This window comes from Roseibium sp. RKSG952 (assembly GCF_009711355.1).
This window is the reverse complement of sequence record NZ_SMMF01000905.1, coordinates 1-46,817: the sequence shown is the minus strand read 5'-3', so window position 1 is coordinate 46,817 and position 46,817 is coordinate 1. Positions and strand designations below refer to the sequence as shown.

At 58.5% G+C, this 46,817-nt stretch carries 36 protein-coding genes and 1 pseudogene; 14 read left to right on the top strand and 23 right to left on the bottom strand.

Annotated elements, in window-relative coordinates; translation table 11 throughout:
• Nucleotides 1–36: 36 nt before the first annotated feature.
• Nucleotides 37–1,257: a hypothetical protein gene (locus tag E1297_RS17575; protein ID WP_155140565.1), complete on the bottom strand. Its 1,221-nt coding sequence runs from the start codon at nt 1,255–1,257 to the stop codon at nt 37–39.
• 305 nt (nt 1,258–1,562) lie between these two features.
• Between E1297_RS17575 and E1297_RS50805 the strand changes: the two genes are divergently transcribed.
• On the top strand, nt 1,563–1,697 hold the full coding sequence (locus E1297_RS50805; RefSeq protein WP_256372733.1) for a hypothetical protein: 135 nt from the start codon (nt 1,563–1,565) through the stop codon (nt 1,695–1,697).
• A 1,185-nt stretch (nt 1,698–2,882) separates the two neighbouring features.
• Here the strand turns inward: E1297_RS50805 and E1297_RS17570 are convergent.
• Both E1297_RS17570 and E1297_RS17565 read right to left on the bottom strand, forming a co-directional pair.
• Complete coding sequence (locus E1297_RS17570; protein ID WP_155140563.1) at nt 2,883–3,311, bottom strand: universal stress protein; 429 nt, start codon at nt 3,309–3,311, stop codon at nt 2,883–2,885.
• Nucleotides 3,312–3,377: 66 nt separating this feature from the next.
• Nucleotides 3,378–4,166: a helix-turn-helix domain-containing protein gene (locus tag E1297_RS17565; RefSeq protein WP_155140561.1), complete on the bottom strand. Its 789-nt coding sequence runs from the start codon at nt 4,164–4,166 to the stop codon at nt 3,378–3,380.
• 137 nt (nt 4,167–4,303) lie between these two features.
• On the opposite strand from E1297_RS17565, the gene E1297_RS17560 reads away from it, so the two are divergent.
• A complete protein-coding gene (locus tag E1297_RS17560; RefSeq protein WP_155140559.1) occupies nt 4,304–5,530 on the top strand; it encodes an MFS transporter in 1,227 nt (408 codons plus the stop codon).
• Between the two features lie 58 nt (nt 5,531–5,588).
• Here E1297_RS17560 and E1297_RS17555 read toward each other — a convergent pair whose 3' ends face one another.
• The gene (locus tag E1297_RS17555; protein ID WP_155140557.1) at nt 5,589–5,909 is read right to left on the bottom strand and encodes a 2Fe-2S iron-sulfur cluster-binding protein; all 321 of its coding nucleotides are present in this window, start codon (nt 5,907–5,909) and stop codon (nt 5,589–5,591) included.
• A gap of 137 nt (nt 5,910–6,046) precedes the next feature.
• Nucleotides 6,047–6,418, bottom strand: a complete 372-nt coding sequence (locus tag E1297_RS17550; protein WP_196223347.1) for an Hpt domain-containing protein — start codon at nt 6,416–6,418, stop codon at nt 6,047–6,049.
• A gap of 828 nt (nt 6,419–7,246) precedes the next feature.
• On the opposite strand from E1297_RS17550, the gene E1297_RS17545 reads away from it, so the two are divergent.
• From E1297_RS17545 to E1297_RS17535, 3 genes are all read left to right on the top strand, one after another.
• Nucleotides 7,247–14,506, top strand: coding sequence for a hypothetical protein (locus E1297_RS17545; protein ID WP_155140553.1), 7,260 nt, complete (start codon nt 7,247–7,249; stop codon nt 14,504–14,506).
• Between the two features lie 273 nt (nt 14,507–14,779).
• The gene (locus E1297_RS17540) at nt 14,780–15,454 is read left to right on the top strand and encodes a DUF930 domain-containing protein (protein ID WP_196223346.1); all 675 of its coding nucleotides are present in this window, start codon (nt 14,780–14,782) and stop codon (nt 15,452–15,454) included.
• A gap of 149 nt (nt 15,455–15,603) precedes the next feature.
• A complete protein-coding gene (locus E1297_RS17535) occupies nt 15,604–16,569 on the top strand; it encodes a DMT family transporter (RefSeq protein ID WP_155140549.1) in 966 nt (321 codons plus the stop codon).
• 23 nt (nt 16,570–16,592) lie between these two features.
• On the opposite strand, the gene E1297_RS17530 is transcribed toward E1297_RS17535, so the two are convergent.
• Genes E1297_RS17530 through E1297_RS17515 form a run of 4 tightly spaced genes read right to left on the bottom strand, consistent with a single transcriptional unit; the run spans nt 16,593 to nt 21,215 of the window.
• Nucleotides 16,593–17,201: an ABC-type transport auxiliary lipoprotein family protein gene (locus E1297_RS17530; protein ID WP_155140547.1), complete on the bottom strand. Its 609-nt coding sequence runs from the start codon at nt 17,199–17,201 to the stop codon at nt 16,593–16,595.
• A 40-nt stretch (nt 17,202–17,241) separates the two neighbouring features.
• A complete protein-coding gene (locus E1297_RS17525; protein ID WP_155140545.1) occupies nt 17,242–19,236 on the bottom strand; it encodes an MCE family protein in 1,995 nt (664 codons plus the stop codon).
• Between the two features lie 10 nt (nt 19,237–19,246).
• Complete coding sequence (locus tag E1297_RS17520; protein ID WP_209015833.1) at nt 19,247–20,020, bottom strand: ABC transporter ATP-binding protein; 774 nt, start codon at nt 20,018–20,020, stop codon at nt 19,247–19,249.
• A gap of 46 nt (nt 20,021–20,066) precedes the next feature.
• Complete coding sequence (locus tag E1297_RS17515; RefSeq protein ID WP_155140541.1) at nt 20,067–21,215, bottom strand: ABC transporter permease; 1,149 nt, start codon at nt 21,213–21,215, stop codon at nt 20,067–20,069.
• A 107-nt stretch (nt 21,216–21,322) separates the two neighbouring features.
• Here E1297_RS17515 and dgcN point away from each other — a divergent pair, with 107 nt between their 5' ends.
• Both dgcN and dgcA read left to right on the top strand, forming a co-directional pair.
• Complete coding sequence (dgcN, locus tag E1297_RS17510; RefSeq protein ID WP_155140539.1) at nt 21,323–22,336, top strand: N-acetyltransferase DgcN; 1,014 nt, start codon at nt 21,323–21,325, stop codon at nt 22,334–22,336.
• Entirely contained in the window at nt 22,333–23,316 is a 984-nt protein-coding gene (dgcA, locus tag E1297_RS17505; RefSeq protein WP_155140537.1) for an N-acetyl-D-Glu racemase DgcA, read from the top strand. Before dgcN ends, dgcA begins: the two co-directional genes overlap by 4 nt.
• Here dgcA and E1297_RS17500 read toward each other — a convergent pair.
• Nucleotides 23,313–24,503, bottom strand: a complete 1,191-nt coding sequence (locus E1297_RS17500) for an MFS transporter (protein WP_155140535.1) — start codon at nt 24,501–24,503, stop codon at nt 23,313–23,315. The two genes, dgcA and E1297_RS17500, sit on opposite strands and share 4 nt — an antisense overlap.
• Nucleotides 24,504–24,659: 156 nt before the next feature.
• On the opposite strand from E1297_RS17500, the gene E1297_RS17495 reads away from it, so the two are divergent.
• On the top strand, nt 24,660–25,856 hold the full coding sequence (locus E1297_RS17495) for a protein phosphatase CheZ (RefSeq protein WP_155140533.1): 1,197 nt from the start codon (nt 24,660–24,662) through the stop codon (nt 25,854–25,856).
• An 87-nt stretch (nt 25,857–25,943) separates the two neighbouring features.
• Here E1297_RS17495 and E1297_RS17490 read toward each other — a convergent pair whose 3' ends face one another.
• The 4 genes from E1297_RS17490 to E1297_RS17475 all read right to left on the bottom strand — a co-directional run bounded on the left by E1297_RS17490 (nt 25,944) and on the right by E1297_RS17475 (nt 30,517).
• A complete protein-coding gene (locus tag E1297_RS17490) occupies nt 25,944–27,275 on the bottom strand; it encodes a globin-coupled sensor protein (protein WP_155140531.1) in 1,332 nt (443 codons plus the stop codon).
• A 290-nt stretch (nt 27,276–27,565) separates the two neighbouring features.
• Nucleotides 27,566–28,555: a threonine/serine dehydratase gene (locus E1297_RS17485; RefSeq protein WP_155140529.1), complete on the bottom strand. Its 990-nt coding sequence runs from the start codon at nt 28,553–28,555 to the stop codon at nt 27,566–27,568.
• Between the two features lie 67 nt (nt 28,556–28,622).
• A complete protein-coding gene (locus tag E1297_RS17480) occupies nt 28,623–29,717 on the bottom strand; it encodes a glycosyltransferase family 1 protein (RefSeq protein WP_155140527.1) in 1,095 nt (364 codons plus the stop codon).
• On the bottom strand, nt 29,714–30,517 hold the full coding sequence (locus E1297_RS17475; protein WP_155140525.1) for a UDP-2,3-diacylglucosamine diphosphatase: 804 nt from the start codon (nt 30,515–30,517) through the stop codon (nt 29,714–29,716). The genes E1297_RS17480 and E1297_RS17475 overlap by 4 nt, the downstream gene beginning before the upstream one ends.
• A 259-nt stretch (nt 30,518–30,776) precedes the next feature.
• On the opposite strand from E1297_RS17475, the gene E1297_RS17470 reads away from it, so the two are divergent.
• Entirely contained in the window at nt 30,777–31,556 is a 780-nt protein-coding gene (locus E1297_RS17470) for an SDR family oxidoreductase (RefSeq protein WP_155140523.1), read from the top strand.
• A 345-nt stretch (nt 31,557–31,901) separates the two neighbouring features.
• Here E1297_RS17470 and E1297_RS17465 read toward each other — a convergent pair whose 3' ends face one another.
• Nucleotides 31,902–33,179: an OmpP1/FadL family transporter gene (locus tag E1297_RS17465; protein ID WP_155140520.1), complete on the bottom strand. Its 1,278-nt coding sequence runs from the start codon at nt 33,177–33,179 to the stop codon at nt 31,902–31,904.
• 501 nt (nt 33,180–33,680) lie between these two features.
• Between E1297_RS17465 and E1297_RS17460 the strand changes: the two genes are divergently transcribed.
• Nucleotides 33,681–34,523, top strand: a complete 843-nt coding sequence (locus E1297_RS17460) for a fumarylacetoacetate hydrolase family protein (RefSeq protein ID WP_155140518.1) — start codon at nt 33,681–33,683, stop codon at nt 34,521–34,523.
• A gap of 270 nt (nt 34,524–34,793) precedes the next feature.
• Here the strand turns inward: E1297_RS17460 and thiD are convergent, their stop codons facing one another.
• Nucleotides 34,794–35,597 (bottom strand): bifunctional hydroxymethylpyrimidine kinase/phosphomethylpyrimidine kinase, encoded by an 804-nt coding sequence (thiD, locus tag E1297_RS17455; RefSeq protein WP_155140516.1) that lies wholly within the window; start codon nt 35,595–35,597, stop codon nt 34,794–34,796.
• A 148-nt stretch (nt 35,598–35,745) separates the two neighbouring features.
• Between thiD and E1297_RS17450 the strand changes: the two genes are divergently transcribed.
• A complete protein-coding gene (locus E1297_RS17450; RefSeq protein ID WP_155140514.1) occupies nt 35,746–35,982 on the top strand; it encodes an Lrp/AsnC ligand binding domain-containing protein in 237 nt (78 codons plus the stop codon).
• Nucleotides 35,983–35,992: 10 nt separating this feature from the next.
• Here E1297_RS17450 and E1297_RS17445 read toward each other — a convergent pair whose 3' ends face one another.
• Nucleotides 35,993–36,994, bottom strand: a complete 1,002-nt coding sequence (locus E1297_RS17445; protein WP_155140512.1) for a DMT family transporter — start codon at nt 36,992–36,994, stop codon at nt 35,993–35,995.
• Between the two features lie 376 nt (nt 36,995–37,370).
• Here E1297_RS17445 and E1297_RS17440 point away from each other — a divergent pair, with 376 nt between their 5' ends.
• Nucleotides 37,371–38,384 carry a putative transporter gene (locus E1297_RS17440; protein ID WP_155140510.1) on the top strand — a complete coding sequence of 338 codons (1,014 nt, stop codon included), beginning with the start codon at nt 37,371–37,373 and terminating at the stop codon, nt 38,382–38,384.
• A 24-nt stretch (nt 38,385–38,408) separates the two neighbouring features.
• Here the strand turns inward: E1297_RS17440 and E1297_RS17435 are convergent, their stop codons facing one another.
• From E1297_RS17435 to E1297_RS17415, 5 genes are all read right to left on the bottom strand, one after another.
• Entirely contained in the window at nt 38,409–40,712 is a 2,304-nt protein-coding gene (locus E1297_RS17435) for a xanthine dehydrogenase family protein molybdopterin-binding subunit (protein WP_155140508.1), read from the bottom strand.
• Nucleotides 40,713–40,848: 136 nt separating this feature from the next.
• A complete protein-coding gene (locus tag E1297_RS17430) occupies nt 40,849–41,895 on the bottom strand; it encodes a succinylglutamate desuccinylase/aspartoacylase family protein (RefSeq protein WP_155140506.1) in 1,047 nt (348 codons plus the stop codon).
• Nucleotides 41,896–41,904: 9 nt separating this feature from the next.
• Nucleotides 41,905–42,810, bottom strand: coding sequence for a 30S ribosomal protein S6--L-glutamate ligase (gene rimK / locus E1297_RS17425; RefSeq protein ID WP_155140504.1), 906 nt, complete (start codon nt 42,808–42,810; stop codon nt 41,905–41,907).
• Nucleotides 42,811–42,845: 35 nt separating this feature from the next.
• Nucleotides 42,846–43,319 (bottom strand): RimK/LysX family protein, encoded by a 474-nt coding sequence (locus E1297_RS17420; RefSeq protein WP_209015832.1) that lies wholly within the window; start codon nt 43,317–43,319, stop codon nt 42,846–42,848.
• 141 nt (nt 43,320–43,460) lie between these two features.
• Complete coding sequence (locus E1297_RS17415; RefSeq protein WP_155140500.1) at nt 43,461–44,054, bottom strand: VOC family protein; 594 nt, start codon at nt 44,052–44,054, stop codon at nt 43,461–43,463.
• A 264-nt stretch (nt 44,055–44,318) separates the two neighbouring features.
• Between E1297_RS17415 and E1297_RS17410 the strand changes: the two genes are divergently transcribed.
• Entirely contained in the window at nt 44,319–45,329 is a 1,011-nt protein-coding gene (locus tag E1297_RS17410; RefSeq protein ID WP_155140498.1) for a DMT family transporter, read from the top strand.
• A 178-nt stretch (nt 45,330–45,507) separates the two neighbouring features.
• Nucleotides 45,508–46,410, top strand: a complete 903-nt coding sequence (locus E1297_RS17405) for a DMT family transporter (RefSeq protein ID WP_368669605.1) — start codon at nt 45,508–45,510, stop codon at nt 46,408–46,410.
• A gap of 55 nt (nt 46,411–46,465) precedes the next feature.
• Here E1297_RS17405 and E1297_RS17400 read toward each other — a convergent pair.
• Nucleotides 46,466–46,817 (bottom strand): annotated as a pseudogene (locus tag E1297_RS17400) (long-chain fatty acid--CoA ligase); the annotation flags it as partial.

The window sequence follows — 46,817 nt, the reverse complement described above, 5'->3', positions numbered from 1 at the left end:
TCGGGTTTTGGAGTGAGAGCGGTATAACAGGTGCTGTCAGCTATTCAGCAATCCGGCTATTCCACGGCTAATCGCGCTAACATCATCTGCAATTCCCGCTGTATTGGTAGCGTTTTGGGACACAATATTCGTGTCTTCCTTGACCTGATTTCGCACTTCTTCCAACATTGCCTTGGCATTTGAGAGCGTATTAATGATTTCGGTACACTGATTATCCTGCAAAGACTTAACGTTAAACTTCATCCTTTGTTTGGCTTTTAAGAATTTTTGGGCACTTGCCCTGAGCTGACTGTTACCTTTTAAGGCGTCCTGGACTTCCTTGTTGCTTTTGTTGTTAATGTTATTTGAAATAATTTCAATATTGTTGTTTTTTTCCCTAAGCTTTTCAATTTCCAGGTTCAGTTTTTTGTCGAGAGTCTCAAGATTGACGTATGTGCCAATTGCCTTTTCAATCTTCTGGATACCTGTATCCAGTTCCTTTTCGGCAGCGGCACTAAACTTTTTCCTCGAGGCAGCCAGTTTCTCCAGCGCCTTTACAATACCCAAAAACGACGCAACAAAACCTGGAATGTAGGCCACCGGATTTCCCGTCACTCCGGAAAACAATCCAAGTGTCACGGCGTAGGCTGTCCCCCGACCGGCATCAATGCCGGCATCAAATTGCTCGTTTGCGTCTGATTGCATTCCGCTGTGGATGCTCTTGAGGTACTTTTCCTTGAGTTTTCCGTTGATATCGTTGGCTTTGGGCAGAATTTTATTTTCACAAAAGGTGTCAAACGCTTTTTTCATCGCCTTTGGGTATGTCTTTATTGCATTAATACACTTTTCCTTTTCTTTTTCCAACGCACTCTTTTCTCTTGTTTTTTTCTGCTCATCGCTTGAGTTTTGTGACTGTTGAATTTCTTTTTCTTTGTTTTCAATCTTTTTATTAATTCCCTTGAGTTTCTTTTCCAGTTCTGTTTTGTGCGTGGGCAGATACGGGGTTGCAGCCATAATAGTGGTTGTCAAAGGGCGAAGGTAAGCAGAAACAAGCTTTTCAAGCTGCGCCTTGAATGAGGTCAACATTTTCTTGATGTAAACATCCTTGCTTGAATCGGACATGCTTCCAAAAATGTCTTTGTCTGCGAAGTCGAATTTTCTCCGATAGATCAGATCAACCTGAGACATGTTTACCTTCTTTAGATGAAGGGAAAACTCGTATTGAAAACCGTTTGTACTTTTGTTGAGCAGTTTGGTTTCTATTGAATAATCACGCATTTCCCTGCACTCCTTCGAAGCTCGTCAGTTTCAGCGGTACCCCTGTGTCATATGAGTTCTAAGGTTGTGCGAGTCCGTTCATTAATCCTGAGTAGAAAACCTCAACCAGGCCAAGCGGTGTATGAGGACCTGCCGTGGTTCCCCTTCAACAACACCCCTCGGGCTTCCGGAAGCGCCGCAAGCCCAATACCGGGGGCTACTCACGCAAAAAACCGAAACGTGATTTAAATTACAGTGCGATCAGGGTGTTTGAGGCACACTGGCTACGTTGGAATTTTCCAGCAACACCAAGTGGGAACAAGACCATGAAACACATTCGCGCAATTGTATTGGCTCTGGCTGTCATTGTGGCCGTCTTGCCAGCCACAACCTCGGTCGCATCTGCCTCAGTCAATTGGTATAACGTCTTTGACGGGTTTGGCTCGTCGCTAGGGGGCTGATAGACAAGCCAAATCACTTTACTAATAAAAACCCATCAGCCTTACCCGGTTGGCGGGTTTTTCTTTGAGAGAAAAAACGCCCCAATGCACAGGGGAGCCACACGGTCGGACATTGGGACTTTAGACCGGATGGCATGGATGCATTGAGGCGCAGGTTGCTCGGTGGGCCGAACACTCGCTATTATAGTAAATAAATACAATGCTCGTAAAGGGTGTTTTTTCATATTGACGCATACGAATGCGCGAAAAGAAAATGCGCCGGACGGATGGCAGGAGGTCAACAAAATCACGTCCGGCGCTTTGGTTCAGGGATGGGCTGGAGCTGTGGGAAAAGGCCGATGGAGGTAGGCGGCCTTGCTGCCCTGAACAATGATAATATTACTGATATCACTATACCGCAGTGTTTCTTGAAGATTAAACGTCAGAAAGATGTATTCCAGCAACCCATCACTCATACCTATTCATGACTGATCTGTAATTTGCAAGATAACATTTCTACAATTACGTAAAGTTTATGGTCATTCGGGTGGCGATTCGGAGTGAATGGGAGAGAGATCATGAAAGTCATTCGTGTAATTGCGCTCACACTGGCGGTTACCTTGGCGGCGGTACCGGTTACATCCTCGATTGCGTCTGCCTCGGCAAATTCCAACCCGGTCAGTATCTGACAGCCTTCGCCTTGAAAGGTAAATGATCATGAAAATCATCCGGGCAATGGCTCTCGCGCTGGCTGTTTTGTCAATTTCCTTGCCGGTTGCGAGCACCTACGCATCCGCAGCAACGTCTTATGGCGTGGCAAGTTTCTGAGAAGCGTCCTGCATTCCATTTTTTAACTCGTCAGTCTTCACCGGCTGACGGGTTTTTTCATTTCTTGGCCCGCATGCAAACTGCCATTTCAGCGGCCGCCTTGCTGACATCCGCTCTGGAAGATGCTGAACCAGCGTCCACCTTGCGCCGCGAATTGACAGCTGGGTACGAATGCTAGCTGCCCGGCTCGAGGTGACATGGGGCTGTCAGTTCCGGATCGGTTTTGCGGATAGCGCAGCCGACATCGGGTATGGCCGGACCGGTCCTGCCCCATGTGTCTTGGGACCGGATGATGTGGTCACGTGACCTTGGCCCGTAATCACAGACTTTGCCGGGCCGCCTTGAATTCTTCGGGCGTCAATTCGCTTGACCCATGACTTAGTCCCCGCGCAAGACCATGACAGAACACGGCGCGTGGCGGACGATATGCGCCGCATGGGAGCCGACGAAATAGGTCGAAAATCCCGGCTTGTGCGAGGTCATCACAATCAGGTCGACCGCGTGTCGTGCGGCGAATTCGAGCACCTCGGCATCAACCGCGCCGATCCGGGCTTCCACCTGCACAACACTGCCGCCCAAATCGAGCTTGTCCCGAAGGCCGTTCAACATCGTGCGGGTTTCTTCAAGCTCGTGCTCCTGAAACCCTTCCGGCAACTGGCTGGTGACAAAACTCTGGACCTCCGGACAGACTGCCAGCAACAGCACTTTGGCATCGTAGTCCCTCGAAAACTGCCGCGCCTTGTCGAGCGCATCCTTGGAAAAAGCCGGTTCAGCCGGGTCGATCGGAACGAGAATTGTCTTGAACATCTGAACACTCCAGGGTGGAACGTTCCGGATGCTGGACCGGCCCGCACAGGACCGCCATGACGCAAATCAAAGGGCCGGTACGGCTGAAAAATACCGCCCGGGTGTCGTGCCGAAGGCCTTCTTGAAGCTGGCGACAAAGGCGCTGGGTTCCTCGTATCCCAGCTTGTGCGACACGTCCGACACGGTCCGGCCAAGCGCGAGGAGTTCGATTGCCCGGAACAGCTTCACCTGCCTGCACCACGTGCGGTAGCTCAGGCCGGTCTCCTGTTTCATCCTCCGCTCGAAAGACCGCACCGACAGGACACACCGGCTGGCGGCTTCGGAGAGGGAGGGAATATGCGCCGGACAGCGCACAATTCCCTCACACAGATCACGCAGTCTTTTATCCTGCGGCATGGGCAGTCGGAGAGGGGCAGCCGGCAGCATCTTGAGCTGATCGAGGATCACCGCAGCAATCCGGGCAGCCGGACCCGCCTCGGTCTCGGACCGGGGATAGGACATGAACTCCAGAATGAGCTCCCGGAACAGGGCTGTCATCTGGATCACTTGCGGCGACTGCGGAAGCTCCTGTGCATGCGCGTACTGGACATAGATGTAGCGCAGGTCCGTATCAGTCAGATAGCGTGTTTGATGCGCAACGCGCGGCGGCAACCAGACCGCGCGCTCGGGCGGCGCGAAATAGGTTCCCGATTCCGTATCGATGGCGATCGACCCCTTGACCACATGAAACAGTTGGGCCGCGTCATGGGCGTGCCAGTCATTGACCATGCCTTGCGGCTGACGGCGCGCATAACCGATGATCGGGCTGGACAAGGCAGTGGTCGGGAATTCGGAGAGTTCCGGATGGATCGGCATTGCAATGGTATCCCGAGGCTCTGCGCCAAGTTTGGCAAGTCGGAACCATATGATGACAAAACGGCGCTAACATGCAAGCACTCTTGCCGCTTATGACATCCTCACCTGACGAATTTGTAACGGAATAATAGAAGCTTATGACCTATTTCACCCAAGAGATGACGCCCGGCGCGGCGAAAGGCTGGCGGTCTCCGGCGGTGTTGCTGATGATCATGGCAGGAGCCATGCAGCTCTCCTTTGCGGCCTGGTGGAACCTGATGAACAATTTCGCGGTGCAGGAACTCTCCTTCACGGGCCGCGAAATCGGCATTCAGCAGTCGATCCGGGAGATCCCCGGCTTCCTGAGCTTTGCAGCGATTTACCTGCTGCTGGTCATGCGCGAGCAGACGCTTGCCTATCTCTCCCTTGCCTTTCTCGGCGCCGGGGTCGCCGTCACCGGTTATTTCCCGACGGCCTGGGGGTTCTACGCAACGACGCTGATCATGTCGCTCGGGTTTCACTATTACGAGACCATGGCACAATCGCTTTCCCTGCAGTGGCTGCCCAAGGCGACAGCTGCCGCCAGCATGGGCAAGATCATCGCGGTCGGTGCCTTTGCCCAGCTGATCGCCTATGGGCTGATCTTCCTCGGCTGGAAGATGTTCGACCTCTCCTTCACGACCGTGTTTCTTGTTGCGGGCGGCCTGACGCTTGTGGTGCTCGCCTTCCTGATGTCCTCCTTCCCGCACTTCAAGGAAGGTGTTCCCCAGCACAAGAAACTGATCCTGCGCAAACGGTATTGGCTCTACTACGCGCTCACCTTCATGGCAGGCGCGCGGCGCCAGATCTTCACCGTCTTCGCCGGTTTTCTGATGGTCGCGCGTTTCGGCTATGACGTGCACGAGGTTGCCGGGCTTTTCCTGATCAACGGCGTCTTCAGCATGCTGCTCGCCCCCAAGATCGGGCAGTTGATTGTCCGGTTCGGCGAGCGCAAGGCCCTGATCCTGGAATATGCCGGACTGATCGGCGTGTTTGTCAGCTATGCGTTTGTCACCAACGCAACAGTGGCGGCAGGTCTCTATGTTCTCGACCATGCCTTCTTTGCCATTGCGATCGCCATGCGCACCTACTTCCAGAAGATCGCGGATCCGGCCGATATTGCCCCGACTGCCGGTGTTGCCTTCACGATCAACCACATCGCCGCCGTTTTCATTCCGGTGGTTTTCGGCCTGATCTGGCTGTACTCGCCCGCTGCCGTCTTTCTGTCAGGAGCCGCAATGGCCGCTGTCAGCCTTGTGCTGGCAACACTGATCCCGTCCAATCCGGAAGAAGGCAACGAGACGGACTTCTGGTTCAGACGTCCCGCAGCACAGCCCGCCGAATAAACGAAAAGGCCCGCCGGATTGGCGGGCCTTGTGCATTCTCTCCCTCTCGCCTCCGGCGTCAGGCCTGCCGTTCAGGCACATGCACGACCAGACCGTCCATGTCGCCCGTAACCTTGATCTGACAGGACAGGCGCGAGGTCGGCTTCACATCATATGCAAAATCAAGCATGTCCTCTTCCATCGGTTCGGGCTTGCCGACCTTGTCGGCCCATGCGTCATCAACATAGACATGGCAGGTTGCACAAGCGCATGCGCCGCCGCATTCCGCTTCGATTCCCTGCACCATGTTCTTGATGGCGTTTTCCATGACGGTAGAGCCCTCGGAGGCGTCTACATCGGTACGAGCCCCGTCGGCAGTAACATAAGTGATTTTCGGCATGATCCGCGTCTGACCAATGAAGAAAGGATAATGTGGTTCCACACCGACATAAACGTTCAAGGCCAAAGGTCAAGAACTGTCGTTATCTGACGCAAGCCGGGCGATCCCGCAGCCCCCTGCCTGATCACTGGCTGCGGCTATTGCGATCCGCTGTTCAGACGGTCTTCGATGAAAACGCAAGCATCGGCGACACACTCGCGCAGCTCTTCCAGTTCCAGGTGGCGCCCCTGCCCCGCACTTTGCTCCAGATCCGCGCAGACGTCTGCAATCTGTTTTGCCCCCACAGCCTGGGCGGAGCCTTTGAGCGTGTGAAGGATGACTTTCGCCTCGTCAAGGCAGGTTACCCGGCCAAGCTGATCCAGCGCTGCCCGGGATTGGGTTAAGAACAGTTTCAAGACCTGAACTTCCAAGTCCCGGTTCCCCATCGTACTGGTCTGCAATCCCTGCAAGTCGATCGGGTTGCCCTGCTCAACCGCGCGCTTGTCCGGCAACAAAGACCTGTGACCCATAACGCATCTCCGCGGGCGTAATACACGCATGCCACTCATTCGTGCTCATCACCCGATATTTACAACTTCCAAACGCATTCCGCAAATCAGGTGACATGCTGGCAGGGATTGCCTGTATAAAATCAGAAGCGGCCGATTAATTATCATTATGGTTAACAGGCGCTGCAAATTTCCTAGAGGCAATCCGCTCCCATTTCACTAAATCTCCGCCAATTCGTTAGAGTTTTTAAATATTCACCAAACCCCGGCCCGTTAACCTTTTTCAGTACCAGCACCTCAAGCACCCGTTTCATTCAGGTTCCGTGCAGTTTGCGAAAATACCTCCCACGCCTGATTGGATTGAAAAACCAATGCCCTGCAGATTGCCACAGAAAAAGACTGCGGGACGGGCAAAGGCGAACCCGGACGGTCAGGAGACAGGAAATCCGGCAGTTTAATTGTGGCTTGCGCCGGGCTGCGGCCGGTCGCGGCCGCTGGTCTCCGGCCAGCGCAGCAATTGTGCAGATGGCAATGACGGACCTCCGGTCAAGCTTGCAGCTCGCGACCGGCTTCTGAATCCCCATGAAAACAACCCGGGCTAGGCGGTTCTGGCCGCTGCTGTTTCTTGTTCATTAATGAAGAGTGTGCCATTACAAATGATGATGCGGCAAGGTGGGAAAGTCCGCGCAACGGCATGTTGCCGGCAGGTCGGCGGCGACCTCCCGCCAAACGGTTGATGAACACCCGGATCAGGTCAGCGATCCGGTCATCAGCCCGGCCCAATCGATTTCGGTCAGGATGATCTCCATGACCAAAAAGTAATGAGTACGGATGTGAGGCGATCCAATCATGGCAAATCCCCCGAAGGTGAAAGATCCGGCGGAAGCAGCGCTATCTGCAGTTGAAGAGGCACTGAAGCTCGACTTCGGCGGCCCGGATGCTCCGGCAGAGGCTCCGGCTGAAAAAAGCGACCCGCCCAAGGATCAGGCGCCAGCAAAAGCCGACGCACAGGCTTCGGGCACAGAAGACAAGAAGGACGAGGCTCGTCCGTCACGGCGCCGGACACGCGCCAACCGCCCGCCTGCGGCCAATGATGACCGCCGCAACATCGGCAGCCTGATTTATTCGCTTCAACGCCGTCCGTCCTTTGCCCCCTTCTGGGGCGCTCTTGTTCTCAGTGTCCTTTGGGGGGGACTTGGAACAAGCCTTGCCATGTCGTCTCTTGGCGACCAGCTGACCAACCTTTCCGGCTTTTCAGCCATCGCAAGCTCTCCTGAAGTCATCCTGGCACTCGTTGCCATCGTGGTGCCGGTTATCTTCTTCTGGGTCATGGCCATGATGATCTGGCGTGCCCAGGAAATGCGGATCGTCGCAAGGGGCATGACCGAGGTCGCGCTCCGCCTGGCCGAACCTGAAGACATGGCCAAGGAATCGATCCTCAGTGTCGGGCAGGCCATCCGGCGTGAAGTCTCCGCCATGGGTGACGGCATCGAGCGCGCGATTGCCCGGGCCGCCGAGCTTGAAGTCCTCGTCCATAACGAGGTGTCATCGCTCGAGCGGTCCTACAATGACAATGAGCTGAAGATCCGCGGTCTGATTGAAGAGCTTGTCAGCCAGCGCGAATCCATCGTCCTGAATGCTGACCGTGTGCGCGACTCCATTTCAGGCGCGCATGAGAGCTTCTCCAAACAGCTGTCCTCGACATCGGACGACTTCGGCTCGATGGTCGACAAGGCAACCGAGCGCATGCTCGAGGCCGTCAACGGCCGCGTTCAGGATCTCACATCCAACGTCGACAAACGCATCGATACACTTGGCTCGACCCTGACCGCCTCCGGGAACGAGCTTGTGGATGCCCTGTCGGTACGCGCTGACGACTATGTGTCCAAACTTACCAGCACCGGCACCGACCTGGTTCAAAACCTGACCCAGACCGGCGATAAACTGTGGGAGACCATGACCACTCGCGGTGAGGAAGTGAACGGGCGTTTTGCCGAAACTGCGCATTCCTTCATCGAAACGCTTTCAAGCCGCGGCGACGAGATCAACAAGATCCTGGCCAGCTCCAGCGACAGCGTCGTCTCCACAATCACGATCAAGGCCGATGAATTCCGCACAACACTGGAAGCGACCGGCACAAGCGTTGGCGATCTGATCAGCAAACGCGGCGAAGAGATCAACACCAACCTGTCCCTGACCTCGGGGCGCTTGATCGACACTGTCACGTCACGCACCGAAGAGCTTGTTTCCACGATCGATTCGCGGATTACAACGCTTGATTCCTCGCTGGCAGAAACCGGCGACAAGGTGGTCGAGAGCATCTCCCAGCGCGGCCATGAAGTCACCGACTCCATCGCGCTCAAGAGCGCCGAGATTGTCGAAACACTCTCGGAGCGCAGCGCGGACGTCTCCGAAATCCTGCGCAGCACGGGCGAATCGATTGTTGTCGACCTGTCCCTGCGTGGCGGAGAAATCGCCACCAAGCTCGACGAGACGGCCGGTTCTCTCACCAATACGATCACTGTCCGCGGCGGTGAACTGGCAGAAAAGCTCGGCGGTATTTCCGAGCGGATCTACGAGGCCATTTCGGTAAACGGCACCGAACTGGACGAGCGTCTGGCCGCCCGTGGTCAGGAAATGGCCAATGTCATGGAACGCCAGACAACCGCGTTCCGTGAAAGCATGGAAGGCGTCACCACCAGCATCAGCGCGACGCTTGGCACCCAGACTTCGGAGCTTACCGAAAAGCTGGCCGAGACCGGCACGCAACTGGCCGAACTGATCGGCAGCCGCGGCTCGCGTGTCGCGGGCGATATCGACCAGGCAGGCAGCAAGATCAGCGAAACCATCGAGGTCCGCGGCCAGCTTCTCCAAGACGGCCTGTCGACCCGCCTGAGCGAACTGGATACCATCGTGACCGAGCGCGGCGGCCAGCTTGTCGCCTCTGTCGAAAGCAAGACCCAGGCTTTCAACCAGGCTCTCGACACACACCTGTCCGGCCTCAACGAAACGTTCACCACGCGGGTCGAGACCATGGATGCGACGCTCGGCAACCGGATCGACACACTGGATCGCACCCTGGCGCAGAATTTCGGCCGCATGGACGAGGCGCTTGGCAAACACCTGACCTCTTTCGACACCACTCTGGAACAGCGTTTCAGCGGAATCGATACCTCTCTGGAGCAGCGCATTACCGGCATGACCACGTCGCTCGACGAGCGGCTCGGCACCATGGACAGCGCACTCGACGAGCGCATCGTTGCCATCGACACCGTGCTGTCCGACCGTTTCGGCTCGATCGACGGCAAGCTGGCGGACCGGATCGACAGCATGGATGCCTCTCTCGGCAACCACTTCGGAGCGATCGACGGCTCTCTCGAACAGCGCATCTCGGCCATGGACACCCTCCTGTCGGAGCGCTTCGGTTCGATCGACGCCAAGCTCGAGCAGCATATTTCGGGACTGGATACATCGCTCAGCGACCGTTTCGGCTCCATGGACAGCGCACTCGATCAGCGGATCACCACAATCGATACGGTGCTTGCCGACCGGCTCGGGGCAATCGACAACTCGCTGTCGAGCCGCATCAGCGCGATGGACAGCTCGCTCATCGAACATGCCGCCGCCATCGACACGGTCCTGTCCGACAAGTTCGGCTCGATCGACACCAAGCTCGAGCAGCGCATCAGCAGCATGGACGCCTCGCTAGGCGACCGGTTCGGATCGCTCGATTCTTCCCTTGATCAGCGGATCACCGCCATCGATACCGTTCTCGCCGAACGGTTCGGTACAATGGACGCATCGCTGGCCAGTCACATGGGCACGATGGACACATCCCTGTCTGAAAAAATCGGCACCATGGATGCATCGCTCGATCAGCGCATCACGGCCATTGACACCGTCCTCGCGGAACGCTTCAGCACGATGGACACATCGCTGTCCAGCCGCATGGGCACGATGGATACGTCGCTGACGGAAAAAATCGGCACTATGGATGCATCGCTCGACAAGCGCATCACGGCCATTGATACCGTCCTGGCGGAACGCTTCGGCACAATGGACGCATCGCTCTCCGCGCGCCTCGGGACCATGGACACATCGCTTTCCGAACGGATCGGGGCGATGGATGCAGCACTTGGCAGCCACATCAACACGCTTGACCTGACCCTCGACCAGCGGACCGCGAGCTTCGAGGCCGCCCTCGAAAGCCGGACCGTGATCCTCGCCGATGCCATCGAGCAGCGAACCGCAGGCATCAGCAGCGCGTTGGAAGAAAAGACGCGGAACATTTCCGACGTCCTCGCAGACCGCTCCGATGCAATCACCGTCACGCTCAGCGAACGTGTCGAGGCGGCGGGCAACACCCTTGCCGACCGCGCCGAACAGATCGGCAAGTCCCTGACCGAACGCGTGGACATGGCGACCAGCTCCATGGCTGAAAAGGCCGAGCACCTCGCCGCCACCATGACCACGGGAACCGAGCGGATCGACGAAACGCTGGACGCGCGTGCACGTGCGATCAGTGAAACCCTGATCGCACGCACCAAGGAAATCGCTCAGGCCTTTGTGGAAGGTCAGGGAGAGATGACCTCGGCACTTGATACCCGTCTCGCAGAAGCCGGTTCGGTTCTGGCGAAACAGAGCGAGGAACTCACCGACTCGCTGTCCGAGCGGATTGCGGAAATCAATGTCTCCCTTGGCGCAAAGGTTTTCGAAGTTGCCGAAACCCTCGACAGCCGGGCGGGTCAGCTGGAATCCGTGCTGAACGAACGCCTTGAGCGCATTTCCGGCACCTTGATCGACGAAAGCGAAAAGGCACGCGATCTGTTGACCACGGTCATCACCGAAGCAGGCACGGCCCTGTCCGGCGAAAGCACCCGCATGCGCGACATGATCGAGGAAGCTGTCTCACAGGCCGTCAACTCCCTGTCCGACGAGCGCAGCCGCACGGTCGAGATCGTTACCGGTGTCCTCAGTGACGCCACCGGCAAACTGACCGGCGAAGGCGACCGCATCCGGCAAATCGTTCTCGGGTCTGTCGGGGAAGCCCGTGGCGTCCTGACCAGCGAGAGCCAGAAGGCGGCTGAAACGGTTTCCTCGGTTATGTCCGAGGCATCCGGGGTTCTGTCCAGTGAAAGCCAGAAGGCCGCCGATACGGTGTCTTCCGCGATTGCCGAAGCATCCGGGTCGCTGTCCGGTGAAAGTGAGCGCATCCGCCAGATGGTTCTCGGATCTGTCGGGGAAGCACGTGGCGTTCTGAGCGAGGAAACCCGCCGGGCCGCCGACGCCGTGACCTCCGCGATGTTGCAGGCGACCGGCTCCATGTCGACCGAAAGCGGCAAGATCAGCGAACTGGTTCTTGCAGCTGTTGCCGATGCGGCACGTTCCATGGCAGCGGAAGCCGAAAAGGCGCGTGCTCTTTATGTCGGTACCCTGGCCGACTTCTCCGGCACGCTTACCGGCGAAAGCGAACAGGTTCGCGCAGATCTCGCCCGCACGATCGCCGAGATTTCCGGCAGCCTGTCTGCCGAAAGCGAACAGGCGCGCTCCACCTTGGGCGCAACGCTTGACGAAATCCGGGGCAAGATGTCGGGCGAGGCCGAAGGTGTCCGCTACCGGGTCCACGCAGCCGTTCAGGAAGCAGCGGACCTGCTGGCAAACCGCGGCCAGGAGGTCGCGACCGAAATGCTCGGCAAGGCAGCCGCCCTCAACGAGGCATTCGGCGCAAGATCCGGCGAGTTCGCCCAGCTTATCGGTACCGATGGCAATCAGCTCATCGAGGCCATCGAGAACCGGGCACACGATCTCACCAGCCGGGTGTCGGCCGTCCATGGGGCAATCCTGGATGCGATCACCGTCAAGGGCCGCGAAGTCAGCGATGCCTTTGCCCAAAACGGTCTGGATGCGACCCGCAACCTTGTCGATGCCGGCGACCGCCTCGCGGCAACCCTGACCGAGCGCAGCGAGTTCGCGGCCAATGTCCTGACCCAGGCAAACGAGCAACTGGCTCAGGGGCTGGAAGAGCGCAGCGAACGCGCTGCCAACAAGCTGTCCCTGGCGGGCGACCTGATGGTCGCCGGGCTGGACGAGCGTACCGGCCGTGCCGCCGACATCCTGAACGAGGCAAGCAACCAGCTGGTCAACGGTCTGGAGGAACGCAGCACCCACGCAGCCGGCCTGATCAATCAGGCAGGAGACAAGCTTGTCAGCGGGCTGGAAGAACGCTCTGCCAAAGCGGCTGACGTCCTGAATGAAGCCGGCGGCAAACTCGTCAGCGGACTTGACCAGCATACGGTCCGGGCCGCCGACATCATCAACGAAGCCGGCGGACGGCTGGTCAGCGGGCTGGAGGTTCAGTCCGCGGAAGCCGCCAACCGGATCAACGAGGCCAGCGGCAAGCTGGTCAGCGGTCTGGAAGAACGCAGCACCCATGCTGCAAGCATGATCTACCGCGCCAGCGATCAGCTGATGACGGGCCTCGACGAACGCGGCAGCCATGCTGCAACGATCATCACCGAGGCAAGCAACCAGCTGATGACCGGTCTGGAAGAACAGAGCAACCGCGCAGTCAACATGATCAGCCGGGCGAGCGAACAGCTGGTCGGCGGTCTGGAAGAACGCAGCGAACGCGCCACCGCCTTGTTGCTCGACACCAAGCGGCGGCTTGAAGTCGATGTCACCGAAATTCTGGAGAAGCTCGATACGTCGAACGCAAATCTGCAGGACGTCGTCACCGCCGCGAACAGCAATCTGACGGAAGTGGAGATCAACCTCAGCCGCCGGACCGGCGAGTTCCGCGCCGCCGTGGAGCGCGCCGTTCAGGACACCAACGCAACCACCGGCCTGATTTCAGACCAGGTCGGCGCCTTGCGGGACGTGACCGTGACGACCCTTGCGGACATCCAGAACCTGACGACCAAGTTCAACGGCCAGTCCGAGGAACTGTCGGCGGCAGCGGCCCATCTGGAGAACACCAACCGGCTCGTCGAGGGCCGGGTTACCGAGCGCAAAACCGCAATCGAGGACGTGGCCGAAACGCTGCTTGCCAAGACCGAAGCGGTCGACACGCTCATGCGGTCCTTCACCAACACCTTGTCGGAAACGCTCGAAACGGCCGACGACAAGGCACGCGAAGCAGCCGGCATGCTGAGTGCCGCCGCCGAAGCGGCAACCAAGAAAGTTACGGAGCAGTTCGAATCGATGCGCCTGACCGCCGGCATGGAAGGTCAGAAGGCACGCGATGCGATCCGTGCAGCGCAAGATGACATCATGTCGGAAATGACCCGTACGGTTTCCGAGGCCTCCGACCGCTTCGGCGACGCGGCAACACGGATGCGCGACGTGGCACGTGATGTCCACCGGGAGCTCGAAGCCACCCGCAACGAACTGAAACAGGGCGTTCTCAGCCTGCCGGAAGAGGCAGAGGAAAGCACTGCTGCCCTGCGCAAGATCGTCAATGAACAGGTGCGTGCGCTGTCCGAACTGTCGGACATTGTTGCCAAGCAGTCCAACGCGCTCGACATCTCCCGGCCTCAGGCAAGCCGCCCGGCCCAACAGGCGGCTCCGTTTGCTGCACCGGCAAGGCCGCAGGCTCCAAGCCAGCCGGCTGCCGACCTGCGCGCCCCGAAGCCGCAGGAAACGGTCCGCCGCCCGGCACCAGCCCCGGCCGCACCCAGCCAGCCGGCCAGCAAGGGATGGGTTTCGGACCTGCTCCGCCGGGCGTCCCGCGACGAGGACGGTCAAAGCGATGACGCCCCGCAGGCACAGAGCGTGGAAAGCCTGAACTCGCTGTCTGCCGATATTGCCCGCGCAATCGATCACGAGACCTTCATCGATCTCTGGGACCGTTACCGCAACGGCGAGCGGCACGTGTTCTCGCGCCGTCTCTACACCCTTCAGGGGCAGCAGACCTTCGACGATATCCGCCAGAAATATGCACGCGATCAGGAGTTCCGCTCCGCAGTCGACCGTTATGTCTCGGATTTCGAGCAACTGCTTGCACAGGTCGCCCGCAATGACCGGGACAACATGCTGGGGCAAACCTACCTGACGTCCGATACCGGCAAGGTCTACACATTGCTGGCCCATGCCAGCGGGCACCTCGACTAAGGCGTGCCCGGACACTTCGAAAAGGCGGCCAGATGGCCGCCTTTTTTGTGTGATCGGTCGAAGCGCCCTTCAGACTTTGAGCATCTTCCGTCTTATTGCTGACCAATTGCATTTCGATGATTTACAATCCAAAAAAGAACGCTGGCGATACAGCCGAAGGTGTTGCGGCAAAGGACTTCTCTCACAATCGCGGATATGAGCATCACTTACGTTCCGGCGCGCTTATTCTCATCGCCCGGCACGGCGTATAGACGGCGCCTCCGGTCTGCCGGATTGTCCCTTGCCCTTCATGCCGTCCTGCTTGTTTTCCTGATCCATGGACTGCCCAAAACAAACCGGCCGCCGGAGCGCTCCATCCCCCGGCCTCTCGATATCGAACTGATCATTTCATCTCCCCTGCCCGCTTCAGAGGATCCTCCGGCTATCCGGCCATCGGGTGGCAGGATTTCGGGAGAAACGGCAGGCCCGGCTTTTTCATCAGAAGCTGCAGACGAGGCAGCGGAAGGAACCGAAAACACCACGGACCTCGCGGCACTTCCGAGTGCCAAACCCGAGCCAGCAGACCAGATGCCGCCCGCGCGGACAATCCTCTCAACCGGGATCCTGAACGGCCCCAAGGGCCGTGCCATTCGCGCAAGTCTTCAACTTGCTGCCAATGACGAACGCCTCATTCAGATCTGCAATCTCGAAACGCTGGCCCAGATCAAGGCCGCGCACCCGGCAATGGAACCGGATTATGTGATCGCCTATGCGGGCGGGCCCGTGGAACTGGTAAAGGGGGAGCTGACCGCGGACCGGGCAGCGCTCAGGGCAGATGGGCGTTGGCATTTTCTGGAATTTCGCTGCAAAGCAGACCCGGTCGCGTTGGAAGTTGCCGCTTTTGCCTTTCGATTGGGTGCTCAAATCCCGAAGCGCGACTGGGACAGACTGAACCTTCCCTACGACTGATTTGCCGCGCATTTTGGACCGCCGTCTGATGAACGCGGTCCGGCCACTGCGACAATTCTTCCACCTAAACCGATTTGATCTTGACGCCCGCCGGGAAAATCGGAAATTGGCCCGTAAAGCTTCCTTCCGAAAACAATCCGGCCCGACAGATGACTTCACCTACCAGCTCGCCCGTGCTCGGCCTGGGCTATGCCTTTCTGGGCTTTGCCCTGTTTGCTGCCCACGACGCCATGATCAAGGCGCTTGGCGAGCAGTATTCCGTGTTTCAGATCATCTTCTTCGCCATGCTGTTCGCCTTCATTCCGATGGCGCTGATCATGCTGACGGACAAGTCGGAGGCCAATTTCCGCCCGCGCCATCCGTTTCTCGTGCTGTTCCGGTCCGCCCTCAACATTCTGGCGATGTCGAGCGCCTTTTATGCATTCACAACCTTGCCTCTCGCGGAAGTCTATTCGCTCCTGTTTTCGACACCTCTTCTGATCACGATCTTCTCGGTCCCGCTTCTGGGAGAAGTGGTGCGGGCACAGCGCTGGATCGCCGTGTTTGCCGGGCTCGTCGGGGTGGTCATCGTGCTCCGTCCGGGCGTTACGGATTTCACGCTCGGGCATGCAGCCGCCCTCATTGCCGCGCTCGCATCGGGACTGGCGGCAATCCTCGTGCGCAAGATCGGCAGTCAGGAACGCTCCGCGGTCCTGATCCTTTATCCGATGCTCTTGTCCATGGTGTTGATGGGAGCCGCCCTGCCTGCAGTCTACAAACCGGTCGCACTGGAAGATCTTGCCCTCATGGCTGTGGTGGGCGTTTTGTCCGTTCTGGCACAGATTTGCGTCATTGGCGGCTATCGTTCCGCTCCCGCAGCAGTGGTCGCACCATCCCAATACAGCCAGATCATCTGGGCAGCGATTTACGGAGCCCTGTTTTTCACCGAGGAGCCTGACGTCTATGTCGGCCTCGGCTCCGCAATCATCATTGCATCCGGCATATTCGTCGTGTGGCGCGAAAGCCGGAAAGACGTGAGCACTGTCAATCCCGTGCTCAAAACCTCAAATCCGCGGTTTGATGCAGGCCCTTCACCCCGGCCAACCGCCGATTTCGACACGGAACTGGCCGGCTGACCGGCCCGCCATTCCGGTGAAGCTCAGACCCGGCCGGTCACCCAGGCCGCCATTTCCGCAAACACCTGATCGGCTGACCGGTTCATAGCGGCAACGGCCTGATCCACCGTGGTTCCGCTTGCTGGTGTCTCTGCAAGGAAAACGCGATTGGACACTGTCCGGCCATTGCGGTCATTGACGAGCTTGGCCGCCAACTCGACACGTCCGCTGTTGCGGCCATCCAGATGCAACTCGAATGCCCGTACCTCGATTTGAAGCTGGTAGTCGATCAGGAGACCATCGCCGGGAAACCCGACCCCGCGCAGCCTGCCGGTGTTCTCCAGGGTTTCGACAACCTTGGTCTGGACCACATTCGGCAGAGCATCCGTCCAGGCGGCCTTTGGAAAGTAGGAGTAAACCGGACCGGTATTGACGACGGCTATATTGTCCGTGTCCAGCGCCTTGAGGGCACGCGGACGGGGAACAAGGATTTGAGCCCCGGACGTCCGGCCGGACGTTCCGCCAAGATCGGCCGATGTCAGGCCGTAAAGCGCGGATGGCGTATTGCTGCTGGCGCAACCAGCCAGCAGCCCCGTTGCCGCCAATCCGGTCAGCATGCGCCGCCGTGAAAGCCCGTTCGCTGCGCTGCTCATTCCCCCTGCCCCATAAAAACCCCGTCTTCCTGTTGTGGTGTTACCGCCGTTGCCCGCCCCGATAGACCGGCACGTCATCGCCGCCGAAGATCACCCGGTTCGGGCTCCGGTCGAAGTTTTCAACGGCCCTCTGGATCACGACAAGGGTCCGGTTCAACTCCGACATGGCTGCAGCAAAGTCACTTGACCCCTGGTTCGCGAATTTGGAAAGCCCGTCCGCAATCGTGCCAACCCGGGTTTCGAGCACCTCCGCGACCTTCCGGATCGCCGTGGCCGCCTTTGTCGCTTCGACGATCAGGCCCTCTCCATTGCCTTCAACCATCGTTCCGACCTGATCGACCACACTTTGAACCCGAACGGATGTCGCATTGAGCGTCGCCGTCATTTCCTTCGCATTCGTGATGATCTGTTCAACATCCGGCGTGCGCTGGCTAAGGTTGTCGGTCATGTCGCGGACATTGTCGGCAGCCTCGCGCGCAGAGGCGATGATGGCCGTGAAGCCGTCCCGTTGATCCGCAAGACCGGAAGCCACACTCTCGACCGACCCGACGATGTTCGACACCTGATCCGGATTGACGGCCTGAAGAATGGTGCTGGCATCCGACAGCGTGGTTGTGAATTGTTGAGTTGCCGCCTGAACGTCCTGGATCAGGACGGCAATCCGGTCATCCTCGCCCCGCACGGTTGCAGAAACCGCTTCAAAGTTCTGGACGGTGTTTTTCGCCGACAGAATGATCTCGTTGATCTGGCCGGTCTGCTGATTGATATTGGCAACGATTGCGGCCGTGTTGTCGACGACCGTGGCCACCTGATCGGGATCGACGGCGGCGATGATTTCGTCCACCGACGCAAGCGACAGGTTCAAGCTGGTGCCAAGTGTTTCAACCGATGTCACGATATTGCTGATTTGCAGCGGGTCGACCGCTCCGGCAATGTCGTTTGCGCTGGCAAGAAGCGCGTTCACCTGATCGACCGCAGCCTTGCTGCCATCCAGCAGCTCGGACAGGTCCTGCTTCTGATCGGCAAATACCTTGGTGACCTCGGCCACATTTGTCATGGTCTCGCTTGACGAAGCAATCAGGGTGTCAATTTCGCCGGACCGCTTGGTCAGGACATCGCCAAGTTTGCCTGCCCCATCAAGGGCTTTTTGCACCTGCGCCGGGTCAACGGCGGCAAGGATCTGCTCCGCTTTTTCAATGCCCTGGTTTAGGCCATTGGTGAAATCCTGAAGATCCTTCGAAGCCTGTTCCGCATTGGCCAGAATCTGCTTGATACCCTGGCTCGCATCGCCAAGGCTTTCCGAAAAGCTTGCGACATTATCGACGATCTCGGTAACCTTGTCGTCGGGAACCGCCGCAAGGATCCGTTCCCCTTCCTGAACAAGGGTTTCCATTCGGGCAGACAGTTTCACGAAGGCATCGGTCGCCGAGGCGATGCTGTCCATGAAGCCCGACACGCCATCGGAATTGTTGGCGAGCGCTTGCGAGAACGTTTCGACATTGCTCAGTGTCTGCGTGACTGTGGGGCTGTTTTCCTTCAGGAACTCGTCAATGGTCTTCATGGTCGAATCGGCGCGTTCCAGAACGTCACGAGCCCCAACAGTGAGATCATCGAACAGCGACCGCTGCGCAACCATGGTCGGCACCTGCCCGCCTTCGTGTTGCAAGAGCAGGGGCGAATTCGGGCTGCCCCCTTTTAGATCAACATAGGCAACGCCGGTCAGCCCGGTGTAATTCAGGGTCGCTTTCGTATCATCACGTATCGGCGTCGATGGCCTGATTCGAACCGTCGCAACGACCTTGTCGGGATTTTCCGGATCAAACGCGAGCGAGCTGACGTCACCGACCTTGATGCCGTTATATTGAACCTGCCCGCCGATGGACAGTCCGGTGACGGGAGCGGGAAAAATGATGCGAACAAAAACATTTTCGCGGGTCTCTGCCGTGACCGCGAGCCAATAGACAAAGCCGAACGCACCAAACAGCACGGCCATCATGAAGCCACCGATAATCACATAGTTGGCGCGGGTCTCCATGAGGTTCCCTTCAAGTCCTGCGCAGTGCGCGTTGTCCCCGGAAATAGGATTTGATCCAGGGATGGTCGTTTTTCATCATCTCGTCGATCGTACCAATCGCGAGCACTTTCTTGTCCCCCAAAACCGCAATACGATCACAGATTGAGTGCAGGCTGTCGAGGTCGTGGGTGACCATGTAAACGGTCAGACCAAGGGTCGCGCTCAGATTTTCAATCAACGTATCGAACGCGGCCGCCCCGATCGGATCAAGACCCGAGGTTGGTTCGTCCAAGAACACCAAATCAGGGTCGAGTGCAAGGGCGCGTGCCAGGCTCGCGCGCTTGATCATGCCGCCTGAAAGTTCCGACGGCAGTTTGTCACCAGCATCCTGCGGCAGGCCGACCAGCTCCAGCTTCAATGTGGCAAGCTCGTCCATGATCTGCGGCGTCAGATTCAGGTACTCCCGCATCGGCATCTGGATGTTCTGTTTCACGGTCAGGGAGGAGAACAACGCGCCTTGCTGGAACAGGACCCCCCAGCGCCGTTCAATCATCTTGCGGGCTTCGGAACTCGCCGTTGCCAGATCATGGCCGAACACGCGAATGGTCCCCGAGCGCCGCGGCGTCAGCCCGAGAATCGCCCGCATCAATACGGACTTGCCCATCCCCGATCCGCCGACAAACCCGAGAATTTCCCCCCGGCGGACCTCCAGATCAAGATCCTTCAGGACGACTTTGGAACCGAAGCCAACCGTTACACCCGAGGCGGAGAGGATGATATCGCCCTCTTCCGGCTCTGCCAGCATGTCCTCGGACTGAGATATATCTTCTGCGGCAGACATGACCCGAACCCTATACTCCGATTGAAGCGAAAAAGATCGCGAACAATCCATCCACCACAATGACCAGGAAGATCGCCTTGACCACCGACATTGTCGTGTGCCGCCCGAGGGATTCGGATGACCCTTCGACTTTCAACCCTTCCACACACGCAATCAAGCCAACGATCAGGGCCATGAACGGTGCCTTCAGCAGACCGACCATCAGGGTTTGCATGTCGATTGCCTCCCGAAGGAGGGTCAGAAAGGCCTGGGGCGAGATGTCCAGATAGATCCAGACCACCAGACCGGAGCCGGCGAGACCTGCGATGTCGGACACGAATGTCAGGATCGGCAAGGAAATCATCAAGGCCAAAATCCTCGGCAGGACAAGGACTTCCGTAACGCTCAGCCCCATGACATGCAGCGCATCGATCTCCTCGCGCATCTTCATGGCACCGATCTCTGCGGTAAAGGCCGACCCGGATCGCCCGGCCACCATGATCGCTGTCAGGATCACGCTGATTTCCCTCAGGAGGAGGATCCCGGCGAGATCCACCACGTAGATCTCGGCCCCGAATTGACGCAGATAAAATCCACCCTGTTGCGAAATGATCGCACCTATCAGGAAGCTCATCAGCGCAATGATCGGCACCGCTCCGATGCAACTGCGGTCAAACTGCACGGCAACGGAGATGCCGCGCAAGCGTCTGGGATGCAAGAGGACCGTCGCAAATACCACGCCGAGCGACCCCATGATATGCAGCATGGCCAGAGCATCCAGCCAGACCTGCTCCGCCTGACGTCCGACATGGTCCAGAAACCTGACGATCGAATACTTGTTCTTTTCCGGCTTCCAGCGTGGCGGATGGTGATGTTCCAGCTCGCAAAACAGCCGGTAGCGGTTTTCATCCATGCCGGACAACTCGACCCGGCGCCCGTCATACTCCAGCGTCCCGCGCAAACGATGAACGATCCACGCCCCGCTGGTATCCAGATGCTTGATCCCGGACAAGTCGATGCAGGTCATGCGATCCGTGCCGATCGTCAGGTCCTCCAGGACCTGCTCGGCGTTTTCGATGGTATTGATGGTCCAGTCACCGCTCAGGGCAACGACTTGGTGCTTGTAGCTTGTCTCGTCCAGATCCACGGCCGGTAAAGCACTGTTTTGTAGGAACGCCATTCTGACGAGACACCCTCTTGCCGCTTCAATCCTTCCCCTCATATACCTTGTGGGATGTTTGAACGTCCAGCCACTCGGACTGGTTGGCGAACACGGAGCCTTCTGTGATGCAAATTGCCCACCCATATTTGCTGTTCCTTGGCGATGTTCCCGATTCTCTTGCAGCAAAGACGGCACAGGGAATTGTCGACTGGCGTCCCGAATGGTGTCTCGGCCAGACCCGCCTGAACGGTTGCGCCGCAGATACCGGCTTGCCGGACATGTCGATCCGCGAGGGGGCAGGACAGGGCGCACGCACCATGATCATCGGTTCCGTGAATGCTGGCGGCACCTTGCCGGAGCACTGGGTCGATTCGATCATCGAGGCGCTTGAGGCCGGGCTGGACGTCGCCAGCGGTCTTCATATCAAGCTCTCCAGCATTCCCGCCGTCAAGGAGGCGGCCGTCCGTAACGGACGCGCGCTCTATGACGTGCGCCACAACACCGAGACCTTTGCCACCGGCAGAGGGACAAAACGGTCGGGCAAGCGCATCCTTGCGGTTGGAACCGATTGTTCTGTCGGCAAGAAATACACAGCCCTTGCAATGGACAAGGCGATGCGCGCGCGCGGCTTCAAGAGCAGCTTCAGTGCAACAGGACAAACCGGCGTGTTCATCTCCGGCCGGGGGGTCGCCCTTGATGCCGTGATCGCAGATTTCATCTCCGGAGCGGCGGAATGGATATCGCCGGCAACCGAAGAGGATTATTGGCAGGTGATTGAGGGTCAGGGGTCCCTGTTCCACCCGTCGTTCGCCGGTGTCACATTGGGGCTCCTCCATGGCGCGCAGCCCGATGCTTTCATTGTCTGCCATGAGCCGACACGGACCACAATGCGCGGTGTGGATACCCCCCTCCCCCCGATTGAGGACGTCATCGACATGACAATACGCTGCGGCAGGCTGACCAACCCGGATATCCGGTGCATCGGCATTGCCGTCAATACGGCAGCCCTTGAGGAACACGAAGCAAGAACCTACTTGCAGGATCTCGGCCGGGAACATGATCTTCCCGCCACCGACCCGGTCCGTTTCGGCATGGAGCCGATTGTGGACAAGGTTGTTGCTGCCTTCGGAGCTCCTTGATGCGTACCCTCCATATCGACACCGACAGTTTTGAAATTGCAGGCGGCTTCACGATTTCGCGGGGCAGCAAGACACATGCCGATGTCCTGACCGTCCGCATCACCCAGGGACACCAGTCGGGCCGCGGTGAATGCGTCCCGTATGCCCGTTACGGCGAGACCATTGAAAGCGTAACCGCCCAGATCGAGGCGCTTCGCGCGGATATCGAACGCGGTCTGTCGCGCAAGGAGCTGCAAGGCGTCATGCCGGCAGGCGCCGCCCGCAATGCAGTTGATTGTGCCCTTTGGGATCTCGAGGCCAAATATTCGGGGACACCGGTCTTTCAAAAAGCCGGTATCGGCCAGCTTGCACCGCAAACCACCGCCTTCACGATAAGTGTCGGCACGCCTGACAGCATGGCCGAAGCAACGCGCGCCGCCGCAGGCAGGCCGTTGCTCAAGGTCAAGCTGGCAGGTCCGGGCGATGATGACCGGATCGAGGCGGTTCGCAGGAACGCCCCCAACGCGACCTTGATTGCCGATGCCAACGAGGCATGGGATGACAGCTGTTTCGATACCAACATGGCGGCCTGTCACAGGGCCGGCGTTGCCCTGATCGAACAACCGCTTCCCGCAGGCGAAGATCACAAGCTGGCAGAGATTGACCATCTTGTCCCGGTTTGCGCCGACGAAAGCCTGCACACCAGTCACGATCTGGAGCATCTGCGCGACCGGTATGATGCGGTCAACATCAAGCTCGACAAGGCGGGCGGCTTGACCGAAGCCCTGGTGATGCAGGAGAACGCCCGCCGCCTGGGGTTTCAGGTCATGATCGGTTGCATGGTGGGCAGTTCGCTTGCCATGGCCCCGGCCTTCATGATCGCGCAGAATGCCGACTACGTCGATCTCGACGGCCCGCTTCTTTTGACCCGGGACCGCAAACCCGGGCTCAAATTCGAAGGCAGCCTGCTTTGCCCTCCGGAGGCCGAGCTCTGGGGTTAGGCCGCACCGGCAGCTTGCGCATTGGCCACAAGCCGGTTCTGAAGCATGGGTGAAATGACCACAAGCAGCAGCAGGGCAAATCCCGACGCCGCGGCCATCGCCCAGAACGGATAGGCTGTGTTCCATTCAAACAACAGACCCGACAGGGCCAGCCCCGCCGCGGTCTGTATGCCGATCGAGGCAGCTGACAACCCTTGGCCCGTCGCCGCCCATTTGGGCGGAACGACGCGCGCCAGATAGCCGACAATTCCCAGATGGGCGGCCCCGAAGGACAGCCCGTGGAGAAGCTGCAAGGCAGCAGCCGCCGCAAAACTGTCGAACAGCGGAAACAGGCTCCAGCGAATGGCGCTCGCAATGGCAGCCGCAAGAAGGAACCGGACCGGACCGAATCGCTGCGTCAAGCGGCCTGCAAACGTGAACAGCACGATTTCGGCGGCAACGCCGATGGCCCATAACAAGCCGATCTCGAAATCCGGTATCCCGGCCGCGCGCCAAAACAGGGTGCCGAACCCGTAATAGGCAGCATGCGTTGCCTGCAAGAGACCTGCGGCACACAACAAGGCCCAGAACCAGGGCCGGGCGAAAAGCGCAGGCTTCGCGTTCCCGGCATCCGAACCGCCATCGGATCCCGGCACATGTTGTCCCGGCAGGGAAATGGCGATCACGCCGGTCGACAGAACGCCGAACAGTATCCCGAGAGTGACAAAGCTGCTTCCCTCTTCGCCCGCCATGAGGCCGCCTATGATGGTCGCAAGGACGAATCCGACCGACCCCCAAAGCCGCATGCGCGCATAATCCGCCCCGGTATTGCGTGCGACATCAAGGGCATAGGCATCGCTGAGCGGCACGACCGGAGACCAGAACATCACGAGCCCGATAACGCCAACAAAGGCCGAAACGATTCCGTCCGTTGTCAGGAAGCCTACAAGAAACCCGGCTGCGCACAGCGAATAGATCAGGATCGAGAACCGCCGGCGTCCTGACTTGTCGGACAGGCCGGTCATGACCGGGTTGGCTGCGATTCGCACGATTGTGGACAGCCCTAGCAAAAACCCGATATCGGCCAGGCTCAGTCCCCGATCCTCAAGCACGAGAGGGAAGAAAGGAAGATAAAGCCCGAATCCGAAGAAGTGACTGGCAAAAAGTGCTCCAACCCGAAGGTTCAGGCCGGAGAAAGATATTGGCATTGTCAATCTATCCGTGATGCTTGAGCATTAATACGCGCTTGAGTACAAAGGAGGGGTCGCCTAAAGGGATATTAACATTTCCCATCCTAGGCTTTTCCAGAGCTGGGTCACTTACGGCATCAGGTCAAACAAAAGCAAGCTGAGATACGCGTCGACATGCAAACGCTGGCAAACCAGGCAGATCGGGACACGATCGACGAGGCCGAATATCAGGCCCTTGAACAGACTTTGTCCAGTTTCGGACGCGGACGCCAGTTCCTGGCCGAATATCTCAACCGGAACAAGTCTCCCGATTCGCAAGAGATCCTGAGCGCAATTTACCGGTTGGAAAAAACGGTCACCCGGCAACGCAAAGTCCCCGACCTGAACCAGATCCGGCTTGATATCGCGGACATGCACGAAGCGATTGAACGGACCAAGCTCGAAATCGCCAATATCAAGGCTGAAGGTGCCGACAGCAACCGTTTCACCGATGCCTCACATGAACTCGATGCGATCGTCACACAAACGGAAGGCGCAACCCAGTCCATCCTTGAGGCCGCCGAACGTATCCAGGAGCAGGCCTGGACCTTGCGGGAAAAGGGCGCCGATGAGAGCGTGTGTGACGACATAGACGGCAAGGCCACTGAAATCTTCATGGCCTGTTCGTTTCAGGATCTCACCGGCCAGCGGACGAACAAGGTTGTTCAAGTTCTGCGTTATCTTGAAAGCCGCATCAACCTGATGATCAACATCTGGGGGATCGACGAACTGGCCGCCGATGCAACCGCTGGCCCGCTCGACAACCGTCCGGATGCCCACCTGCTCAACGGACCGCAATTGACGGGACGCGGTGTTTCGCAAAGCAATGTCGACGAATTGATGTCAGCGAGCGACGACCTGCCCGAGACAGCCCTGACAGGCGATGGGGATGCTGATCCGGGCAGCCCCGAGGGGATGATGCCGGAGCCGGAAATCCCCGCCGATATGCCGGATATCGATGCGATCATGGCCGGTGATTTCGAAGAGGCCGGCACCATGGACGCCGACGCAATCGATAAACTGTTCGCATCGACCGCAGAACCCGAGACTGTGACTGAGCGTAGCACTGCGGAACCGGACAAGGACGACTTCGCCCCTCCCGCTTCAAACCTTGAAGACGACACCCTCGACGAGGAGGCGATTGCGAAGCTGTTCGAGGCTGCGGACGTAGAAGAGGCCGCAGATGCCCGAAGCGCCTCCGCTGCAACCGTTTCGGAAGCAGAAGCCGACACCACCTGGGAGGCTTCGGAAGCCATTCCCGACAATGACGGGAATGAGGAAGATCCCCTGGCCCGCATGACCGAAATCGAGCGGCAGGCGCTTTTCAGCTAGGCCTTGAAAAGAACATATCAAACAAGAAGACCGCCGGGCGCAACCCGGCGGTCTTCTTGTTTGTTTCTAACCCCAAAAGGGAAAACGTCAGCCGGTCTGCACCTTGGCAAAGAAGCTTCGTGCCTCCTCCCCGAGCCGGTCCGCCTGGCCTCTAAGGCCGGAGGCCATGGTCATGATCTGCTCGATGGATCCTTCCGTCTCTTCCAGAGAGACGCGGACACCGGCAATCTCGGTGAAGAAAGTCGTCGAGCTCGTCGCGGCAATCTGAACGTTATAGGAAATCTCCGAAGTCGCCGCGGATTGCTCCTCGACGGCCGACGCAATATTGGCCGCGATTTCGGAAACATTCGAGATCGTGGTGGTGATCTCGTCGATTTCCTTGACCGACTGCCGGGTCGCCTGCTGGATGCTGGCGATCTGATCAGTGATTTCCTCGGTCGCCTTGGTCGTCTGGCTGGCCAATTCCTTGACCTCCGACGCAACCACAGCAAAGCCCCGGCCCATTTCGCCGGCACGCGCAGCCTCGATGGTCGCATTCAGGGCAAGCAGGTTTGTCTGTTCGGCGATTTCGGAAATCAGGCCAATCACGGATCCGACCGATTCCGCGATCCGGGCCAGCTCCTGCACCGACCTGTTGGTCCGCTGGGCATCGGTGACGGCCTTTTGCGATATCTCGCTGGAGCGGACCGCTTGCCGCCCGATTTCCTCGATCGAGGCCGACATCTGCTCGGTCGCGGCCGCACTCGACTGGATGCTGTCGGAAGTGTGCCCTGACGATTCGTCCATGGTCACAACCCGTCCGGCAATGCTGGAAGCCGCACCGTTGATCGTCCGGCTTGTATCTTCAAGTCCGCCAGCCGCAACCCCCAACGCGGACACGGCCGATCCGAGGAAGCCGTCAAACTGCACGACCGCAGACCGAATCTCCTGCTCGCGCTCCGAAACCGAATTCATCATGCCTTCATGATAGGTCGAAATCGCGATATCCATGTCGATCATGACAAGCTTGGTCACGGCCGACACGATCCGCGCTGCCTTGGTCGGCGAGAACCGGTGTTTTTTCAGGATGATGGCGATCAGGCGGTTCAGCGTATAGGAATAGCCGCCAATATACCATGACGGCTCGAGATTGATCCGCACATGCGCATGGCCGATCCGGCGCGCCTTTTCCAGATACTCTTCGGTCACGCCTTGAGTGAACAGCTGCTGCCAATGCCGGCTCTGCGCCATGATGAGCCGGGGCTGCTTGTCGCCGACCATGGTGTCCAGATGCGGAACCTTCGTGACATGGGCATAAAAGCCCTCGAGAACGTCCTTGATGTGCTTCTCGATCAACGGCCAGGCCGCATTGGCGAGATCCAGCTCCTCCTGCGACAGCCGATAGAAAGATACGCGCTGCGAAACGCTTAAGTCCGACATTGCCCCTCTCAGAAATACAACCACGCCAAATCATGGCGCCTTCCGGTTGCGCCGACCTTGCGGGTTTCTGGTCAAGGAATGCTTAACAGCGTCCCTGCCAGGCAAATATTCACACGCATTTTTAAATATTCAGAAATCTCAAGAAAATCATACCCTTTCTGAAAATGACAGAATGATGACACTTCCATTTTATAGAAATACTGAAATAGTAATTTTTGGAAAAATACTATTTCAGCGCAAATCCCCAAAATCCCGCACACCCTTCACCGGGACAACGTCTGCAACATTCTTCAGGTGTCAAGTGCACGGGACAGGACATCAGGGTCAATATTACCGCCCGTGAGGACAACGGAGACGATCTTGCCAGCCACATCGGCCTGTCCACTCAAGAGAGCGGCCAGCGCCACGGCACCACCCGGCTCCACTACAAGTTTCAGTTCGGTAAAGGCAAAGGCAACGGCTTCAAGCGCCTGACTGTCGGACACCACATACCCCTCGCCTGCGCAGGCGCGCAGGATGCGGAATCCCAGCGCTCCGGGGGTCTCGGACAACAAGGCATCACAAACCGATCCGCCAAGAGCGCCGTTTTTTTCCCGATGTCCGCTTGTCAGCGAGCGCCGGTAGTCGTCGAACCCGGCCGGCTCGGAGGTATGAAACACGCATTCGGGCAGATCCGATTGCAAGGCCAATGCAATCCCGGAGGACAGGCCGCCGCCCCCGGTACAGGCGATCACCATATCGGGAACAAGACCTTGGTCCCGGCTTTGCGCAGCAATTTCGGCGCCGACGGTGCCTTGGCCCGCGATCACGCCCGGATCGTCGAAGGGGTGGACAAAGGTCCCTCCGGTGTCCGCGCAAATCCTTGCGGCAATCGCTTCACGGTCTTCCGTTGCACGATCATAGGTCACGACCCTTGCACCGAAATCCCGGGTCCGCTTCAGCTTGATTGCCGGTGCGTCCGACGGCATCACGATCGTTGCCGGCATCGAAAACAGTCTCGCAGCTTCTGCAATGCCCTGGGCATGGTTTCCGGAAGAACATGCGACCACGCCAGCTTTCCGTTTCTCCTCCGGGATCAGCGACAGCCGGTTATAAGCCCCGCGAAACTTGAAAGAGCCGGTTCTTTGAAGGTTTTCCGGCTTGACCAGAACGGTTGCCCCGACACGTTCGTCAAGCACCGGGAAGCGCAACAACGGCGTCCTGACGGCCACATGATCCAGCCGATCTTGCGCAGCCCTGATGTCACTGCGCGTCGGCAAAATGCTTTCCCGGATTGTCATAGCACCCGTCCTTCTTCCATGGCAGAGGTGCAGACCACGCACCGCACGTCTGGTTCCGGAAACAGGCCTAGCGCTGATTCGGCGAAATGGGAAGAACCTCTTCGACCGGCTCGCCCTGCCCGGCCTCCGGAAGAGGACGCTGCTTGTAAAACAACTCCTGCGCTGCAATCGCGTTGTCGAGGAACTGTCTGGCACTCGCCGCCCAGGTATAGTTCAGCGCAATCTTGCGGCAATGCTCCCGCGGAACATCCAGAGCCGCAAGGGCTGCCTCCTCAAGATTGTCCGACAACACGCCCGCACCCGTATCCCCGATCACATCCAGCGGCCCCATCACGGGGTAAGCAGCAACGGGCACGCCACAGGCCAGTGCCTCCAGCAGCACGTTTCCGAATGTGTCGGTCAGGGAGGGGAATACAAACACGTCTGCCGAGGCGTAGTAGCGGGCCAGCTCTTCACCGACCTTCGGACCGGTGAAATGCACATCCGGGTAATCCCGCCGCAACTGTTCAAGCTGCGGCCCGCCGCCGACCACGACCTTCGTGCCGGGCAAATCGAGCTTCAGGAAGGCCTCGATGTTCTTTTCAACGGCCACCCGTCCGACATTCATGAAAAACGGACGCGGCAAGTCCTCCGGCAAGACCGATGTCTCGAAAGGCTGAAACATCTCTTCGTCGACACCGCGCGACCAGCGCACCAGATTGGCAAAGCCCCGGCCTCTCAGATCGTCTTCAAGCGACCGCGTTGCCACCATGCAGCCCGACCCGGAATTGTGGAACCGGCGCAACCAGCCATAGGACCAGGACAGCGGCACCGGGATCCGGGCCGACAGATATTCCGGGAACCGTGTGTGGTAACTCGTCGTAAACGGTCTGGCCGTCTTGCGGCAGACGGACGCCGCCATCATGCCGAGCGGACCTTCCGTCGCAATATGCAGGTGGTCGCAGTTATAGCCTTCGATCAGCCGCCGAACCGCTTTTTTGCGGGTCAGCGACAGACGGATTTCCGGATAGGTCGGGCACGGCAACGTGCGAAAGGCTTGGGGCGTCAGGAATTCGATCCGGACACCAATGCGCTCCAGCTCTTCTGCGGTTCTCTCAAGAGACCGCACCACACCATTGATTTGCGGATGCCAGGCATCCGTGACGATCAGGATGGAAGTCATGCGGCGACCGGACGTTCCTTCGCCGCCGGGGCACGCTCGCCGGCCTGATTGGGCTTCGCCCATTGGATCACCTCGAAGGTCCCGTCATGATGCTCGGCAACGGCGGTGCAGCTTTCAACCCAGTCACCGGTATTGATGTAGTGGATGCCGTTCATGTCGTGGTTCGCAGCATGATGGATATGGCCGCAAATCACGCCATCAACGCCCTGACGGCGCGCCTCGTCCGACAAGGCCTCCTCGAACCGGCCAATGAAGCTGACCGCATTCTTCACCTTGAGCTTTGCCCACGCAGACAGCGACCAGTAGGTCAGACCGAGCTTGCGGCGGATGGCATTGACCCAGGTGTTGACGCCAAGCGCCAGCGTGTAGGCCTTGTCGCCGAAAAACGCCAGCCACTTGGCATGCCGGATGACCACATCGAACTGGTCGCCGTGGATCACCAGATATTTCCGGCCATCCGCGCTCTCATGCACAATACTGTCGGTCACCTCGACACCGCCGAAATGGGTTCCAAGGAAATCGCGCAGAAACTCGTCATGATTGCCGGGAATATAGACAATCCGGGCGCCCTTGCGGCCCTTGCGCAGGATTTTCTGGACAACGTCGTTGTGCGCCTGCGGCCAATACCAGGACTTGCGCAGCCTCCAGCCATCGACGATGTCGCCAACCAGATAGACGGTCTCAGCCTCGTGATCGCGCAAGAAATCGAGCAACATGTCCGCCTGGCATCCACGTGTCCCCAAATGGATGTCGGAAATAAAAAGCGCTCGGTAGTGCTGCGGCGTATCGGCCCCCGGCATAGTCGTCACTCCACACAAGTTGTCATTCGGGTTAGACGCGATTCAGGTTTCACTATTATGACAAGAAGCCGCACCCTGTGCATTCTGTCCGAAAAACCGATGACGTTTGGGTCATGCCAGAGAGTCGTCTTTGCTTGATCTTTGTGCCTCGAATTGTGCCGCTCCCGATCTCCGGCATATGCTGAACGTACCTTGCGCAAGCCTCCGGGGCTTGTCATGGATGGCGGGACCATCCTGCAACCTGATGCGGAGCTGTGACATGGATTTGGGACTTCGAGGAAAAAAGGCGATCGTCTGCGCCTCCAGCCGCGGACTGGGGCGCGGCTGCGCGGAGGCGCTTGCGGAGGCGGGATGCGATCTGGTTCTGAATGGCCGCAGCCCCGAAACCCTGAACCGGACGGCAGATGCCCTGCGCGTCGCCCACGGCGTAAAGATCACCGCCATTGCGGCGGATGTGTCGACCGCCGAGGGCCAATCGGCCCTTTTGACCGCCTGCCCGGACCCGGACATCCTGATCAACAACAATGGCGGCCCGCCACGGCGCGATTATACCGAGCTGACCCGCGACGTAATGCTTGATGGCGTGGTTCAGAACATGGTGACACCCATCGAGCTGATCCAGTCCGTCCTGCCGGGCATGTGCGCGCGCGGCTTCGGGCGGATCGTCAACATCACATCGGCCTCGGTGCGCATGCCGCTGGAGGGGCTTGATCTGTCGAGCGGCGCCCGCGCCGGACTGACCGCGTTTCTGGCCGGGGTTTGCCGTCAGGTGGCCCGGGATGGCGTCACCATCAACAACCTGCTGCCGGGCAAGATGGACACGGACCGGCTCCGCGGCGGCTTCGAACAAGCGGCGCAGCAGACGGGGCAGTCCCTGGAGGCTGTGCGGGCGGCCTCGGCCACCCGGATCCCGGCGAAGCGTTTCGGATCGGCGCAGGAGTTTGGTCAGACCTGCGCCTTCCTGTGCTCGGTCCATGCCGGGTACATGACCGGCCAGAATATCCTGCTCGATGGCGGCCTGTATCCGGCCGCGTTTTAAGGCCTGCCGGTCTCAGGCCGAGCCGGATTGTGCATCCCGCGAGTATCACTCTCACCAAACCGGGAAACATGTTCCCGTCGGGGAGCCTGTGCAAACCCAATCATCCCGGCTCTCCGGCCCCGGATCGCGCGACTGCTTGTCCGGGGAGACGCATATTGAATGCCCGGTTTTCAAAACAAGTTTTGAGAGCCAGCTTGAGGGGGAGTTCAAGCGCGAAGTGCGACAAAAATTGACCTTCACCTGCGCAGGGCCGGAAAATCAAACATCCGGCCACGCCGCTTAGGCCACCTATAAAAAAGCCGGCCCGAAAACCGGGCCGGCTGTTATCACGAACCGCGAGCGCGATCAGAAGCGCAGTTTCACAGATGCGCTGACGATGTTCACGTTTCCGTCTTCAACGCTGCCAACAAAATCACCCTTGACCGGGTCGTAGTCCTGATGGCCCGGCCCGATGTTGATGTCAGCCGAGGACGGGAAGATGTGCGTGTAGCCAATGTCGAACGCGACATGCTCGTTGAAAGTGTAGGACGCACCACCGCTTACCCAAAGGCGGTCACTGTCCGGCAGGCGCACCGAGCGAATTTCCTCGTCGATCGGAGACCATTCGTAGGCCAAACCGGCGCGCAGGGTAAGCTTTTCGTTGAAATCGTATTCACCGCCGAGAGCGACAAAATAGCCATCGTTGTAGTTGAATGGAAGAGTGGTGAGCTGAGCATCTGTCCCGTCAATAATCACTTTCGGCGTTTGCAATCTGCTCCAATTCGTCCATTCAAAGCTACCTAGGACCCGAATATTTTCGGTGAAGCTATATTTACCAGACACCGTGATCATATCCGGCGTCGGCATTATCGTATTAACTTTTGTATCGGAAAAATCTCCGATCTTAACATTGCCACCAATATTGGTGAATATTGCGGATCGGTATCCGATACCAATCTCGGCAGCATCAATCGGCTTGAAAGTCAAACCTGCCGTGACACCAACGCCCCACCCATTCCCTACAAGGGCTGCATCGGGTGCACTAGGCGCTATCGATGGAGAAGCTGTCGCATTCCGAAGTCGTATGTCAGCATATTGTACTTGCGGACCGAATGCGAAAGAGAACTTTTCGTTGACCTTAAAACCAACAAGCGGATTGATGTTGATGCTGAAAATCTTTGAAGACTGGTTATATCCAGCTCCTGTCCAGTCATCATCGTCGATCTTCGTCGACAGACCGTACGGCGCGGTGACTGCCAATCCGAAATAAACGGAATCGCTCGCCTTGTAGGTTGTGTAACCCGCCGGCAAAAATGCATCGGATGCAAAATCGTTGGTGCGGAACGACTCCTCTAGTCCGAATGCAGGAAAAGAGTTAGTCCCTTCCAGCTCACCATAAGGCATCACCAGAGTTCCATGCTGCTCGTGCGTGATCCCGTGGCCCGCGCCGGTGATTGTTGCCGGGTTCCAGAACATGGAGGAGATCGAATCGCCGGTCGTGCCGTAGCCCGCGAAGGACATCCCTTGGTAGTACGCGCTCTGCTCGCGCAGCGCGAAGCCACCTGCAAAAACCGATGTGGCCACAACCGAAGCGGCGAGTGTTGTTGAAGTGAAAAGAAGTGTTTTTTTAGTCGCCCACGACATGCATTTTCTCCCCAGTCCTCCTCCCACGGAGGAAAGTCCATAATCTTTCGTAATGTTCCGATAAGCGGGACAAACTGCAAATAGAAAAAAGTAGAAAGAAAGAGGCAGCTTCCCACGCTGCACCGCAATATATGTGTCAAAATTACGCCGGGAACACATTGACGGTTCCGTAAAGGTCAGGTTTCTCACGGTTTCCTGCGGAAAATGAAGGGGCCTCATGACCTCACGTTACGATTGGTTATTTTTTAGGCAGCGCCCATATAATTAACAGGCATCGTAAAAACCCTTAATGGCGTTGCCAAATAGCAACGGTTTCCCAAACGGAATGAAGCACATACCTGTGCAAATCCTGATTGATTCGGCCACCGCTTTCGCCGGAAAATCTCAAAACACAGGCTGGCTGACACATATATGAGCCATGCGAAACGCTGTGTGACGCGCTCATTCCCTTCAGAAGAAGGCGGTACCACCAGCGCGTTCATGACTTACGGGAGACGTTAGATGCGACTATTGAGATTTGGCGAGGCCGGTCACGAGCACCCCGGCCTTCTCGATTCCGGCAACCGCATACGGGACCTGTCGAAGCATCTGGATGATTTCGACCGCACCGCATTCGTTCCGGAGGTTCTGGACCGCCTCGCCACCCTTGACCCCACCTCCCTACCGCTGGTTGAAGAGCCGGTGCGGCTGGGGCCGCCGATCAGCGCACCCGGACATTTTATCGGCATCGGCCTCAACTATTCGGACCATGCCCTGGAAGCGGGTCTCGATATCCCCGGCGAACCGATCGTGTTTTCCAAGGCCCCCAGCTGCATCTGCGGCCCGAACGACCACGTTCTCATTCCGGAAGGCTCGACGACACTCGACTGGGAAATCGAACTGGCCGTGGTCATGTCCCGGCCCGCTTTCCGGGTATCGGAGGAAGAGGCGCTTGCGCATGTGGCCGGCTACACGATCTGCAACGACGTGTCGGAACGCACCTGGCAGCTCAGGGGCACCGGCCAGTGGGGCAAGGGCAAGAGTGCCCCCACTTTCGGCCCTCTTGGACCCGCAATCGTCACCTGTGACGAGGTGCCTGATCCGCAAGACCTCTCCATGGAGCTATTGCTGAACGGCCGCCCCCAGCAGACGGGACACTCCGGCAAGATGATCTTCACGGTCGGAAAGATCATTTCCTATCTGTCCCACCTGATGCTGCTCGAACCCGGAGACGTGATCACGACGGGAACGCCCCCGGGTGTCGGCATGGGCGCAAAGCCGCCGGTCTACCTGAAGGACGGCGACGAGATGGTGCTCAGGATCGAAGGTCTGGGCGCCCAATGCCAAAAGGCCGTGGCGGCCTGAGCCCAAACGCGCACCGCCTGCCCTGCCGCCGGCAAAGCCCCCCGCCCGGAGCAATGCTGCTTACACGGGAATGGCCTTCCATTGGATTTCGAAGCCGCAAACAAGGCTATTTCAGGGAAGCCATCAATGGCGCTTTCCGCCATTGATGGATTCCGGGTCATCTTGTCTGTAATAAGGGATCGAGTGTCCTTGACTGGCCAGATGCCGGCTTTTGCTCTTTGGAACGCTGATCCCTGCCGCTTTTCCATCAAGCCAAGCGGCAAAACCGGGTCAGCCCTGCCAGGTGCGATAGAAGTGGTGCACCGGCCCGTGCCCGTTACCGATCTTCAGCCGGTCGGACGCTGCGATCGCGCCGGAGATATAATCCTTGGCCTCGCGGACGGCGGCTTCCAGTTCAAGCCCTTTCGCCAGACCGGATGCAATGGCAGATGACAGGGTGCACCCGGTGCCGTGGGTGTTTTGCGTGTCGTAGCGCGGACCGGTGACCCAGATTTCGCTTTCCGGTGTTTTCAGAAGGTCCCGCGCTTCATTGCCCGTGGCATGTCCGCCCTTCATCAGAACGGCTTTTGCACCGAGCGCAAGCAGCCGGTTTGCCTGATCCTGCATGGCCGCATCCGACTCAGCCAGTTTGCTTCCAAGGATATGCGCCGCTTCATGAAGGTTCGGCGTCACAATGTCGGCCAGGGGCATCAATTCGGATACGAGAACCGAAACCGCTTCTTCCGCCAGAAGCGGATCGCCGGACGCTGCAACCATCACCGGATCAAGCACGACCGGCCCGGTCGAAAAGGCCCCCAGTCCGCTTGCAACCGCGCGGATCGTTTCAGGCTGCGACAACATGCCGATCTTGGTCGCGGTGACGCCGAGGTCCGAATAAACTGCCGCCATTTGTTCGGTGATGAAACCGGGCGGCACATCATGGATCGCGCTCACACCCAAAGTGTTTTGGGCGGTCAGCGCGGTCAGAACGCTTGCCCCATAAACACCCAGCGCCGAGAAGGTCTTCAAGTCGGCCTGGATACCGGCCCCGCCGCCGGAATCGGATCCGGCTATTGTCACCGCAATGGCGGTCATTCCGTTCTCCCAGAAATCATCGATACCGGGCACGGGTAACAGGGGGCAAAACCCATTGCAAGCCGAGCCGGCCGCATCCCGAGATTGACTGTCCCTTCCGGATCGGCGATGTCGTGACGGTGAAGAAACCGAGATACCGGAGCCGCCGATGACACCGTTTTTCGTGATGATCAAGTGCAAGCTGGGCGAAACCTATCAGGTGGCCAACGCCATTGCCGATGCCGAAATCGCCTCGGAGATCTATTCAACCAGTGGCGACTACGACCTGCTGGTCAAGTTCTATGTCGAAGACGGCGCGGATATCGGCCATTTCGTCAATGAGAAGGTGCATCCCGTTTCCGGCATTCAGGACACCAAGACCATCATCACTTTCAAGGCCTTTTAAGCCTGCGCCATCAGGACTTCGACGGCGTATAGGCCCGGCGGTCCTTGGTCCGGTCGAAGCCAAGCCGGTGTTCGCGGTAAATCACGAAAATGCCGGAAGCGACGACAATCGCCGACCCGGCGAGCACCTGCCAGACCGGCTGCTCGGCGAACAGGAACCAGCCGAGCAGGATCGCCCAAATCATGTTCACATAGTCGAACGGGGCAATCGTCGAGGCATCGGCGTAGCGGTAGCCCTGGGTCAGCAGGATCTGGCCGATCCCGCCGGACAGACCGACAAACACCAGCAAAAGCGCCTGAGTCAGGTTTGGCACGGTCCAGGCCTGCGACGGCCAGACCATGCCGATCGGGATCGTCACCAGGGCCAGCAGGGTTGCAGCTCCCGAAAACCAGGTCACGATGGTCGAGGTCCGTTCCGTTTCACAAAGCTTTCGGACGAAGATCATCGCAAGGGCTGCAAAGGCAGCGCCGAAAAATCCGCAAACCGCGCCGATCGCCTCGATCCCCCCGACATCCCCCTGCCCCAGATGCGGGGACAGGATCACCAGGATGCCGAGAAATCCGATTATCACCGCGCTCCAGCGATAGATCCGGACGGCTTCGCCGAGAAATGCCCAGGCGAGAACCACCACGATCAGGGGGGCTGCAAAGCCGATGGCGGTCGCGTCGGGAAGCGGCAGGAGCGCAAAGGCGGTGAAGGAAAACGCCATCGCGGTCACGCCGACCACGGCCCGCCCCACATGGCCCCACGGCCGCGGGGTCTGCAGGGCCAGATGCAGCTCTCCGCGCATGGCAACCATCAGCAGGACCGGAAACATCCCAAAGAAGTTGCGTGCAAACACGATCTGGCCAACCGGGAGCGATTCGGCCGCGATTTTCAACGCCGCCACCATGAAGGCAAAGGCCAGGGTCGATCCCAGCTTGAAGGTGATGCCGATCAAGGGAGCATTGCGCACAAGCCCGGTGGGGGCAGGTGCCGGCGGGTATCTAAAAAGAGCGCCAAGCCGCGCCATGGGGAACTGTCCTGCGGTCCGACGCAAGGAAATTCAGGCAAGGCGGAGCGTCGGGCCTATGGCCGCCTCGGCAGATGTTTCGAATAATTGGGTTCTTGAGCAGGCGCGCAAGACGGGAACAGCGCGCCAATTGCGTCAACGGGAGACCATGTGCGGATAGGCCCCGCGACCGGCGCTGCGCGAGACCCTAGGCCAGCCCCCGGCATTGCGCAAGAACCGGATAATGATACAGACCGGTCAAGTACCGGCCAGCCGAACACTTTCGGTAACATTTTACAACGCACTGCATTCCGCGAATTTCATTTGCGCAAACGCACAAATTCGCGCTTAGCCTCCTATCTATTCCCAGAACACATAAGCGGACTGCGAGGCAGGTATGTTCAAATCCTTTTTCTGGAACCGGGAATGGTTCATGTGGGCCTGGGCCGGGTCGATCCTGATCGTGATTGCAAGCTGGTATCAGGTCGAGCTGGACGTCCAGATCAACGAATGGTTCGGCACATTTTATGACACGGTGCAAAAGGCCCTCGGCGAACCCGGGTCCATCACCTTTCCGCAATACATGGCCGAAATGCTGACTTTTCTGCGGATTGCGGGCATCTATATCTTCATCGCCGTTGTTCTTGATTTCTTCATCAAGCATTTCATTTTCCGGTGGCGCACAGCGATGAACAACTACTACATGTCCCACTGGCATGTGGTCCGGAACATCGAGGGGGCGGCCCAGCGCGTTCAGGAAGACACGATGCGCTTTGCCCGGATCATGGAAGGATTGGGCGTGTCCCTGATGCGGTCGATCCTGACACTGATCGCCTTTCTGCCATTGCTTTGGGAATTGAGCACCAACGTAACGGAGCTTCCCTGGGTCGGGACGGTCAGCCATTCGCTAGTCTATGTGGCCATCCTGTCAGCCGCCTCCGGCACTGTTCTTCTCGCCATTGTCGGGATCAAGCTGCCGGGGCTGGAGTTCAACAACCAGAAAGTCGAGGCCGCTTACCGCAAGGAACTGGTTTACGGCGAAGATCACGAGGAGCGCGCCTCACCGGCGACGGTCACCGGCCTGTTCTCTCACGTGCGCAAGAACTATTTCCGGCTTTATTTTCACTATCTTTATTTCGACGTCGCCCGGTATTCCTATCTGCAGGCCACGGTTCTGGTGCCCTATATCGCGCTTGGCCCGACCATTGTCGGCTCGGTGATCACCCTCGGCGTCATGCAGCAGATCGTGCGGGCGTTCGGGCGCGTCGAGAACTCCTTTCAGTATCTCGTCAACGCCTGGCCGACCATTGTCGAGCTTCTGTCCGTCTACAAGCGCCTGAGAGCATTCGAGGAGCATATCCGAACTCATGAGCGCATGGGCGGCGCGCCCCGCCCGGCGCCTGCGGAATGAGCCTGACCACAGGCCGCGCCGGGTTCACCCCCGTGCGGCCTGTATCGCTTCCCAAACGAGATTGGGGGTTGCCGGCATGTCGATTTGCTTGACGCCTGCGCCCTCGCGCAGCGCCATGTTCAGCGCATTCATCACCGATGCGCAGCCTCCGATCGTCCCCGCTTCGCCAGCGCCCTTGATGCCCAGCGCATTGGTGGTCGAGGGCACATTGCGGGTCTGGAAGCCGATATGCGGCAGGTCGCCGGCGCGAATCAGCCGGTAGTCCAGCAAGGACGCCGTCAGAAGCTGCCCATCGGCATCAAACACCGTTCGTTCGCACAGGGCCTGACTGATCGCCTGCGCGGTTCCTCCAATCACCTGACCTTCAAGCAGGAGCGGGTTCACCGTCACCCCGAAATCATCAACGATGACATAGTTCAAGAGCGCGACGTCCCCGGTTTCCGGGTCGACTTCCAGTTCGCAGATATGGGTGCCGTTCGGATAGGTCGCCTCGTCCTGCTTGACTTCGTCCCGGCCGGTCAGGGTTTCGGGAGCCGCTGCTGCCACTTCTGCCAAGGTTACCTGCCGGTCGGTCCCCACCACCCGCACATGACCTTCCTGAAGTTCCAGATCTTCGGCTCCGACTTCAAGCTTGTCGGCGGCAATCTCCTTGATCCTGGCAACCAGCGCCTTCGAGGCGCCCTCCACCGACGGAAGCCCCAGGGGTATGGAGCGCGACCCGCCGGTGCCGCCCCCCTTGCGAACCTGCCCGGTATCGCCCTGGATGACTTCGATCTGCTCAAGATCAATCCCCAGCTTCTCCGCCACGACCTGACTGTAGGCGGTCGCATGCCCCTGCCCGTTGGTCTGTGTGCCGATCAGGAGCGTCACTGTGCCGTCGCCATTGAGCTCAAGCGTCGCCTCCTCACTTCCGGCAAAGGCGCAAGCCTCGATGTAACAGCACATGCCGATGCCCCGGTATTTGCCATTGGCCGCAGATTGGGCCTTGCGGTCTTCAAAACCGTCCCAGCCGGCCGCTTCAAGGGCAGCATCGAGGTGGCCAGCAAAATCCCCGGTGTCATACATCCGGCCTGTCGGCGTGGTGTAGGGCAGCGCTTCTCTCGCGATGAAGTTTCGTTTGCGGATTTCGACCGACCCAAGACCGGTCTCGATCCCCGCCTGCTCGATCAGGCGCTCGATCAGATAAGCGGCTTCCGGACGCCCGGCCCCGCGATAGGCATCGGTCGGCACCTGATTTGAGTAGACGCCCGTTGCTGTCACATGGAGCGCCGGAACATCATACAGACCTGTCGACATGGAGGTCCCGACAAAGGGAATGAACGGCCCGAACTGGTGCAGATAAGCGCCCATGGAAGCCAGGACCTCGATCTCCAGACCCACGATTTTAGATGTGGCGTCAAGGGCCAGCCGGGCGGTCGTGACATTATCCCGGCCATGCGCATCGGTGACGAAATGATCCATGCGCTCCCCGGTCCACTTTACCGGTTTACCGAGACGCCTGGCGGCAACAAGGCACAACGGATATTCCCGGTAGGCAAAGATCTTGGTGCCGAACCCGCCGCCAACTTCCGGCGTGATCACCCGCATCCGGTCCGGATCGATCCCGAGGATGTCATTGCAAATCACATCCCGCATGCCGTGCCCGCCCTGGGTGCCCAGCGTGAACGTGTAGCGATCCTCGTTGCCGTCATACTCGGCAACACAGCCGCGCGGTTCCATGTAATTGGCCACAAGCCGGTTGTTGGTGATCTTGATCGACACGATCCTGTCGGCGGTGTCGAAAGCAGCCGCGCATTTCTCCTTGTCACCGTGGCCAAGCACGAAAGCCTGGTTGGTCCCGTGCTCGGGCCAAACCAGCGGCGCCCCGGCTTCAAGAGGTTCTTCGACACCCGTCACCACGTCCAGAGGGTCGTAGTCGACCTCGATCAACTCGGCCGCGCTTTTGGCGATATGAACGCTGTCTGCGACGATAAAGGCGATGGCATCCCCGACATAGCGCACGTGATCGGAACACAGCACAGGCTGCACGGGGCAGTCATGCGCCGTGCCGTCGACCTGCCGCATCCTGGCCTTCGTGGGCATCGGTTTCAGATCCGCAATATCTGCGGCCGTGAGCACCAGGTGCACACCGGGCAGCGCCAGAGCGTCATTCACGTCGCCAACCGTAATGCGCGCATGGGCCATGGAGGAGCGCAACATGTAAGCGTGCAGGCATCCGTCCGGCTGATGGTCATCGGTATACCGGCCATGCCCGGTGATCAGGCTTGCATCTTCCTTCCGGCGGACCGGCGCGCCGATCCCGAATTTCGGGGTCACCATCTGGTTCATGATCGTTCCTGCCTCTTGACCTGAAAGCAGCGGCTCATCACGCACCTGACGGGCGCGGCTGCAAATGCGTTACCAGCACCATAGGGCCGAGATAAGCCTCTGGCCAGTTCCGGGCAATGCCGTGTTCACCGCGCGCTCAAATAATCTCGTCCTCGTCAAACAGGGATTCGGCCTCAAGCTGGGACGACAAACTGTCAAAGGCGGCTTCCACGTCTTCGCGCTGCCGGATATCGGCGATATGAAACAGACCGTCGCCTTCATTGACCACCGGCAGATTGGTTCGCCCGATGATCAGACCGCCGGTCGAGGCCAGAACCTGATGCTCGACCTCTCCGAACGGATCGGAAATGACACCCAGCAGGGCGTCCGGTTCCACTACGTCACCGGTCGACTTGTAGGGCCTCAGCAATCCACCGGCAGGCGCGCGCACCCAGGTGCTGGAAGAGGTTCGCAAAGACGGCGCACGCGGTCTGGAGATCCCCTTGCGCGGCACCATCCTGAGTTCTGCCAAGACGCGCAGGACTCCAGTCACGCCAGCGCGGATCGACATTTCATCGAACCGCAAGCCCTCGCCGGCTTCATAAACGAGCACATCGACGCCACGGGTGCGGGCGGCTTCGCGCATCGATCCTTCCCGGAGTTTGGAACTCAGCACCACGAAAGCGCCAAACGCCCGCGCGAGCACCAGTGTTTCCGGCTTTGACGCGGACACCCGGATTTGCGGCAGATTGGTCCGGTGGATGGCTGCCGAATGCAGGTCAATCCCGAAGTCGGCCCGTGCAAGGATCTCCTCGGTGAACAAATGCGCCAGACGCCCGGCAAGCGACCCGCGCACACTGCCCGGAAACGACCTGTTCAAATCACGGCGGTCGGGCAGATAGCGGGAATGGTTCAAAAACCCGAAGGCATTGACAATCGGGATCACCATCAAGGTGCCACGCAAGGCATCCAGTTGCGGCGCCTTCAGAACACGCCGTGCGATTTCAACCCCGATCACCTCGTCGCCGTGAACCGCTGCGCTGACAAACACGACAGGCCCCGGTTTGGCGCCGTGGATGACCTGCACGGACATGCTGACCGGGGTGTGATCCGACAAGACGCTGACCGGGAGGTCGACCGTTTTCCGCGTTCCTGCAGGAATGTCGTGACCGCCAATCGCGAAGGGGGCTCGTGTCCTTTTCATGCGCGCCTGTCAGCCACGTCCTTTGGTTTTCGTCTTCCCGATCACCGCAGTCTTTTCCAAAAACTCGATGATCTTTGCCGCAACGTCGATCCCGGTCGCCTTTTCGATCCCTTCAATACCGGGTGAGGAGTTGACCTCCATCACCACCGGCCCGTGGTTGGAACGCAGCATGTCGACCCCGCAAACGTTCAGCCCCATGGTTTTTGCAGCCCGCAAGGCCGTCGACCGTTCCTCCGGAGAAATCTTGACCTGCGCCGATGTGCCGCCCCGATGCAGGTTCGACCGGAAATCACCATCAGCCCCCTTGCGCCGCATGACGGCGACCACCTTCCCGCCAATGACAAAGGCCCGGATGTCCTCGCCGCCCGCTTCCTTGATGAACTCCTGCACAAGGATGTTCACATTGGCCCCGCGAAACGCCTCGATCACCGATTTCGCGGACCTTTCCGTATCGGCCAGCACCACGCCAATGCCTTGTGTCCCCTCAAGCAACTTGATCACCACAGGTGCGCCCCCGGCCGTCTTCAGCACTTCTTCGGTCTGCTTCGGGTCATGGGCAAACGTGGTCACCGGAAGCCCGATCCCGGCGCGCGCCAGAAGCTGCATGGAACGCAGCTTGTCGCGTGACCGGCCGATGGCAACGGATTCGTTCAAAGGGAACACATCCATCATCTCGAACTGCCGCAGCACGGCGAGGCCATAATAGGTCACAGACGCACCGATCCGCGGAATGACCGCGTCATATCCCACCAGTTTCTCGCCATTGTAATAGATTTCTGGCCTGCGCGAGGCGATGTTCATGTAGCAGCGCAAGGTGTTGATGATATCAAGTTCATGGCCACGCGCCTCAGCCGCTTCCTTGATCCGAATATGGGAATAAAGGTTCGGATTGCGCGCCATCATCGCGATTTTCATTGCCCATTCCCCTTATGCTCCGTGTGTCCGAAACATCACGGATGATCGTCTTTGCTCTTCAGACTGTCGGTCCGCGAAAGGATTTCGTCCGGTTTCCGGCTTGCCAGAAACGAGCGGCCGGGATGGACAGCGATCCTGCGCCCGCGAATGGCGGTGCGCCCGAGGATCATGTCGAAACCCATGTTTTCCCGGTTGGCCAGTGAAAGGTCTATGTGCCAGTGATGGCCGCCCATGACCAATAGGGTCCTGACGACAATGCGGCTTTCGGCAAGGCCGCTTGTGTTCTTGATCTTGCGTTTGTCGAGAATCGGAACCTCTGCGTAAAGGTTCCGATGATATCGCGAAGCGGGCACGCGAAACCGGACCCACGCGAGCCCGTCACGATCAAAGATCTCCTGATCTTCTGCATGAATGGCCGACGTCCGCGCACCCGTGTCGATCTTGGCGCTCATGTTCGAGACATCCAGTTCCGGCAAAGACACGGTTTCGCGCCAACCGACCAAGCTCACAGAACGCGCTGAAGAATGGCTTTTGCCCGCACCCATCTGAATTTGTCCCACCGGCCCGAATGCCTCCCGCCGAGCTTTAGTCGCACCATGGCATGCGCATGGTACAGGGGCAACCACTCTTCACCAGCTGCCTGAGGCGGTTCAATCCGCTGACTTGTATGGATTTTTGGCCGACCGGTCGTCAGACAGGCTTCGGCGCGTCCGATGCGTCAGGGCCTCGATCGCATCGGCAAGATGAACCTCCGCGATGTTGTAGTCGCCGCGCGCCACGCGGATCCTGTGAGCCTCGAACATGATCTCTCCCATCTGGACACCCGCAGGCGGCTTAAACCGGTAGGACGCCAGTTCGATCAGGAACCCCAGCGGGTCACGGAAATAGATCGAATCCATGAAGCCCCGATCCTTCGGGCCGCTGTGGCGGATACCGCGCTCGTCAAGACGCATCGCAATTTGCCGGAAGGTCGCCTGCGACACCGACAGCGCCAGATGGTGAACACATCCGGCATCCTGCGGAACCGGCGCTTCATCCGGCAGACGGTCCTCGTTGGTAAAGATGGTGATGAGGCGCCCGTCGCCGGGATCAAAGTAAAGATGGCTCTCGTTGAGCTGGTCCAGATTGGGCTGTTCGAACACGAAGGGCATGCCGAGCACGCCCTCCCAGAAATCGATGGAGGTCTGCCGGTCTGCACCCGACAACGTGATGTGGTGGATGCCCTGTGTCTGGATTTTTTGCATGATTTTCCGGTCCCTCTGCCGCTCCCTGATGCCTGCAATCAAGAAGCTTAAGGCGCGTGGACGCGGGAACAATCCGCCATTCGGTAAACAGTCCGTCGACCAATCCGCCGCTGGAAGGTCTTTCATCCTTGCCTCGCAAATAGTAAGGCTCACTTATTATGCCAAACTGTCCCGGGCGCTTTTGCCTCCTCTCCATCTCCGGGAGCTGACCAGGCCGCCCCTAGCCCGCCGCCGCATAACCGGTTTGTCTGGAAACAAGACCACATGACCCTGCAGGATAAAGAACTGTCCGCATCAGAGCGCGTGCGAGAGACACAGGAAACGCGGGTGTCAAGACATCCCCGGATCGTGTCCCGCCTGCGCGAGATGACCAGCAGGCTGCCGGACAATACCGTTGGCGCGCTCTGGATCCTGCAGGCGGCCTTTCTGTTCACGGTGATGGCAGCGCTGATCAAGCTGGCCGGAAGCGGCATGAGTGTCTTTCAGATCCTCGCCGTTCGCCAGGCAATCATGGTGTTGATCGTCGCGCCCAGGATCCTGGCCGGTCTGCCCGGATCCCTGGCCACCAAGCGCCCCGATCTGCAGGCAGCGCGGGTGGTTCTGGCCACAACCACAATGCTAAGCGGCTTCACGGCCATCATCGAGCTTCCGCTGGCCGATGCCACCACACTCAGCTTTTCGAAAACGTTTTTCGTCACCCTGTTCGCCATATTTCTTCTCGGCGAACAGGTCGGCCGCCACCGTTGGGGGGCAACCATTGCCGGTTTCTTCGGCATCCTGATCATGCTGAAGCCGAACGCTGCCGGATTCGTCAACCCCTATGCCCTGCTCGCGCTGGGAAGCGCAATCACGGGCAGCCTCGTCCTGATCACGGTGAAGGTGCTGACCAGAACCGACCCGCCCATCACGATCCTCACCTATCAGGCGATTTTTGTCGGGCTCATCATGGCGGTTCCGGCCTACCTCACCTGGACACCGCCGACGCTGGAGCAATGGGGGCTATTGGCGCTGATCGGAGCCGTGTCATGGGCCGCGCAAATGTCCAACATCCGAGCTTTCCGGTCAGGCGAAGCCAGTGCGATTGCATCGCTCGACTACACACGCCTGCTTTATGCGACGATCTTCGGAATTGGCCTGTTCGGTCACTGGCCAAGTGGCGTAACGCTGCTGGGAGCCGGCATCATCATTCTGGCAGCGCTTTACACGGTCCGGCGCGAGGCTATCCGCGGGCGTGAGCTGGCGCGGAACGCCGAAGACAATAATCAGGGCGTCTGAAATCCAGACTTAATTGTCATTATTTGCACGCAGTTCATGCGCCCGGAACCACCACTTTAGTAAAAATAACAATTGACCATTCATGATAAAATTCATTACGCTACCTATATAGAAATAATTGCAATAAATAAAAAAATTAACTGATAAATTCATTTAAACTGCACAATAAAAAACCCAAATTTTAAGGAATTTTATAATTCCTCATCAAGATACTAAATCAAAATCCAAAAGGCCGGTTGAAAACCTGAAAGGCATCATATGGATTGTTCAGGCTGCCTTTTGGCTTTCCGTCATGTATGCACTCGTCAAGATTGCAGGCGATAAATTCAGTGTTTTTCAAATTCTCTTCATTCGACAAATTGTTATGGTCGCCGTATCGAGTCCAAAGATTATCAGAGGCTTGCCCGAATCGCTTCAAACCCGCCGGCCCGGTCTACAGGCACTAAGAGTTATCCTCGCCTTGATTACGTTGACAGCCAGCTTTCTCGCCTACATGAAGCTGCCGCTGCCAGATGCTACGACATTGCAATTTACGAAAGCTTTTTTCACAACAATTTTTGGGGTCATCATTTTGGGTGAGGCAGCCGGTTTTCGGCGCTGGACCGCGATATCCATTGGCTTCCTTGGTGTGCTTTTGATTGTAAAGCCGGACGAAGACACGCTAACGAATCCGTATGATTTATTGGCTATCGCCAGTGCAGCATCGGTCAGTTTAGGACTGATATTGGTCAGAATCGTTTCAAAAACCGATCATCCTGCAACCACTCTCGTTTTCCAGTCAGCACCTGTCGGGCTCATTGTAGCAATACCAGCACTCTTGACTTGGCAGCCGCCAACTTTGCGTGAGTGGGCTCTTCTTATCAGCATCGGGATCGTGTCTTGGGCTGCACAAACATGCAATATCAAAGGCTTCCATCTCGGAGAGGCAAGCGTTGTTGCCCCCTTTGACTATACCCGTCTTATCTATGCGGCAGCATTTGGATATCTAATATTCGGAGAAATCATTGGAATCTCCACTCTTCTTGGCGCAGCACTAATCTGCGGAGCCTCCCTATACGCTCTAAAGCTCGGCAAAAAGTAGCGGCGGGCTTTAAAGATTTGCCCACCGCCGAAATTCTAAATACTCCAACCAGACTTCAAGCGCTTTCGGCCGAGATCGCGGCGCGTTTTGCCGCTTCCTCTTCCACCAGCTCCTTCTTGGACAGCTTGCCGACCATCGTCTTCGGAAGCTCATCCCGGAACTCGAAGTCGCGCGGCATTTCGATCGGCGACAAATGGTCCTTCAGGAACTTCTTCAGTTCGTCGCCGGTCAGGCTGTAGCCTTCTTTCAGCTTCATGAAGGCCTTCGGCGCCTGGCCACGGTAATCGTCGGGCACGGCAATCACGATCGTTTCGGCAACGGCCTCGTGCTGATAGATCGCCTCTTCGATCACCCGCGGATAGACATTGTAGCCGGAGCACAGGATCAGGTCCTTGATGCGGTCGACC

What these genes read in the sequence shown, in the direction of transcription:
- E1297_RS17575 (WP_155140565.1), bottom strand. Translation starts at nt 1,257, where the DNA reads ATGCGTGATTATTCAATAGAAACCAAACTGCTCAACAAAAGTACAAAC.
- E1297_RS50805 (WP_256372733.1), top strand. Translation starts at nt 1,563, where the DNA reads ATGAAACACATTCGCGCAATTGTATTGGCTCTGGCTGTCATTGTGGCC.
- E1297_RS17570 (WP_155140563.1), bottom strand. Translation starts at nt 3,311, where the DNA reads ATGTTCAAGACAATTCTCGTTCCGATCGACCCGGCTGAACCGGCTTTT.
- E1297_RS17565 (WP_155140561.1), bottom strand. Translation starts at nt 4,166, where the DNA reads ATGCCGATCCATCCGGAACTCTCCGAATTCCCGACCACTGCCTTGTCC.
- E1297_RS17560 (WP_155140559.1), top strand. Translation starts at nt 4,304, where the DNA reads ATGACCTATTTCACCCAAGAGATGACGCCCGGCGCGGCGAAAGGCTGG.
- E1297_RS17555 (WP_155140557.1), bottom strand. Translation starts at nt 5,909, where the DNA reads ATGCCGAAAATCACTTATGTTACTGCCGACGGGGCTCGTACCGATGTA.
- E1297_RS17550 (WP_196223347.1), bottom strand. Translation starts at nt 6,418, where the DNA reads ATGGGTCACAGGTCTTTGTTGCCGGACAAGCGCGCGGTTGAGCAGGGC.
- E1297_RS17545 (WP_155140553.1), top strand. Translation starts at nt 7,247, where the DNA reads ATGGCAAATCCCCCGAAGGTGAAAGATCCGGCGGAAGCAGCGCTATCT.
- E1297_RS17535 (WP_155140549.1), top strand. Translation starts at nt 15,604, where the DNA reads ATGACTTCACCTACCAGCTCGCCCGTGCTCGGCCTGGGCTATGCCTTT.
- E1297_RS17530 (WP_155140547.1), bottom strand. Translation starts at nt 17,201, where the DNA reads ATGAGCAGCGCAGCGAACGGGCTTTCACGGCGGCGCATGCTGACCGGA.
- E1297_RS17525 (WP_155140545.1), bottom strand. Translation starts at nt 19,236, where the DNA reads ATGGAGACCCGCGCCAACTATGTGATTATCGGTGGCTTCATGATGGCC.
- E1297_RS17520 (WP_209015833.1), bottom strand. Translation starts at nt 20,020, where the DNA reads ATGCTGGCAGAGCCGGAAGAGGGCGATATCATCCTCTCCGCCTCGGGT.
- E1297_RS17515 (WP_155140541.1), bottom strand. Translation starts at nt 21,215, where the DNA reads ATGGCGTTCCTACAAAACAGTGCTTTACCGGCCGTGGATCTGGACGAG.
- dgcN (WP_155140539.1), top strand. Translation starts at nt 21,323, where the DNA reads ATGCAAATTGCCCACCCATATTTGCTGTTCCTTGGCGATGTTCCCGAT.
- E1297_RS17500 (WP_155140535.1), bottom strand. Translation starts at nt 24,503, where the DNA reads ATGCCAATATCTTTCTCCGGCCTGAACCTTCGGGTTGGAGCACTTTTT.
- E1297_RS17495 (WP_155140533.1), top strand. Translation starts at nt 24,660, where the DNA reads ATGCAAACGCTGGCAAACCAGGCAGATCGGGACACGATCGACGAGGCC.
- E1297_RS17490 (WP_155140531.1), bottom strand. Translation starts at nt 27,275, where the DNA reads ATGTCGGACTTAAGCGTTTCGCAGCGCGTATCTTTCTATCGGCTGTCG.
- E1297_RS17485 (WP_155140529.1), bottom strand. Translation starts at nt 28,555, where the DNA reads ATGACAATCCGGGAAAGCATTTTGCCGACGCGCAGTGACATCAGGGCT.
- E1297_RS17480 (WP_155140527.1), bottom strand. Translation starts at nt 29,717, where the DNA reads ATGACTTCCATCCTGATCGTCACGGATGCCTGGCATCCGCAAATCAAT.
- E1297_RS17475 (WP_155140525.1), bottom strand. Translation starts at nt 30,517, where the DNA reads ATGCCGGGGGCCGATACGCCGCAGCACTACCGAGCGCTTTTTATTTCC.
- E1297_RS17470 (WP_155140523.1), top strand. Translation starts at nt 30,777, where the DNA reads ATGGATTTGGGACTTCGAGGAAAAAAGGCGATCGTCTGCGCCTCCAGC.
- E1297_RS17465 (WP_155140520.1), bottom strand. Translation starts at nt 33,179, where the DNA reads ATGTCGTGGGCGACTAAAAAAACACTTCTTTTCACTTCAACAACACTC.
- E1297_RS17460 (WP_155140518.1), top strand. Translation starts at nt 33,681, where the DNA reads ATGCGACTATTGAGATTTGGCGAGGCCGGTCACGAGCACCCCGGCCTT.
- thiD (WP_155140516.1), bottom strand. Translation starts at nt 35,597, where the DNA reads ATGACCGCCATTGCGGTGACAATAGCCGGATCCGATTCCGGCGGCGGG.
- E1297_RS17450 (WP_155140514.1), top strand. Translation starts at nt 35,746, where the DNA reads ATGACACCGTTTTTCGTGATGATCAAGTGCAAGCTGGGCGAAACCTAT.
- E1297_RS17445 (WP_155140512.1), bottom strand. Translation starts at nt 36,994, where the DNA reads ATGGCGCGGCTTGGCGCTCTTTTTAGATACCCGCCGGCACCTGCCCCC.
- E1297_RS17440 (WP_155140510.1), top strand. Translation starts at nt 37,371, where the DNA reads ATGTTCAAATCCTTTTTCTGGAACCGGGAATGGTTCATGTGGGCCTGG.
- E1297_RS17435 (WP_155140508.1), bottom strand. Translation starts at nt 40,712, where the DNA reads ATGAACCAGATGGTGACCCCGAAATTCGGGATCGGCGCGCCGGTCCGC.
- E1297_RS17430 (WP_155140506.1), bottom strand. Translation starts at nt 41,895, where the DNA reads ATGAAAAGGACACGAGCCCCCTTCGCGATTGGCGGTCACGACATTCCT.
- rimK (WP_155140504.1), bottom strand. Translation starts at nt 42,810, where the DNA reads ATGAAAATCGCGATGATGGCGCGCAATCCGAACCTTTATTCCCATATT.
- E1297_RS17415 (WP_155140500.1), bottom strand. Translation starts at nt 44,054, where the DNA reads ATGCAAAAAATCCAGACACAGGGCATCCACCACATCACGTTGTCGGGT.
- E1297_RS17410 (WP_155140498.1), top strand. Translation starts at nt 44,319, where the DNA reads ATGACCCTGCAGGATAAAGAACTGTCCGCATCAGAGCGCGTGCGAGAG.